This window comes from Vibrio sp. 99K-1 (genome assembly GCF_013114585.1).
Lineage (GTDB): Bacteria > Pseudomonadota > Gammaproteobacteria > Enterobacterales > Vibrionaceae > Vibrio > Vibrio chagasii_B.
Genome location: NZ_VTXF01000029.1, coordinates 1 through 57,213, shown reverse-complemented (window position 1 = coordinate 57,213; position 57,213 = coordinate 1). Strand labels below are relative to the sequence as shown.

Sequence of the window (57,213 nt, the reverse complement as noted above, 5' to 3'; positions counted from 1 at the left end):
AGTTTCTTCTCATTGCTCTTTCTAAGCATGACATAAACAGCACCGGTACCACCGTGAAATTGCTGTGCTGAGTGTACACATTGCACATCGTTGATCTGAGTAAGCCAGTTGGTAACGTAGCTTTTCATCATCGCTGGTGGATTTGAACGTTCTCCTTTTCCGTGAACGATAATGACAGTGCGAACATCCATTCTTAAGCATTGGCGCAAAAATGACAGCACTTCGTTGCGAGCATCTTTCAGCGTCTTTCTATGGAGATCGAGTTTGGCCTGAATGGGGTACTTACCAAGGCGCAGTTTTTTGTATACGCCTTCCTGAACACCATCTTTCTTGTAAGCAATAACGTCGTCTGGCTTAACCATCGGAGAGTAATCGAGTGATAGGTAATCTTTCTCATCATCAGAGAGCCACATAGCGGCTTCACGCTTAGCAAGGTGAGACTCTGTAACGCGATGTACTTTCTGGTGTTCTGCGGTGTCATGGTCGATACGTTTAACATCGCCCATCATTTGTTGGAATAGATCTAAATCGTCATCATGAGACATAGTTTGCATCTCAAGTTGGTAAGGATGGAGTAAGTATACCTAAGTTGGGGTAGGGTTTAAAAATGAAAAAACCGGAGGAGACAAGAGAAGTCAGCTCCGGTGCAAAGCGTTTTCAAGTTTACCTATAGCAACGAGGCTTGAGGTAAATGATTTAGGCTGAGCGACTCTAGTGAGGAGATTTGTCAGTCATAACTTTGTAGATGAAGAAGCCTCCATAAAACATCATGAGACCCAGAGCCCCGAAGATTACTATCATTGAAGATAGTCCCACCGCATTACCAAATAGGAGATCTAGCCAAAAGTCCATGTGTATACCTCAAAGTTATATGACATGGCTTAGTGTATTAAGTAGCATTATCAATTCACTGATCTGGATCAATCCTGTTGCATAAGTTAAATACTTGTTGGTAACTGTGTGTTTTTCGTCACATTGAGCTTGTTGCTGTATGTCTTTTGTTCGAACGATTCAAAATCGCAATAAATATGATAAAAAGCCCTTGCGGATAAACTCAGAATCCGTATTATACGCTCCATCGACAGGCAATGAGCCAGTCAGATATCTCGGTGAATAGCGCAGCTTGGTAGCGCATCTGGTTTGGGACCAGAGGGTCGGGGGTTCGAATCCCTCTTCACCGACCACTTATAGAAAGCCTGCTCAATGAGCAGGCTTTCGTCGTTTAGGAGCGTAGAAAATAGGATTAGAACCTAAGTGGGGTTCGTCTGATATTCAAAATAAGCTCTTCACCGACCATATTAAAGAAAGCCGTAGCAGAGATGCTACGGCTTTTTTGCATTTGGGTTTTATGGTTTGATTTGGTTTAGAACCCAAGCGGGGTTCGCCTGATGTTCAAAACAAGCTCTTCACCTACAACATTAAGAAAGCCTGCTCAATGAGCAGGCTTTCGTCGTTTCGGAGTGTAGGAAAGAGGATGAGAGCCTAAGCGGGGTTCGCCTGATGCTCAAAACAAGCTCTTCACTGACCACATTAGAAAAAGCTGTAGCACTCTTTGTAACAGAAGGAGCTACGGCTTTTTTGCATTCGAACTGCTTTGGCTGTTTATGGTTGAGAGCATTAGAGATAGGGCTATTGAACGAACTCATTAGTAGCGACGTTATTCTTCACCCAAATCAAAGCTTGTAAGCGATTCTTCACCTTGATTTTTTTAAATGTATTGTGAAGGTGTGCCTTAACGGTATTCTCACTGACATAAAGCGTATCCGCAATTTGCGTGTTTGACGCGCCATCACCAAGTAGTTTGATGATCTGCTGTTCGCGTTTAGTGAGCTTAAGGTAATAAGGGCTGGTTTTCGCGCACTGCCTATCTCTGTAGAAGCTAATGTATTGGTAAATGAGTTTTCTGCTCATCCACATTTCACCCTGCAAGATACAGTTAAATCCTGTCACTAGCTTATCAAGCGTGTCAGATGCATAAAAAATACCAACGAGATACTGCCATTTGAGCATTTCAGAGTGAGGGAAGTCATTGGGCGTATTGAGTAATACTTCATGAACATCACTCTCGATGTCATCTCTAAGCTCTTGATATTTTTCGGTGTACTGTTTACTCATTGTAGGGTAATCAATAATCACCAAATCTAAGTTTGGAGCTTGTAATGACTTAGTCGATAGCCTTTCTGGTGACACTAGTTTTATGTTTAAATTTATCTTTTGTTCTATAGATTCTTTGAGCAGCGTTGATTGCAAATTATTCTCTGCTATTAAAATGGCTCGATGAACTCCCGGGCTAGCCATGTGTAAACTCCTTTTACTGATCACCGCGTACTTATTAGACTTTAAAGTTTATAGCACGTACTAGTATTCCGCTAATTTGAATATCAAATATTTGAATAATTTTGAGCCTAATTAATAGAACACGTGAAGGTATATTTTATTCTTAACTGGAAGTGTATGTTTTTTCTCAGTTTGTTTTCACTCTTTTGTGATTTCACAGGATTTGGAAATTTCCCATGTTTCGCTGTTGATATGATTCTCTAATTTTACAGGGAATTGATCTAAGCCTAATATTAAAGTTGTCTTACCGCTATTAACTTTCTGATTATACACTGAGTTGGTATGTGTTTTTAACGTTAATGAGAACGGAGAGTCGTTCTCAATTTTCAATATGATATCTTGTTTTTTTATTGAACATTCAATCGTGTCCAACGTGTTAGCGTAGGTATTTAAATGTGTTAGGTAAAATAAAGCGGCGATAAACGCCGCTTTGTCATATATAAAATATGTCATATTAATTTTGGTAGATAAGACCAACGTTTCCGTTTGCACCGTTACCTAATACTGCGGCATTGTCGTGAGACGTTTGTTCAACCATGATTTGGTTCATGTCACTGTTCGTCAAGTCAATGGTTGCGTTTGAATATGAACCAGTTTGTAACGTAAATAGACGGTTATCGTTACTGTTTATTAGGTCGATGTCTACATCGTTTCTATCACCACCACCCACATCGGTATTAACGATAGTTTCTACGTAGTTTCCATCACCCCAGATATCGATAGCCACATCGTTTCTCTCAACGCCACCGTTACTAAACTCTGTGTAAGTAGTATTTGAGTCACCGTTGATGTATACGTCAGCTTCGTTTCGTACTGAGCTACCTTTCGCTTTCACTACGGAAATATTGTAGTCACCATCTTGAGTAACTCGTAGATCGTTATTTTTACCTGACCCTTTCACTTTCACTCTAGCTTGGTTGCTCAAGCCATCTTGATCGATAAGCGCGTTGTTTCTTTTATAACGTAGTTTTACGTGTGCCTCATTGAGGTTACCGTCTTGAAGAACGACTACGTCTGAGCGCTTACTGTTGTGAGTATCGACAAGTGCGATATGACCGTCAGTGATACCTGAAGTGTTTTGCTCAATCAACACGTTAGCATGGTCACCATCACCCATTTGCCAAATTGCGGTGTTATCCATCGCTAGAGGCTCAATAGCTGATGCTTTATTTGAGATTCTCAGATCAGTAACACCCTCTTTCACGCCCACTCCTGGGACTGGTGCGGAAGTTGGCAGTGGATCTGCGTGAGCTGCATTAAAACCAATAATGGCACCGACTAAAATTCCAATTTTTGTAAGTTTCATAAGTTGTATCCTTATACATTTCCATGTCGACTATGTGTCACCTCAAATGAAGCGACTTTGAATCAAGCTATCCATACTGCGCGCTAATTTGCTTGATTGATGAAGATTCTCATTGAGCTCGATGCATTGACGATCGCAAAGTCGTGCCCGTCTTGAGAAATCCCTAAATTATCTCCTCCTGAGCCAGCCATAAACGCCACATTGTGATTACCTTTTTGGTCAATGCTTAATTGGCTACCTTGTCCAGAGAAGTTCGCTTGTCCTATGACCGCTAAATTGTGGTTTCCATCTTGGGAAATTAACGCTTCGCTATTCCCACCAATCTGCCCAATTGCGGCGGTATTATCAGATCCGTCTTGATTTATATATGCGACATTATTCCGTCCCACTTGGTTAATACTCGCAGAATTAGAGTGACCACTTTGTTTTATCTTCGCTCTATTATTTGCTTTTATTCCGGGGCTGTATTGAATAATGGCAGAACTTGAATCCGAACTGTTTGTTATATCTATTTCTGAGTAGTTATCTAAATCTCCAGAAGAGATATTATATAAATCACTGTAGTCATTAATAATGTCCTGGTCGACATTATGTAAAAAGTCCCCTTCAACACCAGAGGCTGCAGCAATATTTGTACTACCTATTGATAAATATAAAAAAGTTAAGCTGGCAAGTGATGCTGTCCTACTTATCATTATTTTTACCTTAAAGTGTCTGATGCTCGTGTGTTCAACTAAATAATATATTCCTTGTTGAACGCCGTGTAACTCACTAGCATGTCGAAATAGTAGGTTCACAGGTGAATATCATCTATAAACTTAAAGGTAAAAATATTTAATTGCATATGACGAGTTTAATTAGTAATTGGCTTTTTTATCCCTCCATTAGTTAATTAAATCATCTTGTAAATTAATCCAAAAGTTTATATATGCTACTGGGGGCATGAATTAGTCTTTAATTGTGTTTCGATGAATCACATTCTCATTTTGTAAATGGACTTTGAATGGGGGCCCTTATGAAAATCAAGCTGCTTACAATTGCTCTATTGTCTTGTGTTGTTAACGCAGGCGAAAAGAGCCATGGTCTTGAAAATGGCGCTCCTTTGGAAAATGGAACAAAACTTGAGGATTCGACAAATAACCTGAAGGAACAGTTTAACGACTTTAGTGAAGTGAACGGAATCATAGTGGATAGAACAATCACACGCTTAGGTGATGATTTCTATTTCTTCTTCTCGCAATCACTTAATGAGAGTTATCCCGACCTAAAGGAAAATTTGACGGTAAAAGAGAGGCCAACAGCTTTATCAGGAAGCATCATAGAGGTTCAACACTCTAGAAAACCGATCTTCCGTACAGCGTTGTCCCCCGGTCGTAGACAAGCAAAAGAACGAGCCGCTGATGCAACACGAGTTGTAGGGAATTACATCATTAGATGGCAAGCGGAAAGGCTCTTTCAGGATACTTACGACCTAGACCATGATGAATTTTAAGGAGCCAAGGATGTCGATACTTTTCAGAAAGGCAGCGCTTATTGCGTTGTTAGCTTCCCCTTCGATTTACGCGAGCGAATTAGTTTATACGCCCGTAAACCCAAGTTTCGGTGGAAACGCTTTAAACAGTTCTCACCTATTTAATCACGCTAACGCTATCAATGATTACGAAGATCCAAGTGCTAGGGATATTTTTGATGAACAAGAATCAGCATTAGATCGTTTAGCCTCCAGCTTAGAGTCTCGCCTGATTAGCCAATTGCTTGCTGACGTGGGTAATGGCAATACTGGGCAACTAGAAACGGAAGACTTCTTTCTCAACATCGTTGATGACTCAGGGACGTTATTGGTTCAAATCGTCGACAAAGCGACGGGTGAGTCAACTGAAATCAGCGTATCGGGATTAAATCCAGACCTCTAATCACAAGGATTGTGTTATGAAAACGATTATTATCGTCTTTCTAACCTTCGTGTTAGGGGGATGCACTTACTCTATGCAAATTCCAGAGACTTCTGAAACGCCTAAACTGATGCCGAGAGGGTCCACTTACACCGATCTCATTTCATTACCTCAGCCTCGCGGTAAGATATTGGTCTCAGTCTATGACTTTAGAGACCAAACGGGGCAATACAAACCTCAGCCAAACAGTAACTTCTCGACGGCTGTACCACAGGGCGGTACGTCACTACTCACGACAGCATTGATTGATTCACAATGGTTCGTCCCTCTAGAACGTGAAGGGCTACAGAACTTGTTGACTGAACGTAAGATCATTCGTGCAGCTCAGAAAAAAGACAAAGTCGTGAATAATCATGGTGCGGATTTGTCATCCTTGAGTTCCGCTAACATTGTTATCGAAGGCGGGATTGTGGCTTATGACTCAAATATTGTTACCGGAGGGGCAGGCGCTAAGTATTTAGGTATTGGTGGTTCTGGGCAGTACAGAACGGATCAAGTCACGGTGAATTTGAGAGCCGTCGATGTTCGAACTGGGCAAGTTCTTTTGAGTGTCACTACTACTAAAACCATTTCCTCTCATGAGATCGGCTTCGGTGCATTTCGCTTTGTTGACTATAAAGAGTTGTTAGAAGTTGAGATGGGCTACAGCCAAAATGAACCAGTGAATATTGCCGTAATGTCTGCGATAGATGCGGCAGTGATTCATTTAATCGTTAAAGGAATGAAACGTGGTATGTGGTCGCCTGGTGACCCTAATGCAATGCAAAACCCAATCATTGCACGTTATTCGGAAGCGAGCACTGACATTCTTTAAATAACCGAGTAAGCAGCAAAATAGGGCTATGCGGAAAATGGATCTTACCCGTAGCCCTGTTTTTTTATCTGTTACTCAGCTGATTTATTTGACGTCACAAGTAATGTCTTTGATCGGTGTCTCTGAAGTAACAAAACAAACATAAGCTTCTGCTGGATTATTTGGACCAATTCGAATGTAACCCGCCTTCACTTCATCTTCATTAAACGTAGCCGAACTAGAGTTCCCAGTTTGATTATCGTAGAAGCTTGCTTCAAAGTTTCCATTCATTTGGCTGGCGATGCGGTTTCTCGTTGTCGATGTTATGAATGTTATCGTCGCACATCGCATTGGCGGCTTCTCTGTTATGAGAAATTGCCCACTTTCTTTATCTATCACACCACCCTTTGTATCTGGCTGAATGTCGATAGCTTGAAATTGTTCTACCGTACAAGTTTCTTTGGCAGACACTACTGTAGGCATAAGGACGGCAAAGGCTAGAGGAAAAGCGAAAAGTACTGGTTTCATTAGAACAACACCATTTATAAAAAGAGCGAAAGATGATAGCACCACTATAGCGTTGCTAAATGTAAAATGTCTGTTATTAAGGAAACGCTTTTATAATGAAAAAGTCATGGCATCAAAATTAACTAGTGATCTTCAAACTGACACTGTGCTTTTTGGCTCTTTGATTGTTGCGTCACACTGAACCCTTTATCTTCTAACAACTGCAAAAGATTACCTTCGCCAATTAGGTGTAAGGTGCCGACGACTAACAAGTAGTGTCCTTTCGTATCGAGTTTCCAGTCATTGGATGATAGTTTATTTGCCCAGTCTACGTTACGATCCGTTAGGAATGCTTTCTCAAGCTCGGTTGGCATTTCAGACAATTCCGCAAAATCCTCAAGTTTGGACTCATCGCCCGCTTTCCAGCTTTCAATGAGGCAATGCACGACACGGTCCGTTTGGTCAAATTCTTCAAGGCTAGTCAACAACCACTCTTTACCCGAATCTTTTTGTCCTGCGATTAGGTCAATTTGAAATTGTAGAGGCTCTAAGCTGATCACCGGAACGTCTTGTATGGTTGCCTTATAGGCTAATGTTGCGTCTACACCGCCCGCCGAGCCATAGCCGAGATTCTTTAATTGCTGCATTTGTATCGATAGAGATGTCGCCCAAGGTGGAGAGCTCAATAGTTGCTGAGTCGGCATCCCCAAAGATTTTGAAATGCTTGTTAGTAACTGCTTTTGTTCTGCGCTGAGCACATCAGCCGTGGTAACTGTTGTAGCCGGGTATACGACACCTTCGGATTTCCTGATATCCGTTTCGATGATTAGGCCATCGCTCTCTTTTAATGTGTCGGTAATCTGCGTGGGAAGTGGATACATGCTTTCATCCCCAACGTGTACAGAACCTAAAATTGTTAAGGTCAGGTCATCTTTTTTGGCTTGCCAATACAGAGGTTCTGCTAAAGCGTGCTTAGTCGTAAAGGTAAGAGCGAGTAACGTTAAGTATAAGAATGTACGCAAAGAGAGCTCCTAGAGGAAGACGTAACTCGTTAAAAATGATTTTGACGGAGTTTTTTAACGGTTTTTTTTGAGAACAATGTCACGTTGTTTGTACGAAAAGTATAACAATACGCTGAAACTCTAAATCCTTTCTGACTACCAATGACACGATTTTATGAAATCGGTAAAAAAGATTGTGATTCATTTCTCAAATTTTACGTCAAAATTAAAATGACGGAAGTGCCGTTGCTTGTAACTTGATGATTTTATTTAAATTAAATTTATCAATATTTTTGAGATTTGAAGCCGATCACTTTATTAGCTCGATTTAATTCACGGTAAAAAATAAGCCCATATAGTTTATCTAACTTTCGAAGCGCTCCATTTTGCTTCTTACTCAATTTTTAATTTATGGGTGAATACGATGTTGAAGAGAAACTTACTATCTGTAGCGGTATTGGCTGGCCTAACAGGTTGTGCAGTAACGCAAGCACCAGAACAAAAAGTAGTGAATGCACTGGCTGACAATCTTGATGTTCAGTACGAAATTCTAACTAACCATGGTGCGAATGAAGGCTTGGCTTGTCAGGACCTAGGTGCTGAATGGGCGTCATGTAATAAAGTGAACATGACGCTAACCAATGACGGTGAAGCGATTGACTCTAAAGATTGGAGCATCTACTTCCACAGTATTCGTCTTATTTTAGATGTTGATAATGAGCAATTTAAGATCACTCGCGTTACTGGTGACCTTCACAAGCTAGAGCCTACTGAAAAATTTGACGGCTTTGCGGCTGGTGAAGAAGTGGTTCTTCCGTTAACGAGTGAATACTGGCAACTGTTTGAAACTGACTTTATGCCAGGTGCATTCGTGACGGCGCCAAACGCAGAACCTAAGATGATTGCATCATTGAATACAGAAGATGTTGCATCGTTCGTAACCGGCCTTGAGGGTAATAACCTTAAGCGTACGCCTGATGATAACAACGTAATGGCGACAGCGGTGACGCGTTTTGAAAAGAATGCTGATCTAGCAACTCAAGATGTATCAACAACGCTATTGCCAACACCAATGTCGGTAGAAGCGGGTGAAGGTTCAGTAAGTATTGCTGGTGGTATTGCTTTACCAAAAGACGCATTCGACGCTGATCAGTTCGCTGCAATTGAAGAACGTGCAGATGTGGTAAACGTAGATGTGAGTGGTGACCTTCCTGTAAGTGTCGCTGTTGTTCCTACTCAGTTTACGGGTGATTTAGCGAAATCTGGCGCTTATGAACTAAGCATCTCGGAAGAGGGGATTGCGATTAAAGCGTTTGATAAAACCGGCGCTTTCTACGCAGTTCAGTCTATTTTTGGCCTAATAGATAGTCAGAACGCTGAATCATTACCACAACTGTCAATTAAAGATGCGCCGCGCTTTGATTATCGTGGTGTGATGGTGGATGTTGCTCGAAACTTCCACTCAAAAAATGCCATCTTAGCAACGCTAGATCAAATGGCGGCATACAAGATGAATAAACTGCACCTTCACCTAACGGATGATGAAGGTTGGCGTTTAGAAATTCCAGGTTTACCAGAGCTAACGGATGTAGGGTCTAATCGTTGTTTTGATTTGGATGAACAAAGCTGCTTACTGCCTCAGCTAGGTTCTGGTCCAACAACAGACAACTTTGGCTCTGGTTTCTTTAGTAAAGCGGATTACGTCGAGATCTTAAGCTACGCTAAAGCGCGCAGCATCGAAGTTATCCCTGAAATTGATATGCCAGCACACGCTCGTTCAGCTGTGGTATCAATGGAAGCGCGTTACACTCGTCTCATGGCGGAAGGCAAAGAAGCAGAAGCGAACGAATACCGCTTGATGGATCCACAAGATACATCGAACGTAACCACGGTTCAGTTCTACGATAAGCAAAGCTTCATTAACCCATGTATGGAATCTTCGACGCACTTTGTTGATAAAGTGATCTCTGAAGTGGCAGCAATGCACCAAGAAGCGGGTGTTCCGCTAACGACTTGGCACTTTGGTGGCGATGAAGCGAAAAACATCAAGTTAGGCGCAGGCTTACAAGATATTAATGCAGAAGATAAAGTGGCTTGGAAAGGCAATATCGATTTGTCTAAGCAAGATAAGCCGTTCCAACAATCACCACAATGTCAGTCATTGATCGCTGATGGTACTGTAAGCGATTTCGGTCATCTACCAAGCCACTTCGCAGAACAGGTTTCTAAGATTGTTGCTGAGAAGGGTATTCCACACTTCCAAGCATGGCAAGATGGTCTGAAATACAGCGAAGGTGAAGAAGCATTTGCAACCGAAAGCACTCGCGTGAACTTCTGGGACGTTCTTTACTGGGGCGGAACTTCATCAGTATACGATTGGTCAGCAAAAGGGTATGACGTGATTGTCTCTAACCCAGACTACGTATACATGGATATGCCATACGAAGTTGATGCAGCTGAGCGCGGTTACTACTGGGCAACACGTGCAACCGATACTCGTAAGATGTTTAGTTTCGCACCAGAAAACATGCCACAAAACGCAGAAACATCATTAGACCGTGATGGTAATGGTTTCTCAGGTAAAGGTGAGGTTGAAGCGAAACCTTTCTACGGTTTGTCAGCTCAACTTTGGTCAGAGACAGTACGTACTGACGAGCAATATGAATACATGGTGTTCCCTCGCGTATTGGCAGCAGCAGAGCGTGCATGGCACCGAGCTGAGTGGGAAAACGACTACAAGGTTGGTGTTGAATACTCTCAAGAAACTAACTTAGTGAATAAGCAAGCGTTGAACAGCGACTTTAATCGCTTCGCGAATATTCTTGGTCAACGTGAGCTAGCTAAGCTAGAAAAAGCGGGTATTGATTACCGACTACCAGTTCCAGGTGCGAAGGTTGTTGACGGTAAGCTAGCGATGAACGTTCAATTCCCAGGTGTAGAGCTGCAATACTCTGCTGATGGCGAAAACTGGCTAACATACGATGAGCAACAACGTCCATCAGTTTCTGGTGAGACTTACATCCGCTCTATTTCAGAAAGTGGTGAGAAAGTAAGTCGAGTGACCTCAGTTAAATAATCGATAAGCACTATTAGTAGAAGAGCTCCTGGCCTTTATCTTATTCAAGATAAAACAGGAGCTCTTTTTGTTTACTGCGAATTAGGTGCCTATCCAAAACTGAAACATATAGAAATCTTGTTTGTTTATATCGTCAACAATGCACATAAGGTGACTTTAATCCCAAAAGTGACGAGCCTCTCATTATTCTCTTCAAAAAATAAGTCTCCAATAAAAAACTCTAAATCAGATGTGATTCAACTATCTAAATCTAATTTTTCTTCGTGAAATAACGTGATCCCGATCTGTATATTTTTCCATCTTGAGTTTTTTATCAATTTTTATGTTTTTAAATTGTTGATTTTAAAGTTTTAAATAACTTGTCTTTTTTTGATAGTGAGAGGGATCACTCTGTTGGTCCTTTTATTTTGAAACGCAAATTAATTCGAGCAACATAGATTTCATGCCAGGGAGGCGACCAATTACTCAAGCGGTGAAGGTGAATGATATACCGAAGATATACCGCTGAAAAAATCAAACTAAGGCAGTTTACTATGAAAAAAATTATCGCTCTAAGTGCTCTTTCTCTTGCTTTCGCTTCTAGTGCTTTTGCTGGTTCTTCTTACGTTACAGGTAACGTTCAATTTCACTCTGATTTCCAACCAAGCGCTACGTCTACTCTAGAAGCTGGTCATACGTTTGATTCAGGTACAACACTACTAACAGAGTTCGATGGTATCTCTCTCGGTAAGTACGACAATGACGCAATCCAAGATAGCGGTCTAGGTAACTCTCCATACATCACCCTAGGTGTTGAGCAGATGTACAACATTAATGACAACCTATGGGTTGCTGCTGGTTACCACCACTTACTAAACAACGGAGAAACGGTTCAGTACCGTCCACTAGTTAAGATCGGTTACAACTTCGACAACGGTATTTCTATCAGCAACCGTACTCGTTACCACGCAATGGAAGACAGCAATGCTGACGACCAAACTCGTTTTGATAACCGTATCGGCTACGCAGTAAATGCTGAATTAGCTGTAAGCTACAACAACGTATATGTAATTAACGAGGGCGACAATAAGATGGACCACGAGCTTCGTGCTACATGGACTCGTCAAGGCGTTCAACCTTACTTTGAGTACCGTAACCAAGCTGACAACGAAAACAACGCATTCGTATTCGGTGCTTCTTACGGCTTCTAAGCTGATTTATTTGGTGGCTTAGTCAATGAGATTATCCGCTAAATAACTTTTGCCTAAGCACTTCCTTCGTGAATGAGCGAGGGGATTGAGCGGTACTAACAGCCCGGTTGGTACCGCGACAAGATTTGCTTTACTGTCCAAAAGCAAAGAGCCTAGTAAGCAAACCACAGTCTTGGGTTTGCTTGATACTAGGCTCTATTTTTATGCTTTCAATTCTACCGTAGGTGAATTGGTACTCTAGTTACCTTTATAGTGACGGTACTCAAACACCTGACCCTTATCATTAAACGCGTACACAGAGTACTCGTCTTTCTTATCGCCATATTCCATACCCGGTGAGCCCATTGGCATGCCCGGAACCGCCAAACCAATCGCATTACGTGGTGGGTTTTCTAAAAAGGCTTTCACGTCTTCTGCTGGGATATGCCCTTCAAATACGTAACCGTCAATCTCTGCTGTGTGACAAGATGCTAGCTCAGGTGTTACGCCTAGCTTTTGCTTGATTGGGTTCATATCATCGTGGAGTTTCTCTGTTACATCGAAGCCAGCATCACGCATGTGCTCTGTCCATTCTGTGCAGCAGCCGCAATATGGAGATTTATGGTTTAGAACATCAGTAGCTAAAGCCTGTCCTGAAATTGCAGCGAGTGCAGTAAGAGTCATAACTTTACGAATCATGGTTAACCTCATGAATATGGTTTTTATTGATATTAGAATGAGTGGGCTTGAACAATCTCAGCCTGTTGGCATTGCTTACCACAGTAATTGACGACATCGCCATAGCAGCTCCTGCAACTACTGGGCTAAGCAGAAATCCAAAAAACGGGTAGAGCACACCGGCAGCAATAGGGATGCCAAGCGAGTTGTAGATGAAGGCCCCAAACAGGTTTTGCTTCATGTTTCTTACGGTCGCTTGAGATAGCTCGATCGCGTTGCTTACAGACAGTGGCGACGAGTTGAGGAGTGTCATTTGTGCACTCTCGATCGCCACATCACTGCCACTGCCCATGGCAATACCTATATCGGCTTGAGCCAGTGCTGGTGCATCGTTAATACCGTCTCCAACCATGGCTACACTATTATATTGTTGTTGAAGCTGAACAATATGTTGCGCCTTCTGCTCTGGAAGTACTTCAGAGATAACCTCATCGATACCGACGCTTTTGCCAATCGCTTGAGCAACCGAGTGGTTGTCACCAGTGAGTAGCACAGTGTGAATTCCGGCGGATTTTAGTTGAGCAATAGCTTGTTTGCTATCTATTTTTAACGCGTCTGAAATGCCTAATATGCCTTCCAGTTTTTGGTCGATGACTACGAAGATGGGTGTCCATGCTTGTGTACGGCAAAGCTCGATGAAATCTGTGCCAATTTCTGTATTTACGCCTAATTGTGTTAGGTATTTCAGCGAACCGACTTGAACGTGTTTTCCGATAATGTTGGCTTGTACGCCAAGGCCGCGGCTGTTTTCAAAGTCGCTGTGTGGGATTGCTGAAACTTCTAAGTTCTCGGCATATTGGCAAACAGCTTTGGCGAGTGGGTGCTCAGATCCTACTTCCACGGAATAAGCGTAAGCCAGTAATTCCCGTTCCGTTAGATTAGGGTAAAAGGCCTGTTGAACGCTTGGTTTACCTTGGGTTAGGGTGCCCGTTTTATCAAATACCACAGCATCAATTTTGCTCGCTGACTGCAATACATCGGCGTCTTTGATTAGAACACCAAACTCAGCAGCTTTTCCGACACCGACAGTAATAGAAAGTGGAGTGGCTAAGCCTAAGGCACACGGACAAGCGATGATCAGCACAGTCGTGGATACCACAAGCATGTAACTTGCACTTGGTTGTGGGCCAACAAAAAACCAAACTAAGGCGGCAATGGCAGCGATCGCGACTACAACGGGTACGAAAACGGCAGATATAGAATCGGCTAGTTTCGCAATTGCAGGTTTACTGCTTTGTGCTTGGCGAACCATCTGGATAATGCGAGCCAACATAGTGCTTGAGCCAATTCCTGTCGCTTCAATAATTAAGCTGCCATCACCATTAATGGTACCTGCAGAAACGCCATCATTAACTGATTTTACGTTGGGAAGCGGCTCACCAGTTAGCATAGATTCATCGATGTAAGACTCACCTGATACCACAACGCCATCAACCGGTACTTTCTCACCCGGTTTGACACGTATCTGCATACCCACTTGGATAGCTTCTACAGCAATGATTTGCTCTTTGCCATCGACGATAACCATCGCTTTTTGAGGCTGTAAATTAATCAGTGCTTGTAGCGATTTCGTAGTGCGTGCTTTGGCCTTGGCTTCGATGTAGTGACCCAAAGAAATAAGGCCTATTATCATCGCGCTTGCTTCAAAGTAGACATGGCGAGAGGCTTCTGGAAACCATGATGGAATCAGCACAACCAACATTGAGTAGAACCATGCTGCGCCTGTACCCAAAGCAACTAGTGTGTCCATGGTCGCACGTTTATGCATCAGAGATTGCCAAGCATTGGTGAAGAAGCTGCGTCCAGAGGTGGCCAGCAGCACTAAACAAACCACACCGATTAATCCCCAAGCCAGTTGGTCGTTAAATGTAGTAATGGTCATGCTGCCGCCGAATACACCCCAAGCCATCAGCGGAGCTCCAAGCAGTAGCGCACTTACTGAGTTTTTCAGGAAGGCCTGTTGAGTGCGAAGTTGTTGCTCTTGCTGTTTTTGTTGTTGTGTTGCCGCATCATCAACAAACTCGGCACCATAACCTGCAGTTTTAACCGATTGGATGAGCTCGTTTTCGATGAGGTCACTTGTTTTAGAGGTGAAAACCAAGGCTGTTTGCTCGGCAAGGTTGATCTGAGCTTGGTCGACGAACTTGTTTTTTTTCAGTGCTTTTTCGACTGAAGAAACGCAGCTCGCACACGTCATTCCTTCAAGGACAAGGTGGTAAGTGTATTGACTCGCAACGGGGTCAGTTGGCGTCGCTTCTGTAGGATCTAATTTTTTATCTTCTTCTAAATCTGAACTCGGTGAGAGCTCATTTGCTTCAGAGTAGGGAGCGGCGTGATAACCTAGGCTTTCGACCAGCTTAATCACCTCAGATTCAGAAAGCAGAGTAACCAGTGATAATTCCTGTTTACTGACTTCTAGGTTTGAGGCTTGCTCAGTTTGTTCAAGCGCTTTAGTCAGTTTGCTCACACACTTGCCGCAACTCAGACCGGATAGCGAAAGGTACAGCTGATTACCCATAGAATAGCCAAGCGTTGCTAACTGTTCGTTGAGCTGAATGTAACTAAATGGAGTCGAAATATCGATGTAGGTCGGCGATATGTCATTAATCATCGTGCTGTCGAGATCGCTAAACAGTGTGCGAACTTTCTTCGCGCAACCCATGCAATTTAGGCCGTTGAGCGCCGTTGTGTAGTGGTTCATATCGATACTCCAATTCTCATCTACGCCTAACATAAACCTTCCCGTAAGGGTAAGGTCAAACATAAATTCAAGAATTTGATCTTGGTGGAGTGCTAGCTGGTGGTTTCAGTTTGGAATGGAAGAGGGAAATTAAGAATGTGCGGCTATAATCTACTGGCTAAGACTATCTATTTACGACTTTAAGGGCGTAATTGGCTTTTCAATAACGGCTTTCGTACAACAACAGCGCATTAATCATTCACTACTGATTGTAGATTTAAGCGGTGGTGATAAAATAGCGCCCAAAATTTAGTGATGTTTGACTATTGCAGGTCTTGTAATAGGCTCCACTAAAAGAATCACCTACATAATCAAGGTATTTAAATGACGGTTAAAACTCGTTTTGCTCCTAGCCCAACTGGCTATCTTCACGTTGGTGGTGCACGTACTGCACTTTACTCTTGGCTATTCGCTAAAAACCAAGGCGGTGAATTCGTTCTACGTATCGAAGACACAGACCTTGAGCGTAACTCTCAAGAAGCGGTTGATGCAATTCTAGAAGGCATGCAATGGATGGGTATGGAATGGGACGAAGGTCCTTACTACCAATCTAAGCGTTTTGACCGTTACAACGAAATGGTTGATAAGCTTCTAGCTGAAGACAAAGCATACAAATGCTACGCGTCTAAAGAACTGCTTGATGAAATTCGTGCAGAGCAAGAAGCAAACAAAGAGATGGCTCGTTACGATGCGAACCACCCTAAAATTATTGCAGCAAATGAAGCAGCACAAGAAGGCGATGCGTGCGTTATCCGTTTCCGCAACCCTAAAGAAGGCAGTGTAGTATTTGATGACCAAATCCGTGGTCGCATCGAAATTTCTAACAGCCAACTTGATGACCTAATCATTCGTCGTACAGACGGTGCTCCTACTTACAACTTCGTAGTTGTAGTGGATGACTGGGACATGGGTATTACACACGTTGTTCGTGGTGAAGACCACATCAACAACACACCTCGTCAAATCAACATCTACGAAGCACTAGGCGCGCCAGTTCCAACTTTCGCTCACTGTGCAATGATCCTAGGTGATGACGGTGCGAAACTGTCTAAGCGTCACGGCGCTGTATCAGTAATGCAATACCGCGACGAAGGTTACCTACCAAACGCACTAAACAACTATCTTGTTCGTTTAGGTTGGTCTCACGGTGACCAAGAGATCTTCTCTCAAGAAGAGATGATTGAATTCTTCAGCCTGAACGCAATCAGCAAGTCTGCATCAGCATTCAACACTGAAAAGCTACTTTGGTTGAACAACCACTACATCAAGACTTCTGAGCCTGAGTACGTTGCAAAGTACCTACAATGGCACCTAGACGCACAGAAGATCGATACAACAAATGGCCCAGCGATCACTGAAGTGATCAAGCTAGTTGGCGAGCGTTGTAACACGCTTATCGAACTTGCTGAGCAGTCTCGTTACTTCTACGAAGATTTCTCTGAGTTTGAAGCTGGCGCGGCTAAGAAGCACCTACGTGGTGTTGCTAAAGGCCCACTAGAGCTTGCGCTTGCTAAGGTTGAAGCACTTGAAGAGTTCACAACGGCAAACATCAAAGACGGTGTGATTGCAGCAGTATGTGAAGAGCTAGAGATCGGCATGGGTAAAATCGGAATGCCACTTCGCGTAGCAGTAACAGGCGGTGGCCAGTCTCCTTCTGTTGATGCAGTGATGGAGCTTGTTGGTAAAGAGCGCGTAATCGCTCGTATCAAGATGGCTCTTGAGTTCATCGCAGAGCGTGAAGCTAACGCTTAATTGAGCAGTTGTTAGATTCAAAAAAGGGTCAGTAACTTGGTTACTGACCCTTTTTATTTGTCTCAAATTTTATTGTCTAAATAACTTTGCTATAGCTGGTCGTCGGCAATCATTTGGGTTGCTTGCGCGGCTGATTTCTTATCGAACAAGATATCCATCATCGCTTTGATGCGTTCCATATCGTCACCAAACTTGGAAAAGTTGCCGCTATTCGGCGCCTTAAACTCTACGTTACCAACGCGCTGTTGATCTTGATAAGCCGAGATCTTTGCGTCTGCCACAAAGGTTCTCAAATCCCAGCTCCAACGAGATACGTAATCTAGCGTGACTTCTTCAGGCTTGTGTTCAGAGCCGTCTGCGACAACCTTACACTTAACTTGATTGTTCAAACACCAATCGAGCATCGAATCAAGAAACACAGTGCGCGTCTTGGTGTCTTCTACGATGGTGATGTTTTTAATGTTGTTCGCTTCTGGCAGTGCGTTTCCTGAATATTTAGGAGCACTACAACCAGCCAGTAGCGCAACGGCGAATAGGATTAATGCATTCTTCATTATCGAGCCTAGATTTTCTTAAAGATGATAGAGGTGTTGATACCACCGAAGGCAAAGTTGTTGCTCATTAGATATTCAACATCCAGTTCGCGACCTGAGCCCGTGATGTAATCGAGCTTGCCGCACTGTTCATCGACATTCTCTAGGTTTAGGGTTGGGCTGAACCAACCACTGTGCATCATCTCAAGGCTTAACCATGCTTCAATCGCACCACATGCGCCAAGCGTATGCCCAAAGTAACTCTTAAGAGAGCTAATTGGCACTTCACCAAAGATATTCGCTGTTGCATTACTCTCTGCAATGTCACCTTTTTCAGTCGCAGTGCCATGCGCCGAGACATAGCCAATCTTTTCAGCTGGAAGTTGTGCGTCTCTCAATGCTTTTTCCATACAGATTTGCATGGTTTCCATTTGAGGTTGGGTCACGTGGGCGGCATCGCAGTTGCTAGCGAAACCAATGATTTCGGCATAAATTTTTGCGCCGCGAGCAACCGCATGTTCGTACTCTTCAAGTATCAGAGTACCTGCTCCTTCACCAATCACTAGGCCATCACGCTCACTGTCGTATGGGCTTGGCGATTTCTTGGGTGTGTCGTTTTTTAAACTGGTAGCGAAAAGGGTATCGAAAACGGCAGACTCAGTTGGGCATAGTTCTTCACCACCACCGGCAACCATCACGGTTTGGTAACCATGCTTGATCGCTTCATAGGCGTAGCCAATGGCTTGGCTTCCTGAAGTACATGCGCTGCTGGTGGGAATCACGCGACCACGTAGACCAAAGAATAGACCTACGTTTACCGCGGCTGTGTGCGGCATCATTTGAACGTAAGTGGTTGCTGTGATTGCTCGTGTCGACTTCTCATTCAGCATCACACCAAACGCACCAACCGCATCAGTACTGCCGGTTGAAGAGCCGTAAGCGATACCCGTTTCACCATTGGTCAATACATCGTGACCAATTAAGCCGGCTTGCTCCAATGCATTCTCAGTAGCAACCGTTGCTAGGCGTGATACACGGCCCATGCCACGTACTTGTTTACGCTTATAGTGTTTAGGCAGTTGGAAGTCATCAATAGGCGCTGCAAGCTTAGTGTTGAGACCGTCATATTGCTCGAAGCTTGGCATATATTGAGTCGCATTTTCACAGGCTTTTAGCTTTGGCTCTATCTGTAGCCAGTCGTTACCAAAAGCAGTAACACCAGACATGCCAGTTACAACAACGCGGCGGGTCATACTAAGCCTCCATTTACTGAAATCACTTGGCGAGTTACGTAGCCTGCAATATCCGACATTAGGTAGCTGACTAGACCTGCCACTTCTTCCGGCTCACCCATTCGGCGCAGTGGTACTTGAGGAAGCGCATGATCTTTCACGTGCTCGTCAACCATACCTGTGTCAATTAAGCCAGGAGCGACACAGTTTACCGTGATCTTGCGTTTTGCGAGCTCTAGAGCAAGAGACTTAGTTGCGCCAATCACCCCCGCTTTTGCCGCTGCATAGTTAGTTTGCCCACGGTTACCCATAATGCCTGATATAGACGCTAGAGTGACGATACGGCCACCTTTACGCTTTTGAACCATAGGCATAACACAAGGGTGAAGTACGTTGTAGAAGCTGTCTAGGTTGGTGTGGATCACGCCATCCCACTCTTCTTCTGTCATCGCAGGGAATGCAGTGTCGCGAGTAATGCCTGCGTTGTTTACCACACCGTAGTAAGCGCCATGTTCAGCAATATCTGACTCTAGCTTTTCACGACATTCGCTGCGGTTGCTGATATCAAATTGGATAAGACGTCCAGCGCCACCTTGCTCGGTGATCGATTGTAGAGTCTCTTCAGCACCCTGTTTGTCACCCATGTAATGAACGGCGATTTCAAATCCGTCTTTCGCGAGTTGAATAGCGATCGCTTTACCAATGCCTTTGCTGGCACCAGTGACTAAAACCTGACGGGTCATGATGGGCTCCTAGTTTTCATTTCTTGTAATTTTTGTTCAGTTGGCACGTAGACATTGAGTTGGCATTGAGCCACTAACTCGCCTTGGTCTTCGACTCTCGCGGTAAACACGGCCATGCCACTGTCTTCCATCAGTTGTTCAGCATAGATATCAAGGGTCTGACCTTGAGTAAACTCATCACACAGTGATTTATAGCGACGAGATCCAAGTAGGAAACCGATAGGGGGAGTGGTGCCGCTTTTCAGAGCATGGTATCCAGACCATGCCGCTACAGACTGCGCCATAAACTCGATGCCAACATATGCTGGTACTGTTTGAGATTCGGCATTAAAGAACAGGTTATGGTCACCGATATCGACCTGACAGTGGATCGACAACGCCTCTACGCTGATAGCACGATCGATTAATATCATCGGATCATCGTGAGGGAGAAGTTGGTCTACAGAAGGGATATCAGTCATTTACTACACCAAAAATCAGGCTAATGTTGTTGCCACCAAAAGCAAACGAGTTGCTTAAGATGTTCTTTGCTTTAAGTTTCTGTGAACAGTTTACCAAATCAATCTCAATATCTTCAGCTTTATCCTGACATTTTTGTAAGGGAAGCGATAAGTCATATTTCAAAATATGCCAAGCAATTGCAGCCTCAATCGCACTTGCTGCGCCTAGAGTATGCCCGGTTAATGGCTTGGTAGAACTTACGGGAACCTTGTTTGCAAAAATACGATGAATGGCTTTACTTTCCATCGAGTCATTGAGTGGCGTTGCGGTACCATGTGCATTGATATAACCGATGTCTTCTACGTTTAACTGTGCAGAATGTAAGGCTTTTTTCATTGCCTGTTCAGCGCCATTTCCTTCAGGGTGAGGCGCTGAAATATGGTGTGCATCAGAGCTATCACCACAGCCTAATAAGGCAACTTGAGGTGTGCTTTGAGTAGAATGAGCACGCTTGAACTTAGTTTTACTGAGCAACATAAATGCGGCTGCTTCACCAATATTGATGCCATCCCGAGATTCGCTAAATGGCTTACAATGTTTGGTTGAAAGGGCTTCAAGGCCATGGAAACCATTGAGCGTCAACTTACATAGGGTATCTACACCACCCACTAACACGGCATCAGCCATGCCTGAATCTAACAAGCGTTGGGCGGTCAGAAATACGCGGCCACTGGATGAGCAAGCTGTAGAGATGACATAGTTTGGTCCCGTTAACGCGCAATATTGGCTAACGAACTCAGAAGTGTCACCAAGCTCTTGTTTTGAGTAATGGTAATCTTCTGGAAATGCACCATTTGCCAGTTTTTGTTTAAATGCCGCTTCACCGTCTGAGATACCCGAAGTACTGGTGCCAATTACTACAGCAATTCTATCTGCGCCAAATTGTGACTTTGCTTTCTCAATAGAGTCTTTGATTTGATTGAGAGCTGATAACGCCAGTTGATTGTTGCGAGTGGCATACTTCGCGAGAGTGGACGGAACCTCTGGTAGCTCACCTGCGATTTTGCCAACGACAGTGTGTTTGCCGTCGTTCAGCATATCACTCACTTCAATCATGTTTGGTTCACGTTCGCCTTTTAGGCAGTCATGAATGTCAGTAATACTTGAGCCTAGCGCTGAGTGGAAACCACAGTCTTGGATATAAATAGGCATAGTGTTTAGCTCTTACTTGGGTTATCGATAATCGTTGAATTTAACGTTTGTATCGTAATGGTGTAGCCTTGGGTCAAATGTTTAAAAACAATGTTGCCTGCTGTTTTGTGTGTATTCGGTTGTGCTTGGTAATCAATTCGGATGATTGCCTGCTTCTTGGCATTAAACACAGTGCGGCTGTTATCTGTATCGACCAAATGCCACCCAATACCTTGTAGCGGTTGGGCCCATGCTTCTGCAGGCCACAAGGTGAGCATTAAATTAAACAGTACTTGTTCGGGCTGCGGTAGGGTAGCTCCGAGGCCAGATAGCACTTGTGTTTCAATGGCTTGGTTTTGATACTGCAGCGATAAGATGCGTGTACCCCAAGAAGAGAAGCCCGCCAAAACGACTTTATCGGGCGTGACTTCAACTTGAACCGGTAACTGCTGGGTATCCTCTTGCCAAGTCGCGCTGATCAACTGACTTGCCGTCAATGAGTATCCAAGATCCGCAGGAAGGGGTAAGGCTAATTCTGTCTCTTGATCGATTGCGACACTTGCACCTGTCGGTTGTTGAGAAACCATTGAACAGGCGTTGAGTAGTAACCCTAGCACGATGGCGAGCACTATCTTGATTGTCTTGTTCATCTAAAGGCCTCGCGAGGTTTGGTTTTTTCTGTGGCTTGTTCGCTGTTGATTGCGAGTGGAGAAAGTAGCCATGCCACAAAAATACCGGTTAACACGGTAATCCCGAAGCTATGAATCGCATGAGTCTGACTCAGTGACAGTAAGCCGAATGACAGCAGTGTCGTGAGGCCAGACAAAGTGATCGCTAATAGGGTGCTTAGCGACTTCTTCTGCTCCGCAAAGAACAGGGTATAGTCGATACCGATCCCTAAAATCAGAATCAAACCAAGCAGATTAAATAGGTTCAATGTTGAGCCTAAAACGCCAGTCACCGCTAACCCCGCTACACCTGCGATAAGAGATGGTAGAAGCATTAATAGGCTTTGTTTTACGCCATATCGCCAACCTAGCACCATGCCAATAGCAGCGAAGGCAATCAATAACAGCTCGGTAATTTTGACGCGGTACTCAGCAAAAAGAGAGGAGATTTCATCTGCTTTATTGAGGTATTTCACACCTTGTTGCTGAGCGAAGTCTGACTCCAACCACTGTGAGAACAGCTCAGTGTTAATGACGTCTTTGATCATGATAACCGACGCTGCTTGGTTATTGATTGGTTGTAACCAAAGCGGACGAATCGGCTCTGATACAGGCGACAATAGAAACTCATCGAGCGTGATCGGAATGTATTTAGGAAGCTCTGGGAAGCTCGGCCAGCCAAGCGTACTTTGCAATGTGGTGTTTTGACTATCATAAAGTTGCTTAACTAGCTGATAGTTTTGGTGTTGTTCTTGTTCACTTGGTAGGTGTTGATTGACGCTGCGATAACCTGAGATAGCTTGCAGAGCGACTAAGTTATCAAGATTAGAGCTGATCAACGCTAACTTATTGAGCAGCGCTTGGTTGCTTTCGGCAGTAACTAACAGCATGTTCTGAGCACTGCCTAGGCCAGATATTTCTGATATGGCCTGCTCTTGTTGTTTTAGCTCGTCAGGCATTGCTTGAAGTTGCCTGATATCGTCGTCGTAGCGGACCTGGGTGATTGACGCCAAACTTAAGACGGTCACTATCAATGGCAAGCCGATTCTAAATCTGGGGTTGCTCCACAAGTTTAACCATGTCTGCCAAAGGCCGGCCAAAGGAAGCGCTCGCTCTTGGCTTGGTTTAGAGGCCAATACAGGGTACCAGCACACCACGCTGGCGTAAGCCGCGATAAGCCCGATAGATGAGAATAGCGCAAGTTGCTGTAGACCAGGGAAAGGCGCAACCAGCAGCCCAAGGTATCCGATTAAGCTAGTGATTAAGCCTAGGGTGATCGCAATGAAGATGTGTTTTAAGCCTTTATCGCTTTGCCACTGACTTCCTGCTGCCAAACGGTCAGTGAGGTAATGAAATGAGTAATCGATGGATACGCCAATCAAGCTCGCGCCAAATACCAAGCTGAATAGGTGGACCTTACCAAAAATAGCGACGGTGCTCGCCAATGCGACTAATAATCCCGTACTAATTGAGAGCAACGACAAGGCAAGTGGCAGTGCGCTACGAAAGGTTAACCACACCAATAAAATTACGCCCGCTAATGACCCTAAGCCAATAGTGCTGATTTCAGACTTCGCACTTTGAGTACCGTAATTTGCGTAGAAAACTACGCCAGTGTGCTGAACTTTAACGTCAAATTGCTTCTCGATTTTTCGCTCTAAAGCGTCTAATACAGGAAGTTGTTCTTGAATCGCTAAGCTATAAGGAGAGCCTGCCAGCGTTGCGGTAACGAGAATATGTGATTGCTCTTGAGATTGAGCGGTGAGATAGCCATCTTTAAGCCCAAAGTTACTCGAGCGGGTGCCAACCTCGCTTATATAGTCGCGAAATAACAGGAATGGGTCTAAGGTTAGCTCGGTCGCTGTCACGCCTGAAAAAGGGTTGTACAAGGATTGAATCACATATTGCGCGCGCGATTCTGGTGTATGAGTTAATGTTTCTTTCTGTTGTTCGGTCAGCAATTGAGCGCGATGACGAAAATAGAAGTCACTCCATTGGCTTTGTGTGCTGGCGTTGATCTTGCCTTGAACATGTTTGAAGAGAACTGAACTGTCAGAAAAGGCGTCTTGATTGAGCGATTTCTCAAAGGCTTGGGTTGCTGCCATGGTGTTCGTGATGTCGGAGCCGCTCAAGATGAACACCACTTGCTCACTCATCGAGTTGGAAATCTGCTGAAAAGCTTGTTCAACCATAGGATCTTGCTGATTTTCAGGCAGCAATTTCATGATGTTGCTTTCGATGGGCACTGAAGAAGAAAAAGCGAACTGTTTGATCAACAGTCCGCTAAAAAGCGCCGCAATTACTAGCCAGACAAGGGCGAGCTTAGAGTTCAAATTGTTGCGCTTCGGCATCTGACAATACTTCCGGTTGGTGGCTTAGCTGGCTAAATTCGATCACCGTGCTATCTCCACGAATCTCTTTTAACTCGATACGCTCAATATCACCGTTGCCTTGCAGCGTGATGGCCTCAAATACTGCATTCATTGGCGCGCTTTTGGGCTTAAGAGTCAGTGTCCAAGATCCTGTGTTATGGTCTGAGCTTTGCACGGTTGCAGGCTGGAATGACAGTGAGAATTGGTCTTGAAGTTTTTGTGTATCACCGTGGAACACAGATAGGAAAATATGGCTGAAATAAAACGCCATTGGGTTTTCTTTATCAGTGATGATCTTTGCGGGCTGGTCGGCAAACCTTTGGCTCAACTTGTTGTCGGTGAGCACTAAGTTCACCGGAAACGGTGTGGTTTGTGTCCAGAGTAGGCCGTTTGATTTGTCTAATAGGAATGTACCTTGCGACGTCAGAGGCTGGGCGAACATTTCCATATTGCGTGTTTGAGTAAACTCGCCACGAACAATGCTATTTTCACTCAACACCGTTTGCAGTTCTGAAATAGAACCGACGGCAGCGGTGTTTTGACTAGCGCTAGCAAGGCCACTCGCAATCATCGCAGCGAGTCCTAACAGCAAGCCGCTGATGTGTTTACGACTGAGTTTAAACAGACTCATGATTCACCTGCTGTGGGTTAGAGGCCTGAGATTGATGTTCAGCTAGAGGTAAGCAGCCAAACTGGTGCCAGTGTTCTACCTTGTCGGTAAACACTTTCGGTGAAGCAAAGCACATCTCTTGCTCTTCAATGGTTACCGCAACCTGCATTGTGTGAGCACGTGTCATGCGAGCGCCTGTTAGAGCATCATGAATTTCATAATCGACGCGCAGGCGGTTTTCCCACTCGGTGAGCTTCGCCGTGACCTTAATCTTGTGATTAAACGGTATCGCCTTAATGTATTTTACGCGGGTATCGATGATAGGCCACATGTAACCTGAATCCTTCATCTCATGGTAGTTGTATTCAATCTTATCCATCATGATGCGTCTTACTTCTTCAAAAAATCGGAAGTAGTTGCCGTGATAGATCACACCCATTGGGTCGGCATCTTGGAATGAGGTGACAAGTGTCACCTCAGATTGTAATGGATGAAGGATTTCAGACATAAATCGCTCTCAACAATATTGCGTAAAGGGTTGGTTACTATATGAACTTAGCTACTTTATGAGGTTAACTACTCTATGAGTAAAGTTCTTTTAGTAAAGTGACCAATGCTGATTTTGAATACGAGAAATAAAGTGGCGTAGATCGCCTTCCAGCGGACGGTCCTCGACAATAAACTCAAACTCTTTCAGTACTTCGTCGCGAATGTGCTTGAGGTTCTCACTCATGTGGTGCTCATCAAGTTCATTGTGGCGTTTACGAAGTTCAAGCGCTTGCGTACCAGCCAGAAGTGACGCTGCCGCGACTTGTTCGGTTAGCTCTAGAACACGTAAACAGTCACGAGCAGCAATGGTGCCCATGCTTACTTTGTCTTGGTTGTGACACTCAGTTGAGCGAGAGAACACACTTGCAGGCATGGTGTGTTTCAATGCTTCTGCTGTCCAAGCTGACACGCCGATCTGTACTGCTTTGAAGCCGTGGTTGATTGGTTTACGTTCGCCTTCAGCACCCGTTAGGTTGAATGGTAAGCCGTTGTTGAACTTGTAATCCATCAGCTGGGCCATTTGGCGATCAAGCAGGTCAGCAAGGTTGGCTACGGCAGTTTTTAGTGTATCCATTGCCATTGCGATATGACCACCATAGAAGTGTCCACCGTGCAGTACGCGTTCGTTATCACCGTCGATAATTGGGTTGTCGTTTGCACTGTTTAACTCGTTCTCGATCATCTGGCGAAGCCAAGGTAGAGAGTCTTGAACCACACCGATAACATGTGGAGCACAGCGCAGAGAGTAACGATCTTGTAGGCGGTCACTGTTACGTGGCGGGCGATCTGCTTGCAGATCATCACGCAGCCATGCCGCAACTTGTTGTTGACCCGGATGAGGTTTTACTGCGAACAAGGCTTCATCGAAGTGGAAGTCATTGCCGTGCATACCGACCGATACCATAGCCGTGATCTTAGTTGATAGCTGAGCTAGGTATTCTGCACGCTTATAAGCGATACACGCTAATGCCGTCATGACAGACGTACCATTCATCAATGCCAAGCCTTCTTTTGGCTTAAGCTTAATAGGGCTAATGCCTAGCTCTTTGTAGACGTCACTGGTTGGGCGTACTTCACCTTTGTAGATGACATCACGCTCCCCAATCAACGCGGCTGCTAAGTAAGACAGAGGTGTTAAGTCGCCACTGGCACCCACCGATCCTTCTTGAGGAATACGCGGTGAGATATCTTGGTTGATAAGGGTAACGATCTGGTTAAGCAGATCATGAGTCACACCAGATACACCTTGTGAGAGCGAACAAAGACGAGTTGCAAGTACCGCACGTGCTTGCTCGTGAGACAGTATGTCACCCAAGCCACAACCGTGGAAGCGTGTTAGGTGAAGAGGCAGTTCATCGACAAGGCTTGGCGGAATCGCAACCGTACAAGAGTCACCGTAACCTGTTGTAACGCCGTAAATCACGCCTTCTTCTTTAAGTAGGCGCTCTAGGAATGCTACACCGCGGTCGATTTTTGAAGTGAACTCGTCACTGGTGTTCATCGAGGCTTTTGCGCCCTGTGAGATAGCGACAACATCCTCAATTGTGAGGCGTTCGGCACCAAAGGTGATGCTATTTGGATTCTTTTTCGTCATGGTGCTTGCTCAATGTCCAAAAATTAAAAAAGTTGTACCACTGAAGCGGTGCTTTCAGTGTGTAGTGCTGAAGTCGGTCTGCGTATTGTTGAACGACTTGCTTTAAAGATTGTTCGCGTGTTTTTCTGGGTAGCTCGATTCTGTCGCTAAAATGCTCGAAATAGACATTAAAGTGCGGGTTTGCTTGTGAATCGTCACGTAACCCAAATAGCAAAAATACGGGTGCTTTGAGTACAGAGGCTAACATAAATGGCCCTTGAGGGAACGGCGCTTCCTTACCCAAGAACTCTGCCCATACCGAGCGGCTCTCTTTGCTGGTGGAAGTTCTATCCCCGACAATAACGATCCACTCACCTTGCTCTAATTTCTGCTGCAAAAGGATAGCCGTATCAGGCCCCATTGAAGTCACTTGAATTAGGTTTAGATCTGACTGCGGATTAACCGCTTTCATTACTGAATTAAAACGCTCTGCGTGTTCTGTAAAAACCAGCGCATTGATTTTGATGTTTGAGTGTCTGCGACCTAAAGCGCGACATAATTCAATGTTGCCTAGGTGTGAGCCTAAAATCAGCACACCTTGCTTATTTGCCACCATGTTTTCGAATTGGTCTTGGCCATGGATGGTGAGGTTCTCTACTGAGAAATCGCCTTTCCATGCCGCAAGCTTGTCGAGCATGGTATGCCCAAACGAAAGCAGATGGTTGTAGCTGGTTAGTTCGCCGGGTAACTCAATATTTTGCTGTTCCGCATAGGCCTTCAACTGAAACAAGTATTGCTCAGAAGCGTTTCGCGCGCGCTTGCCCGTTAAGTGGTAGTAACGCATGACGGCACGCAGAATAAGGTTGAACACACCGCGACCTAACAAGGTATAAATGGCTAATAACAGTTTGATACCTAACACGGTGCCGCGTTCCTGGGTGCGAGACCAGTGCGGTTGCTCTGAAGTTTGCAGTTCTGAATCCGTCGATGAAGCTTGGTAACTTTCAGCAGAATCGGATTTGAAATGGCGAGCAATCAGCTTTGGTGCTCTTGGCAACATGCCGAAGAACAGGCGCGTATGCATCCAACTGATTTTGATGTTATCCCACAATGCATCGAAATGAGAGATGCCGTTTTCAGGATAGATGACTCGAGTTTCAACGAAGTCTATGTCGCAGCCTTCCCAGTACAGGCGAACTAGAATTTCGATATCGAAGTCCATTCTAGAGCCAACATCGTATTTGCTAAGTACCGCTTGTGTTTGGTTGATAGGGTACGCTCTAAAGCCACACATGCTGTCTTTAATTGATAAAGAAAGGGTTTCTATCCATACCCAAATGTGTGTCGCGTAGCGCCCGTACAGTCTCGCCTTGGGCACACTCTCGTCGTAGACAGGCTGGCCTGATATCAGACGTTGTGGCTTAGCTTGTGAGGCCTCAATTAATGTTGGTAAGGCTTCAAGGTCGTGTTGTCCGTCAGCATCAATTTGAATGGCGTGGCTAAAGCCGAGTTCGTGTGCTTTTTTGATACCGGCCTTTACTGCACCGCCTTTGCCTTGGTTCTGCTCAAGTGTCACCAAGGTTACATGTGAGTGCTCTGCAAGAGGAGCCAGAAACTGTTTTGTGGTCAGTTCACTGCCATCGTCGACGATGATGATCGGCAACTCAAAGTGATGGAGCGACGAGACCACAGTAGGCATGGTTGCGCCATGGTTAAAGCACGGGATAAGGAAGCAAGCCTTGTAGCTGCTTTCTTCTGTTGGGTGTTGAGAAGTAGCCTCGACGGGAGCGCTATTCACTTTTTTCTCCCAACTTCATTTTGCCTGAAGAGTGGGTCTGTTCACCGTTGTTCGAGGTGTAACTAAAGCTCAGCTTGTCTTTGTCAGCATCCCATTTGAGTGATAGCTGGATTGTAGCGTCAGGCAGGATAGGCTCTTGGAACTTAATGACTTCCATGCCTTTAAAGAAACCAGGAACGCCTAACTCTTGGACTGCGTAGTGAAGTGCCCAATCAATTTGCGTGACGCCCGGTAGAATAGGGAAGCTCTTGAAGTGCCCCTTAAAATCGGTGATATCTCCGCTAACATGAAGTGTCAGGGTCGATTCATTTTCTACCGTGTCTACAGCAATGATGTTTGGTTTTCTTTTATCCATAGGGCGTGCTTAGAATCCTTGGGCAAATATTGGTTCTTTGACAAAAATATAAAAAGATAATCTCAGTGTAAAATACGATCAGCGGTTTCTATGATTTTATTAGCTGTTCTATGTGAGATGTTAATCGCTTGCCTTGGCTGTTGAGAGGAATCTCATCAACAATACGATACTTTCGTGGGATAGCGATTGGCTCTAACCACTTTCTGAGCTCTGTACGCAGCATCAACCAGAATTTGCCTTTGCTCATGGTCGATAGAGCGGCTTGGCCTTCATCTGATAATACCAAAACAGAGGCTAAGATTAATCGCTCAGGCTCCTCAAATGGAATCACCACGCACTCACTTATCCAAGGCAGTTGCTCCAGTCGTTTCTCCACTTCAACCAGTGATACTCGTTTTTCTTCTATCTTGATCACTCGGTCCGTTCGGCCCTTCAATATGAATTGACTCTCCGAGACCATCTCGCACTCATCAGCGGTTTGATACCAGTTGTTCTTATCGATATACGGCGACAATAACTTAATGCAATTCTCACTGTTGAGACTAGCCTCAATACAGTCAAAAAGCTGCCAAGGGGTTTGAGCGCTCTCTTGTTGGCGAAAGGCGATGCCACCGGTCTCTGTGCTGCCAAATACCTCGATAGGTAAATGTCCTAGTAGATCTCGTGACTGGTGAGCCGACTCGGTAGGCAATGGACCACCCGAAGAGAAGATTCCGGCAAGTTGTACCTTGTTGGTCTCATGCTTTAATCGCTTCAGTAGCGCAGGGCTGCTGATCAGAACACAGTTTTTATTGGCATGAGACAGAATTTGTTCAGGGTACTCGAGGTTGTTGCGAGCAAATGGAACACCAGAGCTGAGTGGCCATAAAATTCTAAACAGTAAACCATAGATATGTTGGTGCGAGACCGTACTTTGGACTCGGTTATTCTTGAGTAATTCGCCCCAGTTTTTGTTTAACTGAGCGGTCTCAATATCTAGGTGTTCTAACGTTTTATCTATCGCTTTTGGCGTACCGCTTGAACCTGAAGTAAACAGAGTTAATGGGACTGTTGCCAAATCGATGGTCGTAAGAGCATCGGTTAGAGGCTTTTGTAGTTCGGTGCTTGAGTCCAACAAGGTTTGGATATTGCGAACGTCACTCACCTCAACTTCGCCAATCGAGCCATCAACTAGCAGGCAATCAAACTGTTCACTTAACTCAGCAAGTGCACAAGGTTGGTAGTTACCCGGTAAGATGATGTGTTTGTTCGCTGCTGCACACGCTAAAAATGCTATCGAAAATAGGTAGCTATCTTGGGTACAAATCGCAACTCGTTGAAAAGGGGGTGAAGACAAAAGGTGCACGAGTTGAGATAAGTCGTCGTTAAAGGTTTGCCACGTAATCTCACTATTGTCGTCAAAGCAGACAATAGATTCAGGGGCTCTGTTCTGGCTGAGAAGTTCAGACAACGAGGTGTAAGATACGGTTTGGGTCATAACAATTTAACTCTGACGAATGCGCTGTCTTACTACCCATTCCCCTGCAAAGAGCACCCCTGCAAACAGATAGCTGAGTAAGCCATTGTATAGGGTCCATACTTCTAGCGGTTGGAAGCAGGTGTAAAAAGCAATAGAGCCGTTGATAACGAAGAACAAGCACCAGACTTTGGTGACTTTTCTGGTGTAATCAATGCCACTTTGTGGAAGCTCAGGCTCTTGAAGGCGAGCAAGACGTTCGATAATCGTTTGTGGTTGCCATAGGCTTGAAGCAAATACAGCCAGCATGCAAACATTAACGATAACGGGATAATAGGTTAGCCAGCCATGCTGCTTAAAGGCTAAACCTAATGTCAGCAGAACAATACCAGCACTTCCACTGATCCAAGCTAGGTGTTTTAGCTCTTTGATTTTTGCCTGGCCGCCGGTAAAAATGCGAACAGCAAAGATAACGGCCAAGACGATACCCACGGTTTGCAGGCCAAACTTGTTGAGTCCAAAGTAAACCGCTATTGGATATGTGAAAAGTATGATTGCCGACAGCAAAGTCAGCAGAGGACGCATTATGCGTCCTTCAATAGTTCAACCACAGACTCTACAACGTCATTAACGGTGCGCACTGCTTTGAACTCTTCAGGCTTGATCTTCTTACCTGTTACGTTCTGTAGGTGAACGACCAAATCAACCGCATCAATGCTGTCTAGGTCTAGATCAAGATAAAGATGAGCTTCTGGTGTGATATCTTCAGCATCAAGCTCGAACAGCTCAATCAGCGCATCTTTAACCTGGTTGTATACTTCTTGTTGGTTAGCTTGTGTCATAAAGATCTGTCTAGTTGTTCGTTTGAGATGAGATGTACTTCGCTAGGTTTTCAACCGATGCAAAATGCTCGCGAGTGTTTGAATCATCAGCATCAATTACGATGTTGTACTTCTTCTTGATAGCAAGGCCAAGTTCTAGTGCATCAATAGAATCTAGTCCTAGTCCATCACCAAACAGTGGAGCTTCCGTTTCAATCTCATCAATGCTCATGTCTTCAAGATTTAATGCGTCGATGATCAGTTGTTTCAGTTCGTTGTGTAATGTTTCCACTTTGGCCTACTTAATGCTTTTGTCTAAATGCTGCTTTAAGGGGGCGATTCTACATTATATGAGGTATTTTCGAAATGCAGATATCGCCTGTTATGTTATTGATACACTAAATGTTTTCTTCGGAAGGGAAAATTGTTTGTGCAAGATGATGATTAAGGCGTCTTGCTGCCGAAGTTAAATTATTTGAGCCTTCAATAAATGGTGCGACTTCTATTTTACCTTTCACCGCGACATGAAAAAAGGGCTTCGTCACAGGAACTTGATACCATTTTTTCTCTTTCGTTAAGAATGTCGGAGAAACCGTAATATGAATCACCCGTAAATCGGTTTGTGTTCGGGTGGCAATTTGTGCCGCACCACGCTGTAAGGATGGTTTAATTCCGGGCGTTGTGCGAGTGCCTTCGGGAAAAACAAGTAGTACATTCCCGCGCGAAAAGCGCTCTTCACAGCGTTCTAAAAGATCGTCGGGAGCCTGATTGGGTATGTAGCCCGCGGCTTTGACGATCCTTTTCATAAATGGGTTTTCCCAAATGGCTGCTTTAACGAGGCAATCACATTGAGGAAGTTGCGAGGCGATCAGTACATAGTCAATCAAACTTGGGTGATTGGCGACGATGATACAGTTGCGATCTTCTCGCAGTAGTTCCGCACCATCAATTCGATAATCTATTGCGCCTGTGAATTTCATGATCTGGCAGAAGGCATTGAATGAGAAGCGAATCAATCGTTGAGCTCTGAGCTCACGCTGAATGGTGTTGGGAGTGATGAGCGCGATAGATGGCAAGATCAAGAAGCTGAGAACTAGGCCTCCCAAGCCGAAGATGGTAAAGCAGAGGCCTGTCGCGAATACTCGCCAATATTGGTCGACCTTGCTCATTATAGTTCTCCGGCTTTCGCGTTGTTTGTCCAAGTCCAATCTTGATGCTTACCTGTTATGGTCCAGCTCTGTGAACCTAGAAGGATGTTTTGTAGCGCCTGCAAGCCTTGTGGTAAAGGAGTGGCTGAGCTTTCGTTAGCTACAGATTTTGATACTGAAGTTACAGCTCTTGATACTGAGTAATCACTTCCGGAGGTGAGCACTAATCCTAGCGCATAGTCGGCATAAGTTTGAGCTTCGAACTCTTGATAGAGCTCTGGCAAAGGCTGGTCGAAATCGATAACTAATACACGATGCGATGGATATTGATTCAGGTAAAGATAGGCTTCAATCAAAGCGTTGTGGAAAGTATCTTGGCCGGCCGCGATAGAGGTCAGAGGGATTGGTGCTTTCGCTGCGATGGTAGTTAACCCTGCGGCTGTATTATGCACGGACTGTGAAAACGCCATTGGCGAGGCATCATCACCTTCCAATATCGACTGGATCAAGGTTGCGGTTCGGTGCAGTTCACCATGTCGACTGGCAAAAACCAGATAATCAATCGAGTTGTCTTCTAAGAGTGTCAATGCAGTTTGAACGGCCAATTTACTTTGTAGGCTCATTCGGCGACGCATCATCGGTGGGATCGCTTTAAATTCAGTTGAGCCATCTTGCGGCCAATCTAAATTAGTGCTCCAGGCTTGCCATTCGGCATCAGAATTGAGACCAGCCGAGTTTGCAGACCATTTCTCAATATTAAACGACATTAATTGGGATTGATTTGACATAGAGTATTGATTTGCTTTGGGTCTAACTAAATACTATGCGTGCTTATAAATAAACACAGGTAAGGAATTTAAATGAAATTACTAAAAATAGCCGTTTCAATGTTATTCATATTGGTTCTTGCAGGGTGTGGACGTGTCCAGCCTGTAATGAATGTTGAGGATACTCCAGTTGCACATAATCTTCAAAGTAAACAGGTGAAATCAGCTATTTATGAATCTGCTGAAAATCGAGGCTGGTTAGTTTCTGAGATTAAACCTGGTTTGATCCGCGCTGAATTGTATGTTCGTTCACATCACGCAGTGGTTGATATCCCTTATAACGACAAATTTTACTCTATTCTTTACGTTGAATCAGAGAATTTGAAGTATGACGATGGTGAAATACACCGTAATTACAACCGCTGGGTTAATAACTTAAACGTTGATATTAAACGTAAGCTTGCACAAATGGCAGCTGAGTAACCCTCTATTATTTATAAGTTAGGTTTTTCGTGTCGGAATATAAATTAGATCCATTCAATGCATTAGAAGCAAAAACAGAAGCACAAAAATTATCTTTTGCTCCTATTGTTTTTCATACTGCTCGTACACTTCGTGATTTAGGTATTTTAAAAGCGCTCGATGATGCGGGGAGCGATGGCTTACCTGCTGAGACTATTTCAGAAATAACAGGTGTATCTGAATATGGTGTGAAAGTGTTACTTGATATGGCGCTTAGCGCTCATATTGTTGTTTGGGAAAAGCCTAACTATAAGATAGCCAACCTTGGTTTCTACCTGTTGCATGATGGCATGACCAACGCAAACATGGATTTCACAGCCGATGTTTGTTATGCCGCGATGATGCACCTCACTCAAGCGATTGAAGAGGGCACTCCTGCTGGTTTGAAGGAGCTAGGGGATTGGGAGACGATCTACCAAGGCTTGTCTCAATTACCTGACAAAGCGAAAGAGAGCTGGTTCAAGTTCGATCATTTCTATTCGGATCGTTCGTTCCCTGTGTTGCTTGAAAAAGTCTTCAGCAAGAAACCTAAATCGCTGGTGGATATTGGCGGCAATACCGGTAAGTGGGCAATGCAGTGTTGCAACCATGATTCTGATGTTGAAGTCACGATTGTTGATTTGCCACAGCAGTTAGAAATGGCAATGGCGAACGCTAAGCAACATGGCCATCAAAACAGAGTGACGTCTTTCCCGGCCAACATGCTAGATAAGCAACAAGCGCTGCCAACGGGGGCGGATGTGTGGTGGATGAGTCAATTCCTCGATTGTTTCTCGCCAATGGAAATCCTTAGCATCTTAAAGCGTGTCCGCTCGCATATGTCAGAACAAGCGACCGTTTATATCCTTGAATTATTCTGGGATGCACAGAAATACGATGCAGCTTCGTATAGCTTAAACGCGACTTCGCTTTACTTTACGTGCTTGGCAAACGGCAACAGTCGTTTTTACCGCAGTGAAGATTTCTTAGAGATAGTTGAAGAAGCTGGCTTTGAAGTGGTGACTCGCACCGATGATATCGGTCTTGGTCATACGCTTCTTGAATTGAAAGCTAGCGCGCAATAACACATAACAAACATGGCTTAAATTAATGAAAAAACTGTCTACTCAAGTAGTGATCATCGGAGCTGGGCCATCAGGGTCTATTGCCGCGTCTTTATTGCACAAAAAAGGCATCGATGTTCGAGTAATCGAAAAGAGCGTGTTCCCTCGCTTCTCAATTGGCGAAAGCCTACTACCCGCTTGTATGGAAGTGATTGAACAAGCGGGCATGACCGACGCGGTGACCAAGGCTAACTTCCAATACAAAGATGGCGCAGCATTTCGTAAAAATGGCGTGTACACCGCGTTCAATTTTGAGGATAAGTTCTCTACAGGGCCGGGAACCACTTTTCAGGTTCAACGTGGTGCTTTTGATAAGTTGCTTGCAGATACTGCTGAGGCACAAGGCGTCACTATCGATTACCAGCATGAGTTGACGGGCATTAATTTTACCGACGGCAGCACTATTTTAGATGTTCAAGTGCTTGATGGAGAAAGCTATCAGCTAGAAGCACAGTACGTTTTGGATGGCAGTGGTTTTGGTCGAGTACTGCCGAAGATGCTTGATCTGGAAGAGCAATCATCACTTCCACCTCGTAAAGCTATTTTCACGCACATTAACGATCATATTGCTGAGGTGGATACTGAGCTAGAATACGATCGAAATAAAATTCTAATCTCTGTGCACCCAACCAATCCTGATGTCTGGTATTGGTTGATCCCGTTTAGCAACGGTGTTTCTTCATTTGGTGTGGTAGGGGAGCCGAAGTTCTTTGAGTCTTACCCTGAGGATAAGATTGCCGCGATTAAGCAATTGGCAATGGAAGAGCCGGGTTTGGCTGAAATATTGGCAAACGCTGAGTACCCAAACCCTGCGGGTGAAATCGGTGGTTACTCTGCCAACGTTAAACACCTTGCAACTGACAAATACGCACTGCTAGGCAATGCTGGTGAGTTTCTTGACCCTGTGTTCTCGTCAGGCGTGACGATTGCTATGAAGTCGGCGCAGTTTGCGGTTGAGTGTGTGGAAAAGCAGCTCAATGGTGAGACGGTCGATTGGGAACGTGAATACGCGGATCCGCTGATGGTTGGCGTAAACACCTTCAGAACGTACGTTGAAGGTTGGTACTCCGGTACTCTGCAGGATGTGATTTTCTATCAGGATCCCAACCCTAAGATTAAACAAATGGTGTGCTCGATTTTAGCGGGCTACGCATGGGATCAAACCAATCCTTATGTGAAAGATTCAAAACGCCGATTGACGACACTGGCAGAGATTTGCCGAAGCTAGATGGTCTATTTAGTGCTTTGTAATCGTGATAGTTCTATCTCATTGCTCTAAAAATAAAAAAACAGCCGCAAATGCGGCTGTTTTTGTATCTGATTCATTAGGTAAACTGATTGGAATTTAAAGCTACTTCAGGTCGATGCTGTTGAGGCGTCCCATGAATATGAGTAAATCAATCACGTCTTTGTGAGCGTCAAGTAGTGCGCGTTTAGTTTGGCTGTATGCGGCCAGTCGACCGTGCTTTCTGATGGAGCAGACCTTGGTTTTGTATTTGTAATCGCCGTTATCGGAGAACACGCGCCATTTGGCTATATAGCACTCATCACGATGTTCAGGGTCAGTTTGTGTTGGGTTTGGCTTGAATACAATCTTAGGCTCTAAACTATGCGGAAGGCGCGTCATTAGGTAAGGCTCCTTGAGAACCTTCTTCCAAAACCTACCCCAAAGCTCTTTACCCAGCTCGTCTCTCAATTTGATGGTTTTCTTGAGTGCTTTTTCTTCGCCCATACGAACAAAACCGACAGACCGGTGCAGTACCGTGTCTTCTGGTGTGTGGATGTGGATCTTAAAAGCGGTCTTACCTTTCGAAATAAAGCGATAGCCGGTAGCACCAATTAGATTATTCTGACTCATAGCTTGCTAAGTGATGATTATGTTATTAGTAAGGTTACGACAAATACGTAAAAATCGAAACTAATACCCATGAAAAAATTAAAGCCTTAACAGAGGTGCTAAGGCTTTATTAGAAACTATGAGTTTAGAGTGCTGCTAACTACATGATTTTTTGCATCACATCACCAATTTGAATGCTTCCCGCCAGGCTTGGCTGATCAATCGTCAGTTCAGCTTCGTTCTCGTAGACGCGAGAAACGGTCAGTGTGATATCGCTTTGTGAGACTTTATTGCGAGGTAAACCTCGTTGGTCGATAAACGAACCTGTGTGCCATAGCTGCAGTTTGTCACCCTGTTGTACGCCATGCATTCGGCCCAAATCAATGGTCACTGTGTTACCGAAGACGGCTGCAACTTCAGGAAGCGTGATCTTACAAGACACTTCAGACTCTAAGTCCAACATGATGTTACGGCTAACACGAAGCATCATGCTGCCGTAGGTCGATGCCCAGAAACGAGCACTGCGAGTGTCAACTTCACTGGTTTTAGCAAATGGCCACTTTGCTACTTCACGATAGCTACGGGTGTAGATTTGATGACCTGTCTTACCATCAAATACTTGCATCTCTAATGCAAACTGACGGTTGATGATGTCATCTTTTAATAGCTTGGATTCGATGGTTGCCGTTAAATCGGTAATGTCACCACCGATAATGTATTGCGCGCCCGTGTCTTGAGCGATCATCTTGATCACTTCAGGTTGACGTTTGTCGATGTCGTAATTGGTGGTACCGACAGAAACAAAGCTGCGAGACTCTTTTGCTAGCTGCCTATCAACCACGTGGCCGAAATCATCACCGATGTTGTAGATTCTTCCCATCACGGCTTGTTGTGGAGAGGTGACATCGATATTCCCCACCAAGAAGGTTTTCTTGTATTGGCTCTCATGGCAAGCATTTGCCGAAGGGTAGATGTCGACTCTTGCGGTGATCATTAAATTGCCACCGCGTTTCTTCTCTTTATCAACCAAGATGTAGCGTACTTCGTGGTTAGTAAATTGGTATTCCTTTTTCTTGCCATCGAGATAAGGCGTCAGGTTCGCAATACTGCCAATGTCAGCCCCCGAGAACTGAACGGCCTTATAGACCGCGTCTTCCAGAGCGTGGATCCTTGCCGTCTCTTCTGACGAGACGATGGTTGCGGTACCGGTAACTTCATACCATGAGGCATGAGCACTGAAGCTTATGATTATCAGTGAACCTATTGAAAATAAGTAAGAAATTATTTTTTTCATCTATTCGTTACCAGTTGGGTATAAATATTGCTTAACAAATAACTATAAGCTTGAAGCTGACTTAAGTGCGTTTTTCTTAATCTGAACCATTAATGAAAAGCAAAGACTGTTCCAACATTGTAATCCATTGAAAAGAATAATGGCGAGAACATATTGGAACAGGTAGCACTAAAACTATCTGGAGATTAGAGAATGAAAAAATGGCTCGTAGTAATGAGTGTCATGTTGCTGACATCATGCGCTTATTCGCCGATCTATAACGGCAAGACTGAGTATGCCGGCAGTCAGTTCATGCTGATGGACAGCCCTCGTCACACCATGGATTTCTTCGTTGAAAGCATGACTGAAGACTTGATCGTGTCGAACACCAGTATCTCAGCAAGAACGCCTATCGCGATCACCTCGTTTGTTGACCTGCAACACATGGACACAACAAACTGGCTTGGTAATTCAGTATCTGAAGGCTTCATTCATCAGTTTCAACGTCGTGGCTTCAAGGTGGTCGATTTTAAAACCACGGGTTCTATCCAAGTGACTCATCAAGGTGACTTTGCGATTAGCCGTGACTGGAAAGACTTAGCTCAAGAGCAAGACGTTCAATACGTACTAACGGGTACTATGCTGCGCCAAGAGGGCGGTGTGCTTGTTAATGCTCGAGTGGTGGGCATGCAAACTCGTATTGTCGTGGCTTCGGCACAAGGCTTTTTGCCTGCAGACCGTATTGGCCGTGACCTCGATACTCTGAACAGTATTCGAACTCAAGATGGCGTGATCATTCGTTCTGACCCAACGATCAGTCAGCCTTATACTGTTATTCTTCGCCCTTAGGAGTTCGAGATGAAGAAGTTAATATTTGTGGTTGCTGCTTTACTGCTTGTTGGCTGTCAGCCTTTGCAGAGCATGAGACCAGACGATTTCTTGGTTGCTGTTGGTTACGCGAGTATCAGTGAGCAAAAAGGTCGCAACGACGAAGAGAAGCGCATCCGTGCGATGAGAGCCTCTAAGATCGATGCTTATCGTGAACTTGCGGAACAAGTTTATGGGATGCGAGTCAGTGGCCGTGCTGAACTTGAAGACCAACGCCTTGGTACAGAGCGCACATCAGGTGCGGTTGATGGGGTTATCCGCGGTGCAGAAGTCGTGCGCAGTTACCCAGTTGGCGATAGCTATGTGACTGAGCTTCAGTTGGATATCCGCAAGATGGATCAATTACGTAACTATGGCGAAGTTCAGGCTGTACCTGAGAAGAGACAACAGACGCTGTTCTAGTATCGGAGCATGAATAAATGATATTGGCCGCCAGTCGCTTTCCAGATGGCGTATCGGCAACCAATAACCAGGGCGTGTTGATCTTTCGAGCTGATTTTTGCAGCGAGTTGCTGGGTATTTATACAAGGCAGAGGCTTTGATATGTAGCTAGCCTACATGAGAAGCCGATAACGTAGTAGAAATGAGCAGCAAACGCTGCCCAAAGGGTTCGAGCTGGGCGCCCCCGCAAAAAGCGTTTTACTCTTTGTTGAGGGAGATTTGCTTAGAATGACTAGGCTACTTCCCCCTCGCCGCGATTAAAACGCTTTTATCTCGAACAAAATTTAACCACGAAAGGTCAACACGCCCTAACATGAATATAAAAGCGGCAAGTATGAAAATACTTGCCGCTTTTTGTTTTTGCTGTCTTGGGCGTACTTTCAGATATGTGGGTGTTTGATTGGAGTCGAAATGTAGATAGGCTGAGATACAGATACAGATACAGATACAGATAGGAAAAAACAATGGTGTTATCGAAAAGGTGTAGCTTAACTAAGCTTTTACGTTGGTTCCCAACGTTGAAATAGTGTGCGTTTGACCGCCGGCGTTGTAAGTCATGCCAATTTTGCCGTGGCTTTGTTGCATCATGTTGCTGAGTTTTTTGAAGCTGAGGTGTGCTCGATTTAGGGCCTCGCCATTCACCAGGTTCGCTTGATGACAATCGTGCACAATAGACTTGATGGTTGAGACTAACTGAGCAAGTTCAGGATTCTCGGTCAGTTCTGAGATATTGCTATGGGCAGCGATGCGTTGATCGGTTGATCTTAGCTGTTCGACAAGGACCACTTTTTCCTTGGCAATTCGCTCAATATCTGTCGATTGTCGGCTTGTAATAGCGGTTTTCTCTGAACTTAGTAGCTCAGATAAGGCTTTGGCATTTTGAAGTTGGAAATTAACTAAATCTGCTAGTGCCGCCATAACGTAACCTATCAATAATCTTGTGTGTCTTAAGTTAAGAACTCAGTACAAGAGGGGAGAACTTAAAGACCTTTTAATTCGTTTTCGAACTTCATCATATTGTCGGCCAGTTTTTCTGGGTCAACTGTGTATGAACCGTTCGCGATCGCTTCTTTGATTGCTGCAACTTTTGCAGAGTCAAAGCTTGGGTTTGCTGCCATGTCTTGGTGGAGTTGACCGATCGCTTTGCCTTGTTGGCTTAGTGAAACCGCATCTTTGCTCGCTGGTGATTTAGTTGAAACATCAGAGCGTGATGACTCAGAACTCGAATCAGAGCGTACTGCTGATCGGTTAGTGGTCGTTAGGGTTTGCCCTGAACGAATGTTATCAATGCCTGCCATAGTTAAGCCTTTTTCTTCAAAAATGGGAACCTGTACAGTCAATATCGACCAAGGGTTCGATTACTTTAGCAATTTTTCGCTCTTTAGTCGAAAAGGGATATAACACTGAAGCTACGTATTTCAATGCTAGAGTCGAAAGCGAAATAGCTAACGGTACCGCCAATTGAGAAGTAGAGAGTTAAAAGTAAACCGTGACTTCAGACATGTTGGTAACAATACCTTCAATTATACGCTGTGATTTATCATTTTTCACTCTTACTTGATCACCCATAGAGCCATCAGTTAGCGCTGTGCCTTTAGTCGTAATGGTCATGCCACCTTTTACTGCCTGTATGATAACCTTCTCGTTTCGACATACGACACAAATGTCACCCCTTTCGACAACGTCACCCGGCCTTAGGTTCTTTTTTACCTTGGCGCCGATAACTTGCTCTGGAGCGGTGAAGCCTTGGCGACGGAATTTGTTAAGAGAAATCATCGCGGTTGTCACGTCGTATTGACCGACAATCTCGCCTCTCGCTAGTGCTCGAGTAGTCGTCACAAGCGGCACTGACATCGAAAGACGTACCGGTACATAAACTCGCCACTCATCAGGAACACATTGCACTAAAACCGTAATACTGCTGCGGGTATTGGTGGTGGTTGAGGCACTTGTCTCAAGAGGAACCGGGCAGTCTGTTGCTTTGATTCTTGAGTCAACATTTGCTGAATTAACAAAGAGTTCGCCGCCTCGTGGCTGTTCAACGGTATCAAGGATGTGTTGCTCCGCCGCAGACTGAATCATCTCAATTTGTTCTGGGGTCGCAGCTTGCACAAAAAAACTAAACAATATTGATAAAATGCCGATAAACTTAGCGACAGTTTTAAAAGTAGCTCTACACATTGCTATGGAAAGAGGTGGCAAATTTGTTTTATAATACGTCATTCCGTTTCTCTGGTGGTTCGTAGCCTGCAGTAGACTAACACTTTTTATACAAAAAAGTTTGATATGGAGATGAGCTCATGACGGGTATTCTTGATTCGGTGAATCAGCGTACGCAACTCGTCGGTCAAAACCGATTAGAATTACTAACCTTTCGCCTAATGGGGCGTCAGCGTTACGGCATTAATGTCTTTAAAGTAAAAGAAGTGCTTCAATGCCCTAAGCTGACGAAGATGCCAAACTTGAACCCACTGGTTAAAGGTGTCGCACACATTCGTGGCCAAACGATCTCTGTGATCGACCTGAGCTTAGCGATTGGTGGCCGTCCGACAACGGATGTTGAAAAGTGTTTTGTGGTTATCTCTGAGTTCAACCGAACCATTCAAGGTTTCTTGGTTAGTTCAGTAGAGCGCATTATCAACATGCACTGGGAATCGATTCTTCCGCCGCCAGATGGCGCTGGTAAAGCGAACTATCTGACAGCGGTAACCAACATCGATAATGAACTGGTTGAAATTCTTGATGTTGAAAAAATCCTAGCTGAAATTTCGCCTGTTGATGAAACCATGGACAGCAAGATTGCTGAAGAAATCGCAGAAGTAGAACAAGAAAAAGAACTCGTTCGCCGCATCTTGATTGCTGATGACTCAACCGTTGCACGTAAACAGGTTCAACGCGCTATTGAGTCGATTGGTTTTGAAGTGATTGCCGTGAAAGATGGTAAAGAAGCCTACGAGAAACTGATGCAGATGTCAGCAGAGGGCAGTATTTACGATCAGATTTCATTGGTGATTTCAGATATCGAAATGCCAGAGATGGATGGCTATACGCTGACTGCTGAGATTCGCCGTCACGCTGAACTAAAAGATTTATACGTAATTTTACACTCATCTTTGAGTGGTGTATTTAACCAAGCCATGGTTGAGCGTGTTGGAGCAAACTCCTTCATTGCTAAGTTCAATCCTGATGAGCTTGGTGCAGCCGTTAAAGCTGCGTTAACTAACTAAAAGAGACATTAATGACTGCTATAACAATAAGTGATCAAGAGTATCGCGATTTCAGCCGTTTCTTAGAATCTCAATGTGGCATTGTATTAGGTGACAGCAAACAGTACTTGGTGCGCAGCCGCCTAAGCCCATTAGTAGCAAAGTTTAACCTAGCTTCGCTGTCTGATTTATTGAGAGATGTAGTGACGGGGCGAAACCGTGAGTTGCGAGTGGCAGCAGTGGATGCTATGACGACGAACGAGACACTTTGGTTCCGAGATACTTACCCGTTTGCAGTGCTTGCGGATAAACTTCTACCGGAAATAGCGGCAAATAAACGTCCTATTAAGATTTGGTCTGCGGCAAGTTCTTCAGGCCAAGAACCATACTCAATGGCAATGACGGTGCTTGAGACTCAAGCTCGTAAGCCAGGTATGCTGCCAAATGTATCGATCACCGCAACTGACATCTCTGCAAGCATGTTGGATATGTGCCGCACTGGTGCGTATGACAACCTTGCTTTAGGTCGTGGTCTTTCTCCAGAGCGTCGCCGTACTTTCTTTGAGGATGCAGGCGATGGCCGCATGAAAGTAAAAGACAACGTGAAGCGCATGGTGAACTTCCGTCCTCAAAACCTGATGGACAGTTACGCACTTCTGGGTAAGTTCGACATTATCTTCTGTCGTAACGTACTGATTTACTTCTCTCCAGAGATGAAATCTAAAGTGCTTAACCAAATGGCGAACAGCCTGAACCCAGGTGGTTACTTGCTTCTGGGGGCGTCTGAGTCGTTAACTGGATTAACGGACCGCTTCGAAATGGTTCGTTGTAACCCAGGTATCATCTACAAATTGAAGTAATTGCCGCCACCTAAATATGGTGTGACATTACTGAATAATTTTAAAACCCAGCCAAGTGCTGGGTTTTCTTTTTCCGGCTTAACCTATATCTTTAAGTCAGAGTGACATTCCAATTTACTCTATTTTTTGGCTTGTATATTGCAAGTTTACCCACGAGTAACCTGTAAAAGTATAAATAGACCACTTCGTTTTAAAAGTTGGTATATATATTGCTTTGGTTATTTCATAACAGTCAGTTCTTGAGTTGAGGTTTAGATGGCTATTTCTTTTGATAATGCTTTAGGCATTCACCAACACACAGTTGGTGTACGTGAGCGTAACGCTGAGGTGCTTTCCACCAATATCGCGCAAGCAAACACGCCTGGGTATAAAGCAAAGGGATTAGACTTTAAGAAATCACTGCAGGCGGCAAGTTCTGGGGCAAGCATTGGTCTTAGCCGCACAGACGGTCGGCACATTTCTGCCGAAACGACGGTGAACGGGGAAACGAAGTATCGAATTCCTACCCAACCTGATACAGGAGATGGCAACACGGTTGATTTGGATTTGGAAAGAAACCTTTTCATGCAAAACCAAATTAGGCATCAAGCCTCTCTCGACTTCCTTGGAAGTAAGTTCAAGAATTTAACTAAAGCGATTAAAGGGGAATAATTAGATGAGCTTATTTAATGTATTCAATGTGACTGGTTCTGCGATGAGTGCTGAATCTGTTCGTCTAAATACGACCTCGAGCAACCTTGCAAACGCGGACAGTGTAAGTAGTTCTGCTAAAGAAACTTACAAGGCTCGCCACGCAGTGTTCGGCGCTGAGTTAAATCGAGCACGCAACAGTGACCACACTGTGCCTGTGAAAGTATTAGGTATTGTGGAAAGCGATAAGCCGCTGAGCGCGGAGTACAACCCAGACCACCCATTAGCGAACAACGAAGGCTTCATTTACAAGTCTAACGTGAACGTTATGGAAGAGATGGCAAATATGATTTCGGCATCACGTGCGTACCAAACGAACGTACAGGTTGCTGACTCGAGTAAACAAATGCTGCTGCGTACGCTGCAGATGGGTCAATAAGGATAAGGAGGTAGCACATGGCTGGAATCAACAACAATGTTGGTCAAAGCGGCTTGTCCTATGTTGACCAGCTGAAGAGTCTTCAAGATGGCGCTAAGAAGCCCGACGAAACAACAGGTAAGCAGGATCTTAAGCAAGAAGATTTCTTATCTTTGTTGACTAAGCAACTAGCACAGCAAGACCCTTTTAAGCCGGTTAGCAATGACCAGATGATTGCGCAAATGGCTTCATTTGCGACCGTAGATGGCATCGGCAAAATGAATTCACAGTTTGAAAGCTTGAACTCATCGATGACCTCTAACCAAGCACTGCAGGCCTCCTCTTTGGTTGGTCGTGATGTATTGGTTCCTGGTGCGGCAGGTGTAAAGCAAGGTGATGGCGGTATGGCGGCAATGGTTAAGCTTCCTCAAGCAATGGACAACGTTATGGTCCGTGTTGAGAACGAAGTGGGCCAATTAGTTCGCACTTTTGATATCGGTTCTAAACCTTCAGGCGATACACGTGTTGAATGGGACGGAAAAGACGAAGACGGTAACCCATTGCCGGCCGGTAAATACAACGTGAAAGCGTCGGGTTTACTGGATGGCGAGAACACAGAGTTCCAAGTTTCCAGTTATGCAAACGTGAACAGTGTGCTTCTTGGTAAGGGTGATGGCAACGTACTACTCAATCTGGCTGGTTTTACATCGCCAGTACGACTTGCTGAAGTACTAGAAGTTGGTAAAGCGTAGCTCTTAGTTGAGTGACTATGCTAGCTAGATAGATTAGGAGAATATTGGAATGTCATATGTAGCTTTAAGCGGCCTATCCGCTGCACAATTAGACCTGAATACAACCAGTAACAACATTGCGAACGCAAACACATTTGGCTTTAAAGAGTCTCGTGCTGAATTTGGTGATGTTTACTCAAACTCGTTGTTCACAAACGCAAAAACGACGTCAGGTGGCGGTGCGCAAGCTAGCCAAGTGGCGCAACAGTTCCACGAAGGTTCAAGTATTTATACAAACAACCCAATGGATCTACGCGTAAGTGGTACAGGTTTCTTTGCGGTAGCGAAAGACCGTATGGTGCCAGAGATTAACGAACTAACACGTAATGGTGCTTTTCACCTAAACAAAGACAACTACATGGTTACGGCTAACGATGAGTTTCTTTTAGGTTACGATGTTGATCCAAACTCGGGTGAAGTTCTTTCTTATGCGCCAAAGCCTCTCGACATTCCAGCTGAATTTGGTAAGCCAAAGCAGACAGAAAACATTGAAGTTGGGGTTAACCTTCCTGCAAACGGTGACCTTAAAGATCCGGCTGCATTTAACTTCAAAGATGCTGATACCTATAACCGTGCAACGTCTTCGACGGTATACGATTCTATGGGCCAGTCTTACAAGTTAACGACTTACTACCTCAAAGATCAGACGCAACCAAATACTTGGCAGACGTACTACACCATGTCTGATGAGACTGGCGAGAAGCCACTCAATATTACTGGTGGTGATGCAACGAATGCTCAAGGTCATGTTGGTCACACAATGAAGTTCAACAATGACGGTACGTTAGCAAGCTTGAACAGTGGTCAACCGATAAACTCGGACCCACTAGGCGCTGGTGCGAACCCAATTGACTTGAACGGTGCAGATCCAACACAAGTGCTTAAGTTTGGTCTAGATTCTTCAACCCAATTTGCGGCTCCGTTTGAACTGACTAAGTTTGATGAAGATGGTGCAACAACAGGTTTCTTAACCAAAATCGATTTCGATGAGTACGGCAGTGTTCTAGGTACTTACTCAAATGGTGAAAACGTAATGCTTGGTCGTGTTGGCCTAGTGCGCGTACCAAACGAGCAAGGTCTGGATAAGAAAGGCGGTACCCAGTGGGATTCTACTAACGACTCAGGTGACAAAATCTGGGGTGAATCGAATAAAGGTTCATTTGGTAGTATCAACAACGGCTCACTTGAGCAGTCGAACATCGATATGACTCAAGAACTGGTTGATTTGATTTCTGCTCAACGTAACTTCCAAGCGAACTCGCGCTCTCTAGAAGTACACAACCAACTACAACAGAATATTCTTCAGATTCGTTAATCGTTTCTAACGTTTGAATCATCTGTGAATACCCAATTCAATGTTATTGAATTGGGTATTGTTGTTTGCTTTTTTATTTGCCGCCCTTATTGCCGCCCGGTAATGCCACTGGCAACAATTCTTCCTCAATGATCCTTTTGTGATCACCTTTCTTGTTTGTTTTTCATTTAAATCGTTGATAAATAACAGTTAAAAATATTGGCACAGTGTTTGCTATATTAGCCCCAGAAGATGATTTTTGGAGCAAAATTATGGATCGCGCACTGTTTCTTGCCATGAGTGGCGCTAAGCAAAATATGCAAGCTTTGCAGCTACGTGCAAACAACCTTGCTAACGTAAGTACAACGGGTTTCCGTGCTGATTTAGCACAAGCGCGTTCCATGCAAGCGTATGGCGAAGGTATGCCTACTCGTGTTTTCAGCATGACAGAGCGTCCGGGACATAATTTTGCACAAGGTAGTGTGGTTACCACTGGCCGTGATCTTGATGTCACTATTCAAGGTGATGGTTGGATTTCGGTAATGGATAACACTGGTCGTGAAGGCTTAACCCGTAACGGTAACCTAAAGGTTGACCAAAACGGTTTGCTGACCAATGCAAGTGGCCATTTGGTATTGGGCGAAAACGACGCGCCAATCACACTGCCAATCCCAATCAGTAAAGTCGAAATTGGTACAGACGGTACGATCTCAGTCATTCCTCAAGGCGCTCCAGCTGAGGAATTGGAGGTTGTTGATCGTATTAAACTTGTACGTCCAGATAATCAAAGTTTGTTTAAAGATACGAATGGTCTATTCCGTTCGAAAAACCCAGATCAGGCATACGAAGCAGATGCAGCGGTAACGTTGCTAAAAGGTGCGGTCGAAGGCAGTAACGTAAATGCCGTAGGTGAAATGACCAGCCTAATTGACTTACAACGTCAGTTTGAAATGCAGGTCAAGATGATGAGCACAGCAGAGGAAATGGACAAGTCGTCTGATTCACTGCTTCGTATGAGCTAATAGAATTTAAAGGAAATTGCTATGCATCCAGCATTATGGGTAAGTAAAACAGGTTTAGACGCCCAACAAACCAATATTTCAACGATTTCAAACAACCTTGCTAACGCCTCGACCATTGGTTTTAAAAAGAGCCGTGCAGTATTTGAAGATCTGTTCTACCAGAATATTAACCAGCCTGGCGGTCAGTCGTCTCAGAACACTGAGCTACCAAGTGGCTTAATGTTGGGTGCAGGTTCTAAAGTGGTTGCGACTCAAAAGGTTCACACTCACGGTAACGCACAAACAACGTCGAACAGCTTAGATATGATGATTGAAGGCGACGGCTTCTTCCAAGTTGAGATGCCAGACGGTGAAACAGGTTACAGCCGTAATGGTCAGTTCACATTGAACGGTGACGGCGCAATCGTGACATCGGGTCAAGGTTACCCGCTACAACCAGAAATCGTTATTCCTGAAGATGCAATCTCAGTGACAGTAGGTAACGACGGTGAGGTATCGGTTCGTCTCCGTGGCGAGCAAAACAACGTAGTGGTAGGTCAGATCACTATTACTGACTTTGTAAACCCAGGCGGTTTAGAACCAGTAGGTCAGAACCTTTACTTGCCGACAGGTGCGAGTGGTGACCCACAAGAAGGTGTACCAGGCTTCGATGGCCTGGGTAACATCCGCCAATCGATGCTAGAAACATCGAACGTAAACGTAACCGAAGAGCTTGTGAATATGATCGAAGCTCAACGTGTTTACGAAATGAACTCGAAAGTTATCTCGTCGGTAGACAAGATGATGAGCTTTGTTAACCAACAGCTGTAATCGGTTTATTCACCGCTTACTGGTTTCGTATTAATCGACGTGTTCGTCACGGCCTACTAATTACCACGACTTGCTGAGAGTATATCGCCATGAAACGTATTTTTTGTTTAGCCCTGTTTTTATCTATGAGCGGTTGTTCTGTGCTTGATCCAATTGAGACACCAGCAGAAGAGAACGCGACCACAGTGGTTGATGCGGTAGAAGGCGATAAATCGGCTCAAGAAAGCTCAGGTATTATCGACACGCTTCGCGGTCGAACGGATCCTATCGCAGGTGATCCTGCATGGGCGCCAATCAACCCAAAACAGAAGCCAGAGCATTATGCTGCGGCAACCGGTTCACTATTTAACGTAAACCATATTGGCAGTATGTACGATGATTCAAAGCCTCGCGGTATCGGTGACATCATTACGGTAGCGCTGGATGAAAATACTCGTGCGACGAAAAAAGCCAATGCGGACATGTCTAAGTCGAACGATGCATCTATGGAGCCTTTGGCTGTTGGCGGTCAAGAGCTGACGATAGACAAGTACAACTTTTCGTATGACCTAAGCAACACTAATACCTTCGCAGGTGATGCTTCTGCTAATCAGAGCAACAGCATCAGTGGTTACATTACTGTGGAAGTGATTGAAGTGCTTGCTAACGGCAACCTAGTGGTGCGTGGTGAAAAGTGGATGACATTGAACACCGGTGATGAGTACATCCGCTTAAGTGGCACCATCCGTCCAGACGACATTGATTTCGATAATACCATCGCTTCAAACCGTGTTTCTAATGCTCGAATCCAGTACTCAGGGACCGGAGTGCAACAAGATATGCAAGAGCCTGGATTCTTGGCACGATTCTTTAATGTATCTCTGTAGAGCTTGAGAAGGCGTCGACATACTGACAGCCCGTGTTACTCAACAATATTTCGCTAAGTTATTATTAATTAAAGCAATACAGACAGGTTACTCAATGAAAAAACTGACACTCGTACTATTCGGCATGCTATTTCTTGCCACCAGTGCCCATGCTGCGCGTATTAAAGACGTGGCAAAAGTGGCGGGTGTTCGTAGTAACCAACTTGTCGGTTATGGTTTGGTCACGGGTTTGCCGGGTACCGGTGAGACAACTCCCTTTACCGATCAAACATTTAACGCGATGCTGCAAAATTTTGGCATCCAATTGCCGCCTGGCACTAAGCCAAAAACCAAAAACGTAGCGGCAGTAATTGTTACCGCTGAACTGCCGGCTTTCTCTAAGCAAGGTCAGGAAGTTGACGTCACGGTTTCTTCTATCGGTTCGGCAAAAAGCCTACGTGGTGGTACCTTGCTACAAACCTTCCTAAAAGGTCTAGATGGTCAGGTTTATGCCGTCGCGCAAGGTAACTTAGTGGTAAGTGGCTTTAGTGCTCAGGGTAACGATGGTTCTAAGATTGTTGGCAATAACCCTAACGTCGGTATCATCTCTAGTGGTGCAACAGTAGAGCAAGAGATCCCAACGCCTTTCGGCCGTGGCGACTACATCACCTTCAACCTAATCCAATCAGATTTCACAACAGCGCAGCGCATGGCTGATGCAGTTAATAATTTCTTAGGCCCACAAATGGCTTCAGCGGTCGATGCGACGTCTGTAAAAGTACGTGCGCCTCGAGAAATCAGCCAACGTGTGGCGTTCTTATCGGCAATCGAAAACATTGAATTTGACCCAGCTGAAGGTTCAGCGAAAATCATCGTTAACTCTCGTACTGGTACTATTGTCGTTGGTAAGCACGTGCGCCTAAAAGCGGCGGCGGTAACACACGGCGGTATGACAGTCGCGATTAAAGAAAACTTAAACGTTAGCCAGCCGAATGCATTCTCTGGTGGTCAAACGGTAGTGGTTCCAGATTCTGATATCGAAGTCACTGAAGCCGATGGCAAGATGTTTAAGTTCGAACCTGGCTTAACATTGGATGATTTGGTTCGTGCGGTTAACGAAGTCGGCGCAGCGCCTTCTGATCTAATGGCAATCCTTCAAGCACTGAAACAAGCGGGTGCGATTGAAGGCCAGCTGATCATTATCTAAGGAATAGAGCATGATTAAGAATAACAACGACATCGGCTTTATTCACGACATCGGCAGCCTAGACCGTCTTCGTCAACAAGCAGTAAACGGTGAAGAGGGCAGTGAGAAAGAAGCACTGACCGCAGCGGCAAAACAGTTTGAAGCGATTTTCACCTCAATGTTGTTTAAGTCGATGCGCGATGCGAACTCTAGCTTTAAATCGGATATGTTGAACAGCCAGAACGAACAGTTCTATCGCCAGATGCAAGACGACCAAATGGCGAGTGAGCTCAGTGCGAATGGTTCACTAGGCCTTGCGGATATGATTGTTGCACAGCTAAGTGCGGGTCAAGCAAGCGACGCGACAGAAGATAAGGTTCGCAGTGAAGGTTTTGATACTTCATTGCAAAGACCTCAATACTCAGGCCGTTCAGAAGAGAGAGCACTAGACGTGCAAGCTGCGTCAGCGACTAAACAGCCAGTCTCTTTCGATTCACCAGAATCCTTTGTGACCTCAATGAAGCCTTACGCAGAAAAAGCGGCAAGCGCGCTTGGCGTAGATTCATCTCTATTATTGGCTCAAGCGGCACTGGAAACAGGCTGGGGCTCAAAGATGGTCAAAAACTCTTTAGGCAACAGTAATAACCTATTCAACATCAAAGCAGACAGAAGTTGGAAAGGCGATAAAGTGGCGACTCAAACACTTGAGTTCCATGGTAAAACGGCCGTTAAAGAATCTGCTTCTTTCCGTTCGTACTCAAGTTTTGAAGACAGCTTCAACGACTATGTGAAGTTCTTGAACGAAAACCCAAGGTATGAAACGGCGCTGCAGCACCAAGGCAATTCGGAGAACTTCATCAAAGGTATTCATCAAGCAGGCTACGCAACTGACCCTAACTATGCTGATAAGGTATTGCGAGTTAAAGCTAAGATTGATGAGATGAATTAGGTCAATTAGATTGAGCATTTAGAGCTTGCCAGTGGCAGGCTCTTTTCTTATCTGCCGTTTAAAAGTCAACAGCACCACATCTACTTATCTCTTTATACTTCAATAAATTAACGCCTTTTAACTCTATTCTTTCTCTATTGGCACATATATTGCTTTTTAAACTGGTAGTTAATCAGCTTATCCTGATTTTGTTAAGTTTTTTGGGGGCATTATGGCGTCGGATCTTCTGAATGTAGGGGCACAAAGTGTTCTTACTGCTCAGAGACAGCTAAACACCACAGGTCATAACATTTCTAACGCCAATACAGAGGGCTATAGCCGCCAATCTGTGATTCAAGGTGTTAATGACCCGCGCCAGTACGGTGGTCAAACCTACGGCATGGGTGTGCATGTGGAAAATGTTCGCCGCTCTTGGGATCAATTTGCCGTCAATGAACTTAACCTATCGACAACCAATGCCGCCAACAAAGGCGACACTCAAGGCAACTTGGATATGTTGTCGAGCATGTTGTCTTCGGTGGCTTCGAAGAAGATTCCAGAAAACCTAAATGAATGGTTTGACTCGGTTAAAACCTTAGCCGATACACCGAATGACGTTGGTGCTCGAAAAGTCGTAATAGAGAAGGCTGGGTTACTCAGTAAAACGTTGAATGAATTTCATGAAACGGTTCGTCAACAGTCTGATTCTACGAATAAAAAATTAGATATGGGTATCGAGCGAGTTAATCAACTCGCGATCGAGATCCGTGATGTACAACGCCTGATGATGCGAACTCCAGGACCTCATAACGACCTGCGAGATCAGCATGAAAAGCTAATTAATGAGCTTTCTGGTTACACCAAAGTAACGGTGACACCGCGCTCAAATGCCGAAGGCTTCAATGTCCATATTGGTAACGGCCACACCTTGGTATCAGGTAGCGAGGCAAGCCAGTTAAAAATGGTGGATGGTTTACCTGATGCACACCAGCGTCGCTTGGCGATTGTTGAAGGTAAGTCTTTAAAGCCGATCACCAGCAGTGACATTGATGGAAAAATCGGTGCCATGTTAGACATGCGTGATGAGCACATCCCAGCCATCATGGATGAGCTTGGCCGTTTGGCAACTGCGTTTTCGTACAAGGTTAATGCGCTTCAAGAGCAAGGTTTGGATCTCAACGGCAACGTGGGCAAGAACCTGTTTACCGATGTGAACTCAGAGCTGGTGGCAAAATCTCGTGTGACGGCAAGTGGGCAGTCCAAAGCCGATGTAGCCGTATTTATTGATGATACTTCTGCCTTAAAAGGTGGAGAGTACGGTCTCAAATACGATGGTAGTGATTACGTGGTGACCAAGCCAAGTGGCGAAACGGTCAAAGTGAGTACCGATTCAAGCGGCAACGCGTTTTATCTTGATGGTATGCGCGTCGAAATTCGTAATCCGCCTGAACTTGGTGAAAAGCTGCTACTGCGTCCGACGCGTAATTTTGCCGCGCAGATTCACATGGAAACCACAGATCCGAAAGACATTGCCGCACAAAGCTATGAAGCATCGACGACGTTCGCCAAAGGCACCGCTGGCTTCAAAATCCTAGAGGCAGGCCAACTGCGTGAGTTTGAAGTGATTGTGTCACCAAAGGGCGAGCAATTTGCGGTGACGGATCCAAAAGGCAATATCTTAATGCAGCCTCAACCGTATCCGCCACAAGGACCGGTGACGATTAACGGCACGACCTTCGAGTTAACGGCAGGCGCGTTGGCAAACGACAAATTTACGGCAAACCTTGTCCCATCAGAAGGTGACAATGGCAACTTACGTAAGCTGCAAGATCTCCAAACGGGCAAGATCTTGAACGATGGTGAGTCTACGATTCTAGACCTTTACCACAACCTGAATACCAACACGGGTCTGAAGTCTTCAACGGCCAATCGCTTGAGTGATATTGCGACGTTAGAAAAGCAGTCAGCCCAGGAGCGTATTGCTTCAATCTCAGGGGTTAACCTTGATGAAGAAGCGGCAAATATGATGAAGTTTCAACAAGCGTATATGGCTTCTTCACGCATCATGCAAGCTGCTAACGATACCTTTAATACTATTTTGGCTCTGAGGTAGGAAGTATAAATGTTAAATCGTATATCTAGCTTCCATAACTACCAGTCCGTACAAAATGACTTGCGCCGCCAAGAGAACAAGGTGCATCACAACCAAGCGCAACTCGCTTCCGGTAAGAAGCTGCAGTCGCCAAGTGATGACCCGTTAGCGACGCACTATTTACAGAATATTGGTCAGCAATCAGAGCAGCTTAAACAGTACGTTGATGCCATTACTCTGGTTAGAAACCGCCTTGAGCACCATGAGGTGATGATCGCCAACTCGGAAGGCTTTGCTGATGAAGCAAAACGAACCGTGATGGAAATGATCAACGGTGCGCTGTCACCTGAAGACCGTTTAGCGAAGAAGCGTGAAATCCAAGAGTTAGCGAATAACTTTTTGTACTTAGCGAACTCTCAAAACGAGTCTGGCAACTACACATTCGCTGGTACTAAGCCGAAAAGCCAGCCCTTCTTTCGCGATAACGAAGGAACGGTGACGTATCAAGGAGATGACTATCAGCGCAAGATGCGTGTAGCGAGCAGCTTTGAAATGGCGATGAATGATCCGGGCAGTAAGTTATTTATGGAAATAGATAACCCATTCGGTGATTTTGAGCCTCAATACGAGCTAGAGCCAGCATCTGAGTTACTACTTGGTCGTGCAACCAACAGTGCAGAAGATGGTTCTACTTATAAAGTAACCTTTGTTGATATGCAGACCGGTAAGTTTGCCTACCAACTTGAAAAAGATGGCGCTGTGGTTGCTGCTGAAGATTTTGACCCTGCGACTGGCATTGTCTACGAAGGGTTAAATATTCAGTTTAAAGGACAAGTCACCAAGGGTGATTCGATCACCTTAGAGCCGAGAGAGACATTCTCGATCTTTGACACGTTCAAAGAAGCGGCAGAACAGGTAGAAAACCCTGTGTCCGATGCATCGGCAACGGCAAAACTGCACCAAATGACAGAAGAGTTTCATGCTGCGTTTATCCATTTAACGAAAGCAAGAACGGATGTCGGTGCCCGTTTGAGTACATTGGATATTCAAGAGCAACAACATGAAGACTTTAAGTTGTCTTTGGCGAAAGCGAAAAGCAACTTTGAAGATTTGGATTACTCGAAAGCCATCATTGAATTCAATGAAAACTCTCGAGCATTGCAAGCTTCACAGCAAGCGTTTGGCAAAACAAAAGACCTAACCTTGTTTAACTATATTTAATACTTAATCGGTATTTGGTGGTGGACTGCTAAATACCACGGAGTCGATTCTTTGCCTTATGTGCTATGCCATACGAGCGAATGACTTCAAAAATTGCCGCTTTTTCGTACGAGACATAGTGTTTCTTGATATAGCGGCAAAAAACGGCAACAAGCGGGTAGAGGTAGTTTCATCCTCTAGAAGCAAACAATCATAATCGCGTTTAATTTTCTGTAAGTTTTTGATTATTAGTTAATAAAAAAATTATTTATACAAAATTAAACTTGGCATACAACTTGTATCTGTGTTGGTTATAAATGATTAATACAGATCTTAAACCTTGTATAAGGTTTATTGAGTAACATACGGTCAGTGCTTATCCATATGAGAGTAAAGCTGGCCGCTTCGCAGAGAGCTTGCGAACTCATAAGGAGAGCAAAATGGCAGTTAATGTAAGTACTAACGTTTCCGCAATGACAGCGCAGCGTTACCTGAACAAAGCGTCTAATGACTTAGCGACTTCTATGGAGCGTTTGTCATCTGGTCACAAGATCAACAGCGCAAAAGATGATGCGGCAGGTCTGCAAATCTCGAACCGTCTAACGGCTCAGTCTCGTGGTCTTGATGTGGCAATGCGTAATGCCAACGACGGTATTTCGATTGCTCAAACAGCAGAAGGCGCGATGAACGAATCGACTAACGTACTACAACGTATGCGTGATCTAGCGATTCAATCATCAAACGGCACTAACTCGCCGGCAGAGCGTACAGCACTAAACGAAGAGTCAATGGCACTTCAAGATGAGCTTAACCGTATCGCGGAAACCACATCGTTTGGTGGTCGTCGTCTACTGAATGGTTCATTCGGTGAAGCTTCATTCCAGATCGGTTCTAACTCTGGTGAAGCAATGATCATGGCTCTGACAAGTATCCGTGCAGATGACTACCGTATGGGTGGTACTACGTTCGATTCAGAAAACGCGAAAGATAAGAACTGGGAAGTGCCGCCAACAGCGAGCGATCTTAAGTTTGAATTCAAAACCAAAGCGGGTGAAGACATCGTTCTAGATATCAACACTAAAGCGGGTGACGATATTGAAGAGTTAGCGACTTACATTAATGGTCAATCTGACTTAGTAAACGCATCGGTTACTGATGATGGCCGTTTACAGTTATTCGTAGCGGAACCTGACCTAGATGGCGCTATGTCTATCTCTGGTGGCCTGGCATCAGAGCTTGGTCTTAAGAGCGAAGGCCGTGCAACATCAGTTCAAGATATCAGCCTAACAAGTGTTGCTGGTTCACAGAACGCTATCAGCGTTATCGATTCTGCAATGAAGTACGTAGATTCACAGCGTGCTGATTTGGGTGCGAAACAGAACCGTCTAAGCCACAGCATTAATAACTTGGCAAACGTTCAAGAGAACGTAGACGCTTCAAACAGCCGAATCAAAGATACGGACTTTGCGAAAGAGACAACGCAAATGACTAAATCACAAATTCTGCAACAAGCGGGTACTTCAATACTTGCTCAAGCAAAACAATTGCCTAACTCTGCAATGTCACTATTGCAATAGTTATTGGTTGAACTTGCTGCTCGTGTTCAGACGTGAGCCATGCAGCAAGGGAAACTGGCAAGCATACTTACTATTGGGTGTTTAGCTCTCTCATCTCTCACCTGCTATCCATTTTTACGGTAAGAATGCAACGGCGAGTCGGAAATGTGTTCATTTCTCGATGATCTCCACACAGGCTCTGACGCGCCAACTAGCCCCGGTTCTCTCAAAGGAAAAGGGGCTTTTTCCTTTCTGCAGATTGTGTTTTATTTTCCCTTCTAACGATCTTTCTTCGTTTTCTCGCTTTGCTGGTTTTAATTTTCTCTGCCGACTTTGTGAAGAGCAGCTCACCTTTTTTGCCTAATATTTGTCCGCCCCAAAGAACTTTGGTGATTGATCATTTCTGCACATTGGCCAGCCAAAAAGCTAATTAGAGTGTTTTTTGACCAATTAAAGCGCTCTCATTAATAGAAATCTATAGTTATTCTAGAAAGTTTAATGTTTTAAGTTATTGAAAATTAGCTAATTAATAATTTTTTTGTGGTTTTTTAAAAGTTTTTCTAAAGCTTCTGATTTTCGCGCCGTTATTAAAAGTAACTTTGAGAGAACTACTTGGTTTTCCGAGACGTCGGAAACCGCAATACCGGAAAATCAATTGGAGAAATCACCATGGCAGTGAATGT

General features: G+C 44.6%; 57 protein-coding genes and 1 tRNA gene (1 of these 58 only partly in view). 26 read left to right on the top strand and 32 right to left on the bottom strand.

Annotated features, from left to right (window positions below; translation table 11 throughout):
- Together smrA and F0228_RS20475 are read right to left on the bottom strand one after the other, a co-directional pair.
- Positions 1-545, bottom strand: the 5' portion of a protein-coding gene (smrA, locus tag F0228_RS20480) for a DNA endonuclease SmrA (protein WP_008224527.1). The gene continues 37 nt to the left of window position 1, outside the view; the window shows 545 of its 582 coding nt (coding positions 1-545); its start codon is at positions 543-545; the stop codon falls past the left edge of the window.
- Positions 546-711: 166 nt separating this feature from the next.
- Complete coding sequence (locus F0228_RS20475) at positions 712-852, bottom strand: DUF3149 domain-containing protein (protein ID WP_004739790.1); 141 nt, start codon at positions 850-852, stop codon at positions 712-714.
- A 255-nt stretch (positions 853-1,107) separates the two neighbouring features.
- On the opposite strand from F0228_RS20475, the gene F0228_RS20470 reads away from it, so the two are divergent.
- Positions 1,108-1,184 (top strand) — tRNA-Pro (locus tag F0228_RS20470).
- A gap of 445 nt (positions 1,185-1,629) precedes the next feature.
- Here F0228_RS20470 and F0228_RS20465 read toward each other — a convergent pair.
- The 3 genes from F0228_RS20465 to F0228_RS20455 form a co-directional block, all read right to left on the bottom strand.
- Positions 1,630-2,298: a LuxR C-terminal-related transcriptional regulator gene (locus tag F0228_RS20465; RefSeq protein ID WP_061034141.1), complete on the bottom strand. Its 669-nt coding sequence runs from the start codon at positions 2,296-2,298 to the stop codon at positions 1,630-1,632.
- Between the two features lie 493 nt (positions 2,299-2,791).
- Entirely contained in the window at positions 2,792-3,643 is an 852-nt protein-coding gene (locus F0228_RS20460; protein WP_171762717.1) for a curlin, read from the bottom strand.
- A gap of 83 nt (positions 3,644-3,726) precedes the next feature.
- Entirely contained in the window at positions 3,727-4,338 is a 612-nt protein-coding gene (locus F0228_RS20455) for a curlin subunit CsgB (RefSeq protein ID WP_061034138.1), read from the bottom strand.
- Between the two features lie 320 nt (positions 4,339-4,658).
- On the opposite strand from F0228_RS20455, the gene F0228_RS20450 reads away from it, so the two are divergent.
- The 3 genes from F0228_RS20450 to F0228_RS20440 are packed head-to-tail and all read left to right on the top strand — an operon-like array spanning position 4,659 to position 6,409.
- Positions 4,659-5,135, top strand: coding sequence for a curli production assembly/transport protein CsgE (locus F0228_RS20450; protein ID WP_162884285.1), 477 nt, complete (start codon positions 4,659-4,661; stop codon positions 5,133-5,135).
- A gap of 10 nt (positions 5,136-5,145) precedes the next feature.
- The gene (locus tag F0228_RS20445; RefSeq protein ID WP_004739781.1) at positions 5,146-5,556 is read left to right on the top strand and encodes a curli assembly protein CsgF; all 411 of its coding nucleotides are present in this window, start codon (positions 5,146-5,148) and stop codon (positions 5,554-5,556) included.
- Between the two features lie 16 nt (positions 5,557-5,572).
- Positions 5,573-6,409 (top strand): CsgG/HfaB family protein, encoded by an 837-nt coding sequence (locus tag F0228_RS20440; RefSeq protein WP_061034136.1) that lies wholly within the window; start codon positions 5,573-5,575, stop codon positions 6,407-6,409.
- An 84-nt stretch (positions 6,410-6,493) separates the two neighbouring features.
- On the opposite strand, the gene F0228_RS20435 is transcribed toward F0228_RS20440, so the two are convergent.
- Both F0228_RS20435 and F0228_RS20430 read right to left on the bottom strand, forming a co-directional pair.
- Positions 6,494-6,916 carry a hypothetical protein gene (locus F0228_RS20435; protein ID WP_105059141.1) on the bottom strand — a complete coding sequence of 141 codons (423 nt, stop codon included), beginning with the start codon at positions 6,914-6,916 and terminating at the stop codon, positions 6,494-6,496.
- 122 nt (positions 6,917-7,038) lie between these two features.
- A complete protein-coding gene (locus tag F0228_RS20430) occupies positions 7,039-7,917 on the bottom strand; it encodes a TraB/GumN family protein (protein WP_105059142.1) in 879 nt (292 codons plus the stop codon).
- A 403-nt stretch (positions 7,918-8,320) separates the two neighbouring features.
- Between F0228_RS20430 and F0228_RS20425 the strand changes: the two genes are divergently transcribed.
- Both F0228_RS20425 and F0228_RS20420 read left to right on the top strand, forming a co-directional pair.
- Positions 8,321-10,972, top strand: a complete 2,652-nt coding sequence (locus F0228_RS20425; protein WP_171762716.1) for a beta-N-acetylhexosaminidase — start codon at positions 8,321-8,323, stop codon at positions 10,970-10,972.
- Positions 10,973-11,505: 533 nt separating this feature from the next.
- Positions 11,506-12,162: an oligogalacturonate-specific porin KdgM family protein gene (locus F0228_RS20420; protein WP_171731513.1), complete on the top strand. Its 657-nt coding sequence runs from the start codon at positions 11,506-11,508 to the stop codon at positions 12,160-12,162.
- A 237-nt stretch (positions 12,163-12,399) separates the two neighbouring features.
- Here the strand turns inward: F0228_RS20420 and F0228_RS20415 are convergent, their stop codons facing one another.
- Both F0228_RS20415 and F0228_RS20410 read right to left on the bottom strand, forming a co-directional pair.
- Positions 12,400-12,840, bottom strand: a complete 441-nt coding sequence (locus F0228_RS20415; RefSeq protein WP_171731512.1) for a DUF411 domain-containing protein — start codon at positions 12,838-12,840, stop codon at positions 12,400-12,402.
- Positions 12,830-15,643 (bottom strand): heavy metal translocating P-type ATPase, encoded by a 2,814-nt coding sequence (locus F0228_RS20410; RefSeq protein ID WP_171762715.1) that lies wholly within the window; start codon positions 15,641-15,643, stop codon positions 12,830-12,832. Before F0228_RS20410 ends, F0228_RS20415 begins: the two co-directional genes overlap by 11 nt.
- A 300-nt stretch (positions 15,644-15,943) precedes the next feature.
- Here F0228_RS20410 and gltX point away from each other — a divergent pair, with 300 nt between their 5' ends.
- On the top strand, positions 15,944-17,371 hold the full coding sequence (gene gltX, locus F0228_RS20405; protein WP_008218185.1) for a glutamate--tRNA ligase: 1,428 nt from the start codon (positions 15,944-15,946) through the stop codon (positions 17,369-17,371).
- A gap of 89 nt (positions 17,372-17,460) precedes the next feature.
- Here gltX and F0228_RS20400 read toward each other — a convergent pair whose 3' ends face one another.
- From F0228_RS20400 to F0228_RS20315, 18 genes are all read right to left on the bottom strand, one after another.
- Positions 17,461-17,925, bottom strand: a complete 465-nt coding sequence (locus tag F0228_RS20400; RefSeq protein WP_171731511.1) for an Sbal_3080 family lipoprotein — start codon at positions 17,923-17,925, stop codon at positions 17,461-17,463.
- Positions 17,926-17,933: 8 nt separating this feature from the next.
- Complete coding sequence (locus tag F0228_RS20395; RefSeq protein ID WP_102424522.1) at positions 17,934-19,157, bottom strand: beta-ketoacyl-ACP synthase; 1,224 nt, start codon at positions 19,155-19,157, stop codon at positions 17,934-17,936.
- Positions 19,154-19,879, bottom strand: coding sequence for a 3-ketoacyl-ACP reductase FabG2 (locus F0228_RS20390; protein ID WP_171762714.1), 726 nt, complete (start codon positions 19,877-19,879; stop codon positions 19,154-19,156). Before F0228_RS20390 ends, F0228_RS20395 begins: the two co-directional genes overlap by 4 nt.
- Positions 19,876-20,340: a hotdog family protein gene (locus tag F0228_RS20385; RefSeq protein ID WP_008218193.1), complete on the bottom strand. Its 465-nt coding sequence runs from the start codon at positions 20,338-20,340 to the stop codon at positions 19,876-19,878. Before F0228_RS20385 ends, F0228_RS20390 begins: the two co-directional genes overlap by 4 nt.
- The gene (locus F0228_RS20380; protein WP_171731510.1) at positions 20,333-21,532 is read right to left on the bottom strand and encodes a beta-ketoacyl-[acyl-carrier-protein] synthase family protein; all 1,200 of its coding nucleotides are present in this window, start codon (positions 21,530-21,532) and stop codon (positions 20,333-20,335) included. The genes F0228_RS20385 and F0228_RS20380 overlap by 8 nt, the downstream gene beginning before the upstream one ends.
- A gap of 5 nt (positions 21,533-21,537) precedes the next feature.
- The gene (locus tag F0228_RS20375) at positions 21,538-22,161 is read right to left on the bottom strand and encodes a DUF3261 domain-containing protein (RefSeq protein ID WP_171731509.1); all 624 of its coding nucleotides are present in this window, start codon (positions 22,159-22,161) and stop codon (positions 21,538-21,540) included.
- Positions 22,158-24,530, bottom strand: a complete 2,373-nt coding sequence (locus tag F0228_RS20370) for an MMPL family transporter (RefSeq protein ID WP_171731508.1) — start codon at positions 24,528-24,530, stop codon at positions 22,158-22,160. The genes F0228_RS20375 and F0228_RS20370 overlap by 4 nt, the downstream gene beginning before the upstream one ends.
- The gene (locus F0228_RS20365; RefSeq protein WP_171731507.1) at positions 24,502-25,182 is read right to left on the bottom strand and encodes an outer membrane lipoprotein carrier protein LolA; all 681 of its coding nucleotides are present in this window, start codon (positions 25,180-25,182) and stop codon (positions 24,502-24,504) included. The genes F0228_RS20370 and F0228_RS20365 overlap by 29 nt, the downstream gene beginning before the upstream one ends.
- A complete protein-coding gene (locus F0228_RS20360) occupies positions 25,169-25,669 on the bottom strand; it encodes an acyl-CoA thioesterase (RefSeq protein WP_061034123.1) in 501 nt (166 codons plus the stop codon). The genes F0228_RS20365 and F0228_RS20360 overlap by 14 nt, the downstream gene beginning before the upstream one ends.
- Positions 25,670-25,759: 90 nt before the next feature.
- The gene (locus tag F0228_RS20355) at positions 25,760-27,304 is read right to left on the bottom strand and encodes an aromatic amino acid ammonia-lyase (RefSeq protein WP_105059152.1); all 1,545 of its coding nucleotides are present in this window, start codon (positions 27,302-27,304) and stop codon (positions 25,760-25,762) included.
- Positions 27,282-29,081 carry a glycosyltransferase family 2 protein gene (locus tag F0228_RS20350; RefSeq protein WP_171731506.1) on the bottom strand — a complete coding sequence of 600 codons (1,800 nt, stop codon included), beginning with the start codon at positions 29,079-29,081 and terminating at the stop codon, positions 27,282-27,284. Before F0228_RS20350 ends, F0228_RS20355 begins: the two co-directional genes overlap by 23 nt.
- The gene (locus tag F0228_RS20345; RefSeq protein ID WP_061034120.1) at positions 29,074-29,436 is read right to left on the bottom strand and encodes a hypothetical protein; all 363 of its coding nucleotides are present in this window, start codon (positions 29,434-29,436) and stop codon (positions 29,074-29,076) included. The genes F0228_RS20350 and F0228_RS20345 overlap by 8 nt, the downstream gene beginning before the upstream one ends.
- Before the next feature lie 88 nt (positions 29,437-29,524).
- Positions 29,525-30,913 (bottom strand): AMP-binding protein, encoded by a 1,389-nt coding sequence (locus tag F0228_RS20340; RefSeq protein ID WP_171762713.1) that lies wholly within the window; start codon positions 30,911-30,913, stop codon positions 29,525-29,527.
- A gap of 6 nt (positions 30,914-30,919) precedes the next feature.
- Positions 30,920-31,477 (bottom strand): septation protein IspZ, encoded by a 558-nt coding sequence (locus F0228_RS20335; RefSeq protein WP_105059156.1) that lies wholly within the window; start codon positions 31,475-31,477, stop codon positions 30,920-30,922.
- Positions 31,477-31,734, bottom strand: coding sequence for an acyl carrier protein (locus F0228_RS20330; RefSeq protein ID WP_004739745.1), 258 nt, complete (start codon positions 31,732-31,734; stop codon positions 31,477-31,479). The genes F0228_RS20335 and F0228_RS20330 overlap by 1 nt, the downstream gene beginning before the upstream one ends.
- A 10-nt stretch (positions 31,735-31,744) precedes the next feature.
- Positions 31,745-32,005, bottom strand: a complete 261-nt coding sequence (locus tag F0228_RS20325) for a phosphopantetheine-binding protein (protein ID WP_061034117.1) — start codon at positions 32,003-32,005, stop codon at positions 31,745-31,747.
- A gap of 106 nt (positions 32,006-32,111) precedes the next feature.
- Positions 32,112-32,882 carry a lysophospholipid acyltransferase family protein gene (locus tag F0228_RS20320; RefSeq protein WP_171731503.1) on the bottom strand — a complete coding sequence of 257 codons (771 nt, stop codon included), beginning with the start codon at positions 32,880-32,882 and terminating at the stop codon, positions 32,112-32,114.
- Positions 32,882-33,649, bottom strand: a complete 768-nt coding sequence (locus F0228_RS20315) for a beta-ketoacyl synthase chain length factor (protein ID WP_171731502.1) — start codon at positions 33,647-33,649, stop codon at positions 32,882-32,884. Before F0228_RS20315 ends, F0228_RS20320 begins: the two co-directional genes overlap by 1 nt.
- A 72-nt stretch (positions 33,650-33,721) precedes the next feature.
- Here F0228_RS20315 and F0228_RS20310 point away from each other — a divergent pair, with 72 nt between their 5' ends.
- The 3 genes from F0228_RS20310 to F0228_RS20300 are packed head-to-tail and all read left to right on the top strand — an operon-like array spanning position 33,722 to position 36,481.
- Complete coding sequence (locus F0228_RS20310) at positions 33,722-34,111, top strand: hypothetical protein (protein WP_061034114.1); 390 nt, start codon at positions 33,722-33,724, stop codon at positions 34,109-34,111.
- Positions 34,112-34,140: 29 nt separating this feature from the next.
- A complete protein-coding gene (locus F0228_RS20305; protein ID WP_171731501.1) occupies positions 34,141-35,214 on the top strand; it encodes a methyltransferase in 1,074 nt (357 codons plus the stop codon).
- A gap of 25 nt (positions 35,215-35,239) precedes the next feature.
- Positions 35,240-36,481, top strand: a complete 1,242-nt coding sequence (locus tag F0228_RS20300; protein WP_171731500.1) for an NAD(P)/FAD-dependent oxidoreductase — start codon at positions 35,240-35,242, stop codon at positions 36,479-36,481.
- 123 nt (positions 36,482-36,604) lie between these two features.
- Here F0228_RS20300 and F0228_RS20295 read toward each other — a convergent pair whose 3' ends face one another.
- Positions 36,605-37,111: a Fe3+-citrate ABC transporter substrate-binding protein gene (locus F0228_RS20295; protein ID WP_171731499.1), complete on the bottom strand. Its 507-nt coding sequence runs from the start codon at positions 37,109-37,111 to the stop codon at positions 36,605-36,607.
- 139 nt (positions 37,112-37,250) lie between these two features.
- Positions 37,251-38,384, bottom strand: coding sequence for a flagellar assembly protein FlgT (locus F0228_RS20290; RefSeq protein WP_061034110.1), 1,134 nt, complete (start codon positions 38,382-38,384; stop codon positions 37,251-37,253).
- Positions 38,385-38,576: 192 nt separating this feature from the next.
- Between F0228_RS20290 and F0228_RS20285 the strand changes: the two genes are divergently transcribed.
- Together F0228_RS20285 and flgP are read left to right on the top strand one after the other, a co-directional pair.
- Positions 38,577-39,212 carry a FlgO family outer membrane protein gene (locus tag F0228_RS20285; RefSeq protein ID WP_032498316.1) on the top strand — a complete coding sequence of 212 codons (636 nt, stop codon included), beginning with the start codon at positions 38,577-38,579 and terminating at the stop codon, positions 39,210-39,212.
- Between the two features lie 9 nt (positions 39,213-39,221).
- Positions 39,222-39,653, top strand: coding sequence for a flagellar assembly lipoprotein FlgP (flgP, locus tag F0228_RS20280; protein WP_008218224.1), 432 nt, complete (start codon positions 39,222-39,224; stop codon positions 39,651-39,653).
- Positions 39,654-40,184: 531 nt separating this feature from the next.
- On the opposite strand, the gene flgN is transcribed toward flgP, so the two are convergent.
- The 3 genes from flgN to flgA all read right to left on the bottom strand — a co-directional run bounded on the left by flgN (position 40,185) and on the right by flgA (position 41,915).
- The gene (flgN, locus tag F0228_RS20275) at positions 40,185-40,610 is read right to left on the bottom strand and encodes a flagellar export chaperone FlgN (protein ID WP_004739725.1); all 426 of its coding nucleotides are present in this window, start codon (positions 40,608-40,610) and stop codon (positions 40,185-40,187) included.
- Between the two features lie 62 nt (positions 40,611-40,672).
- Positions 40,673-40,990: a flagellar biosynthesis anti-sigma factor FlgM gene (gene flgM, locus F0228_RS20270; RefSeq protein WP_061034108.1), complete on the bottom strand. Its 318-nt coding sequence runs from the start codon at positions 40,988-40,990 to the stop codon at positions 40,673-40,675.
- Positions 40,991-41,168: 178 nt separating this feature from the next.
- Entirely contained in the window at positions 41,169-41,915 is a 747-nt protein-coding gene (gene flgA, locus F0228_RS20265) for a flagellar basal body P-ring formation chaperone FlgA (protein WP_061034107.1), read from the bottom strand.
- Positions 41,916-41,992: 77 nt separating this feature from the next.
- On the opposite strand from flgA, the gene F0228_RS20260 reads away from it, so the two are divergent.
- From F0228_RS20260 to F0228_RS20195, 14 genes are all read left to right on the top strand, one after another.
- Positions 41,993-42,919 (top strand): chemotaxis protein CheV, encoded by a 927-nt coding sequence (locus F0228_RS20260; protein WP_004739721.1) that lies wholly within the window; start codon positions 41,993-41,995, stop codon positions 42,917-42,919.
- Between the two features lie 11 nt (positions 42,920-42,930).
- Positions 42,931-43,758: a protein-glutamate O-methyltransferase gene (locus tag F0228_RS20255; protein WP_008218231.1), complete on the top strand. Its 828-nt coding sequence runs from the start codon at positions 42,931-42,933 to the stop codon at positions 43,756-43,758.
- Positions 43,759-44,013: 255 nt separating this feature from the next.
- Positions 44,014-44,409 carry a flagellar basal body rod protein FlgB gene (flgB, locus tag F0228_RS20250; protein ID WP_004739719.1) on the top strand — a complete coding sequence of 132 codons (396 nt, stop codon included), beginning with the start codon at positions 44,014-44,016 and terminating at the stop codon, positions 44,407-44,409.
- 4 nt (positions 44,410-44,413) lie between these two features.
- Positions 44,414-44,827, top strand: coding sequence for a flagellar basal body rod protein FlgC (gene flgC / locus F0228_RS20245; protein WP_008218235.1), 414 nt, complete (start codon positions 44,414-44,416; stop codon positions 44,825-44,827).
- 17 nt (positions 44,828-44,844) lie between these two features.
- Positions 44,845-45,558 (top strand): flagellar hook assembly protein FlgD, encoded by a 714-nt coding sequence (gene flgD, locus F0228_RS20240; protein WP_008218237.1) that lies wholly within the window; start codon positions 44,845-44,847, stop codon positions 45,556-45,558.
- A 49-nt stretch (positions 45,559-45,607) separates the two neighbouring features.
- On the top strand, positions 45,608-46,912 hold the full coding sequence (flgE, locus tag F0228_RS20235) for a flagellar hook protein FlgE (protein WP_061034106.1): 1,305 nt from the start codon (positions 45,608-45,610) through the stop codon (positions 46,910-46,912).
- A gap of 251 nt (positions 46,913-47,163) precedes the next feature.
- A complete protein-coding gene (locus F0228_RS20230; protein WP_004739714.1) occupies positions 47,164-47,913 on the top strand; it encodes a flagellar basal body rod protein FlgF in 750 nt (249 codons plus the stop codon).
- 21 nt (positions 47,914-47,934) lie between these two features.
- On the top strand, positions 47,935-48,723 hold the full coding sequence (gene flgG, locus F0228_RS20225) for a flagellar basal-body rod protein FlgG (RefSeq protein ID WP_004739713.1): 789 nt from the start codon (positions 47,935-47,937) through the stop codon (positions 48,721-48,723).
- A gap of 89 nt (positions 48,724-48,812) precedes the next feature.
- Complete coding sequence (gene flgH / locus F0228_RS20220) at positions 48,813-49,589, top strand: flagellar basal body L-ring protein FlgH (RefSeq protein ID WP_171762712.1); 777 nt, start codon at positions 48,813-48,815, stop codon at positions 49,587-49,589.
- Between the two features lie 94 nt (positions 49,590-49,683).
- Positions 49,684-50,775, top strand: coding sequence for a flagellar basal body P-ring protein FlgI (locus F0228_RS20215; RefSeq protein ID WP_008218243.1), 1,092 nt, complete (start codon positions 49,684-49,686; stop codon positions 50,773-50,775).
- Positions 50,776-50,785: 10 nt separating this feature from the next.
- Positions 50,786-51,703 carry a flagellar assembly peptidoglycan hydrolase FlgJ gene (gene flgJ, locus F0228_RS20210; RefSeq protein WP_171762711.1) on the top strand — a complete coding sequence of 306 codons (918 nt, stop codon included), beginning with the start codon at positions 50,786-50,788 and terminating at the stop codon, positions 51,701-51,703.
- Positions 51,704-51,914: 211 nt separating this feature from the next.
- Positions 51,915-53,795 carry a flagellar hook-associated protein FlgK gene (gene flgK / locus F0228_RS20205; protein WP_061034103.1) on the top strand — a complete coding sequence of 627 codons (1,881 nt, stop codon included), beginning with the start codon at positions 51,915-51,917 and terminating at the stop codon, positions 53,793-53,795.
- Positions 53,796-53,804: 9 nt separating this feature from the next.
- A complete protein-coding gene (gene flgL / locus F0228_RS20200; protein WP_171762710.1) occupies positions 53,805-54,995 on the top strand; it encodes a flagellar hook-associated protein FlgL in 1,191 nt (396 codons plus the stop codon).
- Between the two features lie 419 nt (positions 54,996-55,414).
- Complete coding sequence (locus F0228_RS20195; protein WP_061034101.1) at positions 55,415-56,551, top strand: flagellin; 1,137 nt, start codon at positions 55,415-55,417, stop codon at positions 56,549-56,551.
- Positions 56,552-57,213: the final 662 nt, after the last annotated feature.

Bases quoted from the DNA above. Each gene is read 5' to 3' on its own strand.
- F0228_RS20455 (WP_061034138.1), bottom strand. From the start codon at position 4,338: ATGATAAGTAGGACAGCATCACTTGCCAGCTTAACTTTTTTATATTTA.
- F0228_RS20365 (WP_171731507.1), bottom strand. From the start codon at position 25,182: ATGAGTCTGTTTAAACTCAGTCGTAAACACATCAGCGGCTTGCTGTTA.
- F0228_RS20345 (WP_061034120.1), bottom strand. From the start codon at position 29,436: ATGGATAAAAGAAAACCAAACATCATTGCTGTAGACACGGTAGAAAAT.
- F0228_RS20330 (WP_004739745.1), bottom strand. From the start codon at position 31,734: ATGACACAAGCTAACCAACAAGAAGTATACAACCAGGTTAAAGATGCG.
- flgE (WP_061034106.1), top strand. From the start codon at position 45,608: ATGTCATATGTAGCTTTAAGCGGCCTATCCGCTGCACAATTAGACCTG.
- F0228_RS20255 (WP_008218231.1), top strand. From the start codon at position 42,931: ATGACTGCTATAACAATAAGTGATCAAGAGTATCGCGATTTCAGCCGT.
- F0228_RS20440 (WP_061034136.1), top strand. From the start codon at position 5,573: ATGAAAACGATTATTATCGTCTTTCTAACCTTCGTGTTAGGGGGATGC.
- flgA (WP_061034107.1), bottom strand. From the start codon at position 41,915: ATGACGTATTATAAAACAAATTTGCCACCTCTTTCCATAGCAATGTGT.
- F0228_RS20390 (WP_171762714.1), bottom strand. From the start codon at position 19,879: ATGACCCGTCAGGTTTTAGTCACTGGTGCCAGCAAAGGCATTGGTAAA.
- F0228_RS20475 (WP_004739790.1), bottom strand. From the start codon at position 852: ATGGACTTTTGGCTAGATCTCCTATTTGGTAATGCGGTGGGACTATCT.
- F0228_RS20300 (WP_171731500.1), top strand. From the start codon at position 35,240: ATGAAAAAACTGTCTACTCAAGTAGTGATCATCGGAGCTGGGCCATCA.
- F0228_RS20360 (WP_061034123.1), bottom strand. From the start codon at position 25,669: ATGTCTGAAATCCTTCATCCATTACAATCTGAGGTGACACTTGTCACC.
- F0228_RS20380 (WP_171731510.1), bottom strand. From the start codon at position 21,532: ATGCCTATTTATATCCAAGACTGTGGTTTCCACTCAGCGCTAGGCTCA.
- F0228_RS20460 (WP_171762717.1), bottom strand. From the start codon at position 3,643: ATGAAACTTACAAAAATTGGAATTTTAGTCGGTGCCATTATTGGTTTT.
- F0228_RS20310 (WP_061034114.1), top strand. From the start codon at position 33,722: ATGAAATTACTAAAAATAGCCGTTTCAATGTTATTCATATTGGTTCTT.
- F0228_RS20215 (WP_008218243.1), top strand. From the start codon at position 49,684: ATGAAAAAACTGACACTCGTACTATTCGGCATGCTATTTCTTGCCACC.
- F0228_RS20320 (WP_171731503.1), bottom strand. From the start codon at position 32,882: ATGAGCAAGGTCGACCAATATTGGCGAGTATTCGCGACAGGCCTCTGC.
- flgB (WP_004739719.1), top strand. From the start codon at position 44,014: ATGGCTATTTCTTTTGATAATGCTTTAGGCATTCACCAACACACAGTT.
- flgL (WP_171762710.1), top strand. From the start codon at position 53,805: ATGTTAAATCGTATATCTAGCTTCCATAACTACCAGTCCGTACAAAAT.
- F0228_RS20385 (WP_008218193.1), bottom strand. From the start codon at position 20,340: ATGACTGATATCCCTTCTGTAGACCAACTTCTCCCTCACGATGATCCG.
- F0228_RS20355 (WP_105059152.1), bottom strand. From the start codon at position 27,304: ATGACGAAAAAGAATCCAAATAGCATCACCTTTGGTGCCGAACGCCTC.
- F0228_RS20295 (WP_171731499.1), bottom strand. From the start codon at position 37,111: ATGAGTCAGAATAATCTAATTGGTGCTACCGGCTATCGCTTTATTTCG.
- F0228_RS20420 (WP_171731513.1), top strand. From the start codon at position 11,506: ATGAAAAAAATTATCGCTCTAAGTGCTCTTTCTCTTGCTTTCGCTTCT.
- F0228_RS20335 (WP_105059156.1), bottom strand. From the start codon at position 31,477: ATGCGTCCTCTGCTGACTTTGCTGTCGGCAATCATACTTTTCACATAT.
- F0228_RS20315 (WP_171731502.1), bottom strand. From the start codon at position 33,649: ATGTCAAATCAATCCCAATTAATGTCGTTTAATATTGAGAAATGGTCT.
- F0228_RS20285 (WP_032498316.1), top strand. From the start codon at position 38,577: ATGAAAAAATGGCTCGTAGTAATGAGTGTCATGTTGCTGACATCATGC.
- flgD (WP_008218237.1), top strand. From the start codon at position 44,845: ATGGCTGGAATCAACAACAATGTTGGTCAAAGCGGCTTGTCCTATGTT.
- F0228_RS20450 (WP_162884285.1), top strand. From the start codon at position 4,659: ATGAAAATCAAGCTGCTTACAATTGCTCTATTGTCTTGTGTTGTTAAC.
- flgP (WP_008218224.1), top strand. From the start codon at position 39,222: ATGAAGAAGTTAATATTTGTGGTTGCTGCTTTACTGCTTGTTGGCTGT.
- gltX (WP_008218185.1), top strand. From the start codon at position 15,944: ATGACGGTTAAAACTCGTTTTGCTCCTAGCCCAACTGGCTATCTTCAC.
- F0228_RS20290 (WP_061034110.1), bottom strand. From the start codon at position 38,384: ATGAAAAAAATAATTTCTTACTTATTTTCAATAGGTTCACTGATAATC.
- flgJ (WP_171762711.1), top strand. From the start codon at position 50,786: ATGATTAAGAATAACAACGACATCGGCTTTATTCACGACATCGGCAGC.
- flgK (WP_061034103.1), top strand. From the start codon at position 51,915: ATGGCGTCGGATCTTCTGAATGTAGGGGCACAAAGTGTTCTTACTGCT.
- F0228_RS20260 (WP_004739721.1), top strand. From the start codon at position 41,993: ATGACGGGTATTCTTGATTCGGTGAATCAGCGTACGCAACTCGTCGGT.
- F0228_RS20400 (WP_171731511.1), bottom strand. From the start codon at position 17,925: ATGAAGAATGCATTAATCCTATTCGCCGTTGCGCTACTGGCTGGTTGT.
- F0228_RS20230 (WP_004739714.1), top strand. From the start codon at position 47,164: ATGGATCGCGCACTGTTTCTTGCCATGAGTGGCGCTAAGCAAAATATG.
- flgN (WP_004739725.1), bottom strand. From the start codon at position 40,610: ATGGCGGCACTAGCAGATTTAGTTAATTTCCAACTTCAAAATGCCAAA.
- F0228_RS20370 (WP_171731508.1), bottom strand. From the start codon at position 24,530: ATGCCGAAGCGCAACAATTTGAACTCTAAGCTCGCCCTTGTCTGGCTA.
- F0228_RS20340 (WP_171762713.1), bottom strand. From the start codon at position 30,913: ATGACCCAAACCGTATCTTACACCTCGTTGTCTGAACTTCTCAGCCAG.
- F0228_RS20465 (WP_061034141.1), bottom strand. From the start codon at position 2,298: ATGGCTAGCCCGGGAGTTCATCGAGCCATTTTAATAGCAGAGAATAAT.
- F0228_RS20415 (WP_171731512.1), bottom strand. From the start codon at position 12,840: ATGATTCGTAAAGTTATGACTCTTACTGCACTCGCTGCAATTTCAGGA.
- flgM (WP_061034108.1), bottom strand. From the start codon at position 40,990: ATGGCAGGCATTGATAACATTCGTTCAGGGCAAACCCTAACGACCACT.
- F0228_RS20375 (WP_171731509.1), bottom strand. From the start codon at position 22,161: ATGAACAAGACAATCAAGATAGTGCTCGCCATCGTGCTAGGGTTACTA.
- F0228_RS20195 (WP_061034101.1), top strand. From the start codon at position 55,415: ATGGCAGTTAATGTAAGTACTAACGTTTCCGCAATGACAGCGCAGCGT.
- F0228_RS20435 (WP_105059141.1), bottom strand. From the start codon at position 6,916: ATGAAACCAGTACTTTTCGCTTTTCCTCTAGCCTTTGCCGTCCTTATG.
- F0228_RS20410 (WP_171762715.1), bottom strand. From the start codon at position 15,643: ATGTTTGACCTTACCCTTACGGGAAGGTTTATGTTAGGCGTAGATGAG.
- F0228_RS20395 (WP_102424522.1), bottom strand. From the start codon at position 19,157: ATGACCCGCCGCGTTGTTGTAACTGGCATGTCTGGTGTTACTGCTTTT.
- flgH (WP_171762712.1), top strand. From the start codon at position 48,813: ATGAAACGTATTTTTTGTTTAGCCCTGTTTTTATCTATGAGCGGTTGT.
- flgC (WP_008218235.1), top strand. From the start codon at position 44,414: ATGAGCTTATTTAATGTATTCAATGTGACTGGTTCTGCGATGAGTGCT.
- F0228_RS20445 (WP_004739781.1), top strand. From the start codon at position 5,146: ATGTCGATACTTTTCAGAAAGGCAGCGCTTATTGCGTTGTTAGCTTCC.
- F0228_RS20425 (WP_171762716.1), top strand. From the start codon at position 8,321: ATGTTGAAGAGAAACTTACTATCTGTAGCGGTATTGGCTGGCCTAACA.
- flgG (WP_004739713.1), top strand. From the start codon at position 47,935: ATGCATCCAGCATTATGGGTAAGTAAAACAGGTTTAGACGCCCAACAA.